Below are 57,671 nucleotides of genomic sequence, written 5' to 3'. Positions count from 1 at the left end.
TTTTACGCCAGCTGATCCGGCGTTTTGAACAAAGTGTGTTAAAACCGGCATTAATTGCCCGCACCGGTGGTGATATTTTTACTCTGGTTATCACCGATATACACAATGATACCCAGTTGCAGTTTACTATCCGGCATTTACAGCAGTTGGTAGAAAAAAGCTTTGTGCTCGATTGTGGTTCGCTGAAATTAAGCTGCAGCATTGGCTTGGCAAGGTTTCCTCAGCATGCCACCAACGCCGAGCAACTGGTACAAAAAGCCAATATCGCTTTTCATCAGGCCAAACGTATGCAAAGCCGCTGGCTGGAGTATCAGCCCGGTATGGAAGATGAAACCAGCCGCCTGATCAGCTGGGAAACAGAATTGCTGGCAGCGATGGAACATAACCAGTTTGTGTTTTACTTCCAGCCACAGTGCTGTGCACGGAGCAACAGAATAGAGGCCTTTGAAGTGCTGTTACGCTGGCAGCATCCACAAAAAGGCTTTTTGATGCCGGGGCAGTTTTTACCCTTTGTGGAGCAGTTGGGGCTAAACCGGCAACTGGATTTGTGGGTGCTGCGCAAGGCGGTGCTCACAATCAGCCAGTGGAAACAGCAGCACTTACATATTCCGTTGGCGGTAAATATGTCGCCGGTAAATTTTCAGCTTGACGGCCTGAAACGTGAAATCCAGCGGTTATTATTACAGTACAAAGTATCACCGGATCTGCTGGAGCTTGAGATCACCGAAAACACCGCCATGCATGATATGGAAAAAGGCTCAAATTACGTGATGGAACTGCAACAGTTAGGTATCCGCGTATCTATTGACGATTTTGGTACCGGTTATTCTTCACTGGCCTATTTACGGCGTATGCCAATAGACAAAATTAAGATAGACCGCAGTTTTGTGATGGATATGGCCGGTAACGATTCCGATATGATGATTGTTAAAACCATGATTAAGCTGGCACATGGTTTGGGCAAACGTATTCTGGCTGAAGGCGTTGAAACGGCCGTGCAATTGCAACTGCTGCAAAATATGTCTTGTGATGCGGTGCAGGGCTATTACCTGGCCAAACCGCTGACAGAAGCCGATGCCATCGCGTTTTATCGCAGTAAAATGTCATTATAACGTCATAAAAAGCCGTTAGGCTGCGTTTAGTCAGGATAAATGACAGGGCGCAGTTATGTTACTTAAACGTCTGGAGCAATGGGATCACCACTCATTTTGCAGCTTGTTCAGCCGAAGCTCGTCCCGGCAGGCATTTGTCGCCAGCTACTTTTTGTCTAAAACGGCCGACGGCCCGTTATACCTGCTGCTTTGCGGCATTTTATATCTGTTTAACCATACCGATGCTACAGAGTTAACTACGATACTGTTGCTGGCTTTTGCGCTGGAATTACCGTTGTATCTGGTGCTGAAAAATTGCATTAAACGGGCGCGGCCGGCAGATATCTTAACGGTGTTTGGTTATGCCCATATTACCCCTTCTGACCGCTTTAGCCTGCCGTCCGGCCACACGGCCGGTGCCTTTGTGGTCGCAACTACACTGGCCATTTATTTTCCGGCGCTGGCAGTTTTAGCACTGATCTGGGCCTGCAGTGTGGGCTTGTCACGCATTATGCTGGGCGTACATTTTCCGCTTGATGTTATCGCCGGTGCTACTCTTGGCACTTTATGCAGTTTAAGTGCCTATGTTATATACAACTAGTGTTTAGCCGAAAAATAGCCCGCACTTTTATCTGGCTGCGCTATGCTCAACTGAGTTGTTAATAACTCAGGCAGGCAGTATGAATCAGTTACGACAGTTATCGATAAAACAGCGGTTATTTATTAACGGCGGGGCCTTGGTAGTGGCAATGGCAGTAATGTTGCTGATCCTGTTTTATCAAAGTGCGCAGTTAACGTCTCTGGCCAGAACACAGCAATTGGTAGAACAAATAAGTACTGACGTACTGATGTTTCGCCGCCATGAAAAAGACTTTGCTATGCGCACCGATCTTAAGTATCAGCAGCGGCTGAATGATCACTACAGCCAGATGCAGCAACGCGCAACAGAGCTGCAGCAGTTGCTGGTGCAGCACAATATTGATGAAAAACCATTGCAGCAGTTTCTTGGTTTAACAGCACAGTACCAGCAGGCATTTAATCAGTTAGTGGCGCAGCAGCAGGTTGTTGGCCTCACCCCTGACACCGGTATGATGGGAGAGCTGCGCCAAGCGGGGCAGCAGCTTGAAAGCCGCTATGAACAACTGGGACGTGACAACCTCAGTATACTTTTGCTGCAATTACGCCGCGCCGAAAAAGATTTTCTGCTGCGCCGGGATTTAGCCTATCAGCAGCAGTTTAATCAGGTAGTGTTGCAGCTACAGCAATTAGTAGCCGATGACACAAGCAACAAGAGCTTGTTGGACAGTTATCAGCAAACCTTTACCGAGCTGGTCAGCTCAATTCAGCAAAGTGGCCTGGACGAAACTCAAGGGTTAACCGGACAAATGCGCAGCGCTATTCAAAATACTGAAGCCAGCCTTAGCGAGTTGTCTGCGCAAACCAGTGAAGCTATAGCCACTGCGGTTACCTCAGTGCAACGGTTGGCGGTAGGTATTTTTGTTTTGGTGCTGGCGGTAGTGTTGCTGCTGGTAGCGATGACCAGCCGCAGCATATTGCGCCCGGTGCTGGATGTATGTAAAACCATTGGCCTTATTCGCAGCAGTAACGATTTTCGTATGCGGGTTGATGTTGCCGGTAAAGATGAAATGAGCACCTTAGCCACAGACTTCAATGCCATGCTGGGTGATTTTCAGGATTTAATTAAAACGGTTAATCAGGCGCTGGAAATGCTCGATCAGGCCACCAATGAACTGGCGCAGTCTACCGCCGATACCAGTCGCGGCATGCAACAACAGCAAAGTGAAACCGACATGGTTGCCACGGCGGTAACGGAAATGGGCGCTACCATAAACGAAATCGCCAGTAATACGGAAAACACCGCCGCCAGGGCAGAAGCCACTAACCAGAATGCCCAGACCGGCAGAATGGAAGTGCAGCAAACCGTGCAACGTATTCAGCTGTTGTCTGACCGGCTGCAAAATGCCGCCGGGGTAGTATCAGAGCTTGAGCAGGACAGCAAAACCATAGGCTCAGTGCTGGACGTTATTCGCGGCATTGCCGAACAAACAAACTTACTGGCACTTAATGCTGCCATTGAGGCAGCCAGAGCAGGCGAACAGGGCCGTGGTTTTGCCGTAGTGGCAGACGAAGTACGTAACCTCGCTATGCGCACGCAGGAATCAACCCGGCAGATTGAAGCCATAGTAGGCGGCCTGCAGGGGCGTACTAATGAAATTGTCAAAGTAATGCTAAGTTGCCGCGAACAGGGCAGCGAAAGCGCCAGCCAGGCCAATGTGGCCATGCGTTTGCTGGGTGAAATCACTGCAGACGTTAGCAATATTATGGATATGACCACGCAAATAGCCGCAGCAATTGAGCAGCAAAGCCATGTGGCAGCAGAGGTAAATAAGAACGTGGTTAAAATTCGGGACCTTTCAGATGAAACCTACGCTCACGCCAGACAAAATGCGTCGATCAGCGAAGAAGTCGCCCAGCAGGCAGCACGGTTGCATCAAACGGTAGACCGGTTCCACGCCTGAGCCTGCAGCAATATAAACAATACGTAAACCCAAGCCCGTCTTATCAGACGGGTTTTTTATAATGTTAGTTGTAACAGCATGAATGCTGTTCTGCACCGGAAAACAATTCGCTGGCGGTTGCTATTTTCCGCTGAGAATTCGTAACCATCAGGAAATCTCCAGCGATTGGATCTTGTCGCCGTTAAGGACAAAGACATAGCTCAGCTGTATTGGGCTGCCAGGGAAATTGCCACTGACTTCTGCAACCACGATTTCTTGCTGTTCCTTCGATGTAACGCTGATGGGCTTGGCGCTGAACTGATACTTTTGCCGGGTTTGCTGCAGCCAGGAATCAATAGCCGCCTGGCCCTGATAAGTGCCACCTTCATCAAGTACAACGGCCTCGGGCGTGAAACAATCCTGTACCCGGACCGAGCCTGTGCCGTTGCCGATGGCAAAATAATTATTGATGGATTTAGCTACCTGAATATTCATTTAAATTTCTCCTGCTGCACTGTTGCTGAGCAGGAAGTTTCTGCTTAGGCTTACCAATAATCAAGAACGCACGAAAAAGTAAGTGACATACCTATGAGAAAGATTTATACGCCTGCTAGCGCTGCGGCTGAAACGCTTGAAGCAATTAAATTTCTGGAAGGGCGCTGGAAGCTGGTGATCCTGTTTCATTTGTTCGACGGAAAAGTGCAGCGTTATTCTGATTTTGAGAAACTTATTCCTGATATTTCGCAAAAGATGCTGGCTCAGCAGCTGAGAAAGCTTGAAGCCGATGGCATTGTGCAGCGCAAGGTATACCCGCAGGTGCCACCTAAGGTTGAGTACCGGTTGACTGCCTGGGGGCAGGCATTATGCCCTGCTTTGGACGCGCTGTTAAACTGGGCAGAGCAGAAAGAGAGCATTGAAGTATCAGCTTAACAGCTTGTAGGAGTATATAAGTAAACTTAGCTCTACTGGCCGTGTTCGCAGCCAACTTGCTGTTTAGCAGCCTTATGTCGCATTTGCTTTTGTTTCTGATAGCGGTAAGTGGGAATGCTAATCTGGCTAATAACGCACATTAACGGCAATTAAACCGTCGCGGTTGGCGTTGGCCTGATCCAGTTGTGCCAGATACTGTTGCCATAGCTCGGTTTGCTGCTCACCGAGCTGTTTAAGATATTGCCAGCTGTAGATGCCGCTGTCGTGGCCATCGTCAAACACCAGCTTTACCGCATAATGGCCAACCGGCTGCAGCTTGCTGATGTTAACCAATTTTTTATTACTTACCAGCTTGGGCTTGCCGTGGCCACGTACTTCAGCCGATGGCGAGAACACGCGCAAAAACTCTGCACTAAAACCCGCCACAGTGCTATCGCTGAACGTGATGTTCAGTGTCCGGCTTTGGCGGTGGTAGTGCAGGCGGCTAACCTGCAGCTGAGTAGTTTGTGCGCTGTGCTCTGTGTTGGCCATCGTTACAGAATAAACCGGCTTAAGTCGTCGTCTTTTACCAGGGCGCCCAGATGCTTTTCAACATAAGCGGCGTCAACCTCAATATGTTCACCGGCGTGGTCGGCAGCGTCATAGGAGATCTCTTCCAGCAGCCGCTCCATTACGGTGTACAGGCGGCGGGCACCGATGTTTTCAGTGGTTTCGTTTACCTGCCATGCCGCTGCAGCCAGGCTTTTAATACCTTCAGCATCAAAACTCAGCTTAACGCCTTCGGTGGCCAGCATCGCAATAGACTGCTCGGTCAGTGAGGCTTTAGGCTCTGTTAGTATGCGCTCAAAATCAGCAGCACTTAAGGCTTCCAGTTCTACCCGGATCGGCAGGCGGCCTTGTAATTCCGGCACTAAATCTGATGGTTTGCTCATCTGAAATGCGCCTGAGGCAATAAACAGAATATGGTCGGTTTTTACCATGCCGTGTTTGGTATTGACGGTACAGCCTTCAATAAGCGGCAGTAAATCGCGTTGTACGCCTTCGCGCGAAACGTCTGGCCCGCTGGTTTCACCGCGCTTACATATCTTGTCAATTTCATCAAGAAATACTATGCCGTTTTGCTCTACAGCTTCCAGCGCCTGTGCCTTTAGCTCTTCCGGGTTCACCAGTTTGGCGGCTTCTTCTTCGATCAGTTGTTTAAAAGCATCTTTGATTTTCAGTTTACGCTTTTTCTTTTTCTCACTGCCCAGGCTTTGAAACATGCTTTGCAGTTGCGAAGTCATTTCTTCCATACCTGGCGGTGCCATAATTTCAACACCGATAGGGCCTTGCGATAGTTCCAGTTCAATTTCTTTATCGTCTAACTGGCCTTCGCGCAGTTTTTTGCGAAATACCTGGCGGGTATTGCTGTCTGCTGCAGGTTTGTTATCGGCATCGCTCCAGCTGTCGCGGGCCGGTGGCAGCAGTACATCTAAAATACGCTCTTCAGCGGCTTCTTCAGCACGAAAGCGGTTTTTCTCAATCGCCTGCTCGCGGAACATTTTTACCGCACTGTCGGCCAGATCGCGGATAATGCTTTCTACCTCTTTGCCAACATAGCCTACTTCAGTAAATTTGGTGGCTTCTACTTTAATAAAGGGGGCATTGGCCAGTTTGGCCAGACGGCGGGCAATTTCAGTTTTACCTACACCAGTGGGGCCTATCATCAGAATGTTTTTCGGCGTAACTTCCTGGCGCAGTGCCGGTTCCAGCTGCATACGGCGCCAGCGGTTACGCAGGGCTATAGCTACTGCGCGTTTGGCTTTATTCTGGCCGATAATGTGGCGGTCCAGTTCGTGCACAATTTCTCTTGGGGTCATATCAGACATAAAATACCTGCTTATAATTCTTCAATGGTCTGGTGGTGATTGGTGTAAACACAGATATCACCGGCAATAGTCAGACTTTTCTCAACAATATCGCGCGCACTTAACTGGGTATTTTGTAGCAGCGCAGTAGCTGCCGCTTGCGCATACGGGCCGCCGCTGCCAATGGCGATAAGGTCATGCTCGGGCTGCACTACGTCACCGTTACCGGTAATAATCAGTGAGGTATTGGCATCGGCTACAGCAAGCAGTGCTTCAAGCTTGCGCAGCATGCGATCAGTGCGCCAGTCTTTGGCCAGTTCAACCGCGGCGCGCATTAAATGGCCCTGATGCACTTCAAGTTTGGCTTCAAAGCGTTCAAATAAGGTAAAGGCATCGGCTGTGCCGCCGGCAAAACCGGCAATAACTTTGTTGTTGTACAAACGGCGAACTTTGCGGGCGTTGCCCTTCATTACGGTGTTGCCAAGCGAAACCTGGCCGTCACCGCCGATGGCAACGTGGCCATCGCGGCGAACAGAAACAATAGTGGTCATGAATAAGCCCTGTGGCGTGATTAACTTAAGGCTTAAGTGTGGTTGCGCCGGGCGCTTTTCAAGTCCAGTTCCAGACGCGGCAGGTATTGATATTTTGCTGGCGCAAGCGGTTCATGTCTGAAGTGGCCTTGCGCTTAGATTCATAAGGGCCTAATACCACCCGAAACCAAACGCCATTAGTGCCTTCAGTTCGGCGCACGGTAGAGGCAAAACCAACAAAGGCGATCTGTGCTTTCATCGCTTCAGCCTGTTGCTCCTGGCGGAACGAGCCGCACTGCATCTGATAAGGGCCGTTAGATTTCTGCTGTACCGGCACCTCTACAATCACTTCTTTGTTTTCCAGTTCTTTAATGTACTGGTATGGCTCTTCAGTAGGTTTGGCCGGCAACTCATCTTTTTTTACAGCTTGCTGTTTTTTAGCCACCGGCGTTACCGGTGCAGCGGGTTGTTGATTTAAGTACCAGAGAAAATAAATAAAACCACTGACCAGTGTGAGGGTAACCAGAATTAACAACCAGGGTTTTTTTGGCGCGGCGGCTTTACTGTTAGCTCTGGCCGGACGGCGGCTGGCGGTTTTGGCTTTAGGCCGGCTGGCTTTGACGTAATCTTTTTGTGGCATAAGGTCAGGTAATTTGCTCAAACTTCGGGGGCTTGGCGCTATTCTACTAGGTTAAGCAGAAAAAGAAACAACAGTGCGGCTTCAGGTAAGATCGGTGGGGTCAACGTCCAGTTGCCATTTTACTTTGCGGCTTAATGGCCAGCTGTGCAGCTGTTGCAGCATATTATCCAGCGCACTGTGCAGCTGTGGCCTGCCTGTGCTGTACAACTGTAATTGCCAGCGGTATTTACCGGCCCGGCGCTCCAGCGGTGCTGGTATAGGCCCCAGTAGTTGTAAGCCGCTAAACTGACGGCTGTAGTCGGCCAGTTGCTGCAGCCACTGCTGGCAAAGATCAGACTGATGCGCCTCGGCACGAAACAGTGCCAGATGCTGAAAGGGCGGCAAACGGGTTTGCTCGCGCTCTTTCAGCGCACTGCGGGCAAAAGACGCATAACCGTTATTAATAATATCCTGCAGTAAAACATGTTCCGGGTAATGGGTTTGCAGCAGCACTTTACCGCCACTGCTGCCACGGCCTGCGCGGCCAGCTACTTGCGTAAGTAACTGCGCCAGTTGTTCGGGGGCACGAAAATCGCTGCTGTACAGCGCGCCGTCAACGTCAACAATCACCACCAGGCTGACGTTAGGAAAATGATGTCCCTTGGCCAGCATCTGGGTGCCGACAATCAGCCTGGCACCGCTTTGATGAATATCGTCCAGTGCCTGGTGCAGCGCGCCTTTGCGGCGTGTGCTGTCGCGGTCAAGCCGGGTAATGGCCACACCGGCAAACAGCTGCTGCAGGTTTTCTTCTAATTGTTCTGTGCCCTGGCCCAGCGGTTTTAGCTGGGTGCTGCCGCAACTGCCGCACTGGCGCGGCACAGCTTTGCTGGCGCCACAATGGTGGCACACTAGCTGGCGGCTTTGTTTATGGTAGGTAGTAAAAGCGCTGCAGCGATGGCACTCGGTTAGCCAGCCGCATTCCTGGCAGCTTAGTGCCGGGGCAAAGCCGCGCCGGTTTAAAAACAACATCACCTGCAGGCCTAAATCTAATTGTTTTTTTATCTGTGCCAGTGTTTGGCTGGCCAGGCCAAACTGCAATACCTGCTGTTTTAAATCGACCAGTTCAAACACCGGTAGGGCTTGGCCTGCTGCGCGGTCCGGCAGTGGTAAGTGAATAAAACGTTTATTCAGTGCGTTGTGCAGACTTTCCAGGCTGGGGGTAGCAGAGCCCAGCAGAATAGGGCAGTGCTGCAGCGCCGCGCGCTTAATGGCTAAATCGCGGGCGTGATAGCGAAAGCCGTCCTGCTGTTTTAATGATTGATCATGCTCTTCATCAATAATAATCAGCCCCAGGCGGAAAAAGGGTAAAAACAATGCTGAACGGGTGCCGATAATTATGGCCGCGGCGCCGGTGTTGGCCTGTAACCAGCAATGTAAGCGCTCGCTATCGCTAAGTGCAGAGTGCCAGCATAGCACCGGGACATCAAACCGCGCCTGAAACCGTGCCAGTGTCTGCGGCGTTAAGCCAATTTCCGGCACTATCACCAGCACCTGCTGTTGCTGATTAAGCAAACCGGCAATACTTTGCAGGTACACTTCAGTTTTCCCCGAGCCGGTAACACCTTCGAGCAATAAGCGTTCAAAGCGGCCGCAGGCCTGGTCAACTGCTGTAACCGCCAATGCCTGGGCGCTGGTAAGTTTAAGGCCTGTCGCGGGTTTTAGCGGTGCAGTAAAAGGCACCGGCGGCACTATAAGTTCCTCTGCCAGCTGTTTATCCTGTAACTGCTTTAAGGTGGCGCGGCTATGTTGCTGCAACAGCACTGACTCAGTTAATTGATGGCTTTGCAGCGCCTGCCACAGCGCACTTTGTTTGGCCGAGCGCTTTAATGCTGTACTACTTAGCTGCTGGCCTGCAGTGGTAAGGCGATAGGCTTTAGGTTGGTAGTCTGTTAAGTTACGGCCTTCGCGCAGCAAAGCGGGCAGGGCGCTGATTAACACTTCACCAAGCGGGTAATGGTAATATTCAGCCGCAAAGCTTAGCAACTGGCACAGTAACGGTGGCAGCACCGGCGTGGTGTCGAGCAGTTGCAGTACGGTTTTTAGTTTGCCAGCGTCAAAGCCATCGTCGGGTGCAAGTTGCCAGATAATGCCTACCAACTGGCGGTTTCCAAAAGGCACAAGTACACGACAGCCAATCTGACAGGGTTGATCAGAGGCAATAAGGTAGTCAAAGTGTTGTCTTAGCGGCACCGGCAGAGCCACGCGTACTACAGTCACAACAGGGTCCTGTTAAAAAGCAGCCTTCAAGTGTAAGGACAGCCCGGTTAAATGCCAAGTAAAACAAAATTTATTGCACCGGTGCATAAGCTGTTGCAACTTTTGTGGCTATCTATTAAGCTACGCGCCCTTAATTAACTGTAATTACGTATGGTGTCTGGCAACAAATTTGACCAGATAGCGATACGGCCTAACGAGGTAACCCATGAAGCCAGGTATTCACCCAGAATATAAAGAGATTACTGCAACTTGTACTTGCGGTAATGCATTCAAAACTAAATCAGCACTGTGCAAAGACATCCACCTGGACGTTTGCTCAGCTTGCCACCCGTTTTATACCGGTAAGCAAAAAGTGTTAGACGTAGGCGGCCGTGTAGATCGCTTCAAAAAACGTTTCTCTGTACTGGGCAACCGTTAATCGGTTCTGTTACAGCAAAACAGAAAAAAGCACCTGCGGGTGCTTTTTTTGTGCCTGCAATTTGTGTCAGATGAGGAATTTATATTCAATATTGCTAAAAGAAATGTCGTTTGGCTGTCGTAATTGTTATAACAACTACGGGGTGCGACTAAAGTGGTATAGCCAGAGAAACCATTTTGCGCTGGTACGATCAGACTGATTAGGGTTCTCTTACCGCTGGCAGCTCTTTAGAATAAGCCTCCCTCAGACGTAACTGTATAACAATAACTTTACGCTAAGCCCTACAACAAACGGCAGGATAAACAGATGTCAGATTTCAGAGAACAAGCACTGCGTTACCACGCAGAACCCAAACCCGGCAAAATCAGTATTGAGATCAGCAAACCGGCCGAAACCGTTACTGATCTGGCTCTGGCCTACAGCCCCGGTGTGGCTGAGCCGGTACGCGAAATAGCCGCTGATATCGACAATGTGTACAAGTACACCGCCAAAGGCAATTTGGTGGCTGTAATAACTAATGGCACGGCTATTTTAGGCCTGGGTAATTTAGGGCCTATGGCCTCGAAGCCGGTAATGGAAGGTAAGGCACTGCTGTTTAAGCGTTTTGCTAACCTTGATTCGATTGATATTGAAGTAACACACCGCACCACAGAAGAGTTTATTAATACCGTCGCCAATATTGCCGACACCTTTGGCGGCATAAACCTTGAGGATATCAAAGCGCCGGAGTGCTTTGAAATTGAAAAAGAGCTGATTAAACGCTGTAAAATTCCGGTATTTCATGACGATCAGCACGGTACTGCTATTGTGACAGCTGCTGGCATGTTAAACGCACTGGAAATTCAGGGTAAAGATATAAAAAACGCGATTATTGTCTGTATGGGCGCCGGCGCAGCAGCTATTGCCTGTATGGAACTGCTGATTAAATGCGGTGCACAGCGCGAACATATTTATATGCTGGATACTAAAGGTGTTATTCACACCCGCCGTGATGACCTAAACCAGTACAAGCTGCTGTTTGCCAACAATACTGATAAACGCACATTAGAAGATGCATTAAACGGTGCTGATGTATTTGTCGGGGTATCTGGCCCGGACGTATTGCCGCCAGAGGCGTTGAAGCTGATGGCCGACAAGCCTGTTATTTTTGCCTGCTCGAATCCGGATCCGGAAATTAAGCCTGAGCTGGCCCATGCGATGCGCGACGATATTATTATGGCTACCGGCCGTTCAGATTATCCGAACCAGGTAAATAACGTGCTGTGTTTTCCGTTTATTTTCCGTGGTGCTTTAGATGTACGCGCCAGTGTTATTAACGATGAAATGAAGCTGGCGGCGGTAAATGCGATTCGGGCTATTGCGAAAGAGGCTGTGCCGCCGGAAGTGTTAACTGCCGCTAAGGTTGACCAGCTTAGTTTTGGTAAAACCTATATTATTCCCAAACCTATGGATCCGCGCCTGTTGCCGCGTGTCGCTCTGGCGGTTGCGCAAGCTGCGGTTGCATCTGGGGTGGCAAGGTTACCGTTGCCGGATCACTACTATAGTTAATTGCTATCGTTAACTGCCATAGCTAACCAGCGCAGTTAACATGCTGCAGAAATAAAACACCCGCCAACTGGCGGGTGTTTTATTTGTTATTCTTCGTCGCTGTCAGCTTCAATAATAACCGGGATGGGTTTGCCCATGCTGGTTAAGATCTGCCGTACTTCTGTTGGGATCTGGTGCGGGTTGTCTTTACGTAAATCTTCATCGGCTGGCAGTGGCTGGCCGGTAAATGCATGCAGAAACGCTTCGCATAATAATTCACTGTTGGTTGCATGTCGCAGGTTGTTTACCTGGCGGCGGGTGCGCTCATCTGTCAGCACTTTTAATACGTTCAGCGGAATAGATACGGTGATTTTTTTTACGAGTTCTGATTTTTTACCGTGTTCCGCGTACGGGTGAATATATTCCCCATTCCACTTAGCCATATGGTTACCTTGTATTAGTCATTATGTTGTATTGCTTTACGCAAGTGGCGAAATTCTATCTTGTTATGCCGCGCAGTCAAATAGTGTACAACAAATAATGATTATAGACGGCTAAATGGTTTGACATCTTTATTTCTATCATTATACTTTTAGACGTCTAAACATCTAAATGAGGTTTCCCATGTCAAAGCGCCACGCCGCGACTATCGCTGCCCGGGCCGGTATCGCTCAGGACTCTGCTCATGCAGCGGTTACACCACCGCTGTATTTAACCTCAACTTATGAATTAAAAGCTTTTAAACAACCCGGCCCGTACGATTATTCACGCTCGAATAACCCGACGCGGGATTTACTGGCCGAAACGCTGGCTGAGCTCGAAGGTGGGGTAAAAGCCATAGTGACCAGCACCGGCATGTCTGCCTGCTTGCTGGCACTGCAACTGCTGACTCCGGATGATACGCTGGTGATCCCGCATGACTGCTACGGCGGTAGTTACCGGTTGTTTGTTAACCTGGCACAGCGTAAGCGGGCTTTTAACCTGCTGGTGGTAAATTTTCAACAAACTGGCTGGGCAGAGCAAATCCGGGCTGTTAAACCGAAAATGATCTGGCTGGAAACGCCGTCTAACCCGTTATTGCAAATTACTGATGTGCGCGCAGTATGTGATTTAGCCAAAGTATTACAAGCACTGGTGGTGGTGGATAACACCTTTTTATCGCCGGTATTGCAGCAACCTCTGGCGCTGGGTGCCGATATTGTAGTGCATTCCACCACCAAATATATTAACGGTCACAGCGACATTGTCGGTGGTGTATTGATTGCAAAATCGCAGCAACTGGGTGATGAATTAAAGTGGTGGGCCAACTGCCTGGGTATTACCGGCGCCCCCTTCGACAGCTATATGACGCTGCGCGGTCTGCGTACATTGGAACCACGGTTGCGTTTGCAGCAGGATAATACTGCACGGGTAGTCGATTTTCTGGCAAAGCAGCCACTGGTGGCTAAAGTGTATTACCCTGGGCTGCCGCAGCATCCGGGTCACGCTATTGCTAAAGCTCAGCAAAGCGGCTTTGGTGCGATGTGCAGTTTTGATTTGGCCGCTGACGAAGCCTTACTGCCGGTGTTTTTCTCTGCCCTGCGTTTATTTACCCTAGCCCAGTCATTGGGGGGTATTGAAAGTCTGGTGTGCCATCCGGGAACGATGACGCATGCATCAATGGATGCCGCCGCACAGAGAACTGCCGGTATCGGCGCAACGTTAATCCGTCTGTCGGTAGGTATTGAAAACGTTGATGATTTACTGGCCGATCTACAACAGGCCTTTAACGCTGTGGCGCAACATAATCAGCAGAACCATCAGCAACAACTTAACCAGCAGACTGACAGGTTAAAGCAACAGAATGAACAGCAACAGCAGCAGTTCCGGCTTAACCCGGCACTCAGCGCTTTTTGGTAAGACATGCTTTTGGTAATACATAATGCAAATTGAAGTGAAACAGCAATTTAGTCCGGCAGCTCAGGTACATAAATTTGGCGGTAGCAGCTTAGCCAGTGCGCAGCGTTTTAGTGCTGTCGCCGATATTCTGCAGCTGCAAAATCTGCATCTGGCACTTTGGGTAGTGGTGTCTGCACCCGGCGATACTACCGATGCTTTACTGCATATTATTGCGTGTGCTGATGACACCGCAGCCCGCGATCAGGCTCTGGCCAGCTTGCAGCAACAGCTAAACCAATTGGTGGCCGAAACACTAGCCGCAGAGGCGGCCACAGTAGTGCAGACCCAATTGCAACACTGGTTAGCTGATGTACCGCAGGCACTGGCGCAGCAACGGGTAAATGATGTGCTGGCAATTGGTGAGCGCTTATCGGCTTTATTATTAAGTGAACTACTAAAGCAGCGCGGGCTTAATGCTACTGCGTTAGATGCCCGTGATTTTCTGCGTTTAAAGCAACATCAGCCAGATTGGACAGCGTCAGCAGAATTACTGGCTGAATATACACAGCCAGACTGTATTCATATTGTTACCGGTTATATCGCCCGTGACGACAAAAGCCGCAGCATTACACTGGGCCGCAATGGCAGCGATTATTCTGCCACTTTGTTAGGTGCGCTGGTGCAGGCCGGTGAAGTAACGATCTGGACTGATGTTAAAGCTATTTATAGCGCCGATCCGCGCAAAGTTGCCAGTGCCATACCTTATAAACAGGTGAGCTGGCAGCAGGCATGCCAGTTGGCACAGCTGGGTAACCCGGTGTTACATGCCCGCACTTTAGCCCCATTAACCGGCACCGACACCGTATTGCAGGTACGCAGCAGCTATGAGCCTGCACAAGATGGCTGTTGCGTGGCGCAGCCAGGCAATACACAGCCTGGCGCTGCGCAGCAGGGTTTTATTACTGAACTGAATGACGTGACCTTATTAACACTGCATCAGGACACGGCCGTTACTGCAGATAGGCTGGCGTTAGAGCTGCAGCAGCCGGTAATTGCACTGCCACAACAAGGCGACAACCTGTGCTGGTTGTTACCTGCAGCCTGCGCAGAGCTGGCACTGGCCTGGCTGGCAGAATTAAACGTACATGCAGTATGGGATACACAGCAATACTACGCCGTGGCATGGCTAAAAGCCGATCAGGCAGAGCAGGCTACACCGGCTGACCAACTGCTGCAGCAACATGCAGTATCGCATCGCTATGAAAATGCCCAGCAACTAATTTGGTTGTTGGCTGAGCCCTTGTCGTCTGCGGTATTACAGCAGTTGCATCAACAGTTAATTTTGCAAAAGCCAGTGTTACAACTGGTGGTGGCCGGTACTGGCAATGTTGGTGCTGAGTTTCTCTCTATGCTGGCAATGCAACAGCAACGCTTTGCCGCTAGGCTTGAACTGAATTTGGCCGCTGTACTGAACTCTCGCCGTGCCGTGCTGGCTGACAAGATACCGCCGACGGACTGGCAAACGGCACTGGCGGCGGGTGACAGTTGGCATGCAGAGCAATTAACTGCTTATTTGCAGGCCTTGCCGGCGCCTAAAGTGCTGGTAGATATTACCCCCAGTGGTGACTTTGCCCGTTTATACCCTGGGTTTATTGCTGCAGGTTGCGATATTATCAGCGCCAATAAACAGGGCGTAACCTTGCCAGGTGTTGAGTATCAGCAAATTAAACAGGCACTGGCACAGCATCAGCGACAATGGCTGAGCAACACCACCTGCGGCGCCGGTATACCGGTGCAGCGTACCTTGCAGGAATTAATAAGTGCCGGCGATCAAATAGCGCAGGTCAGCGGTATTTTCTCCGGCACCCTGTCGTGGTTGTTGTGTCAGTATGATGGCAGCAAACCGTTTTCAGATTTTGTGCTCGAAGCGCAGCAAGCCGGGTTAACCGAGCCGGACCCGCGCGATGATTTATCCGGTAAAGATGTACAGCGCAAGTTACTGGTACTGGCACGCGAGCTGGGTGTAACACTGGAGCTGGACGACATTAAATTGCAGCCCTTATTACCTGAGGGGCTGCAGCACGGCAACTGGCAGGATTTCTGGGCGAAGCGTGGTGTCCTTGATACAGAGCTTTCAGCAGTGTTTGCTAAGGCACAAGCTCAGGGCGAGGTGTTGCGTTATGTGGCTGTTTTATCGTTGGAGCCTGGCAAAGTGAGCGCCAGTGTGTCATTGCAACAGGTTAGTCAGCAACATGCACTGGCAGCGATAGCACCTTGCGATAACGTCTTTGTTATCCGCTCTGGCTGGTACAATGCTAACCCGCTGGTATTAAAAGGCCCGGGTGCTGGCAGGGTAGTCACTGCCGGTGGTTTGCATGCCGATCTGGCCGTGCTGAGTAATCAACTTATTGGCAGGGCCACTGCGCCGGCCTTACTGACGTAACAGAAAGGGAATCGTTATGGCATTTGCAAATGCACAATATTTAGACGCAATTAACCGTAACTTGCAGGATGTGGAAGGCAAGGTTAACGTCAGTTTTGAGTTTTTCCCGCCGAAAACGCCACAAATGGAACAAACCCTGTGGCAGTCGATTGAACGGCTGGCGCCGCTGGCGCCGTCTTTTGTGTCGGTAACCTATGGCGCTAATTCTGGTGAGCGTGACCGTACCCACGATATTATTAAGTCGATTAAACAGCGCACCGGCTTAATTGCGGCACCGCATTTAACCTGTGTCGATGCTACTAAGGATGATTTAATTGCTATTGCCAAAGACTATTGGCAAAACGGTATTCGCCATATCGTAGCACTGCGCGGTGATTTACCGCCCGGCAGTATGTCAAAGCCAGATTTATATGCAGCAGATTTGGTAGAAATACTGCGCTCAGTGGCCGACTTTGATATCTCGGTAGCTGCATACCCTGAAGTGCACCCGGAAGCGCCTAATACGCAGTTTGACTTGCTGAATTTAAAGCGCAAAGTTGAAGCTGGTGCCTCGCGTGCTATTACACAGTTTTTCTTTGATAGTGAGAAATTTTTGCGTTATCGCGATCGCTGTGCGGCAATCGGCATTGATGTTGACATTGTGCCGGGTATTTTACCGGTAACTAATTTTCAGCAACTGAAAAAATTTGCTGCTCTGACTAACGTCGCGGTGCCGAATTGGATGCATAAAGCCTATGAGGGCCTGGAAAACGACGCCACCACCCGTAACTTGGTGGCGGCGAATATTGCCATGGAAATGGTGAAAGTGTTAAGCCGTGAAGGCGTGGATCACTTCCATTTTTATACGCTTAATCGCAGCGAACTGAGTTACGCTATTTGCCATCTACTGGGAGTAAGGCCACAAACGGCTGTTTAACCTGCTCTGACACACCTGTGCCCGTGATTAAGCGGGCTTTTTTCATTAACAAATGGACTGTTGCCGGGTTGGCGCCATCTGAAAATTGGGGTAACCTGAGCAGCATTATTGCTTTAGCAATTGCTTAATGAACAGGGATGAGTAGTAATGTCTGAAGTTCTCAGCTGGCGCTGTGTTGCCAGACACTCATTAATGCGCCATAGCTGGCTGGCACTGCTGATGTTGTTGTGCAGCTGCGCAAGCCTTTTTGCCAGTGCCAGCCCGGCCAAATTAAGCAATTATTTTCAGGAAAGCTGGACCACCAGCGACGGCCTGCCGCACAACACCATAAACAGTATCAGCCAAAGCGAAGACGGTTATCTTTGGATAGCCACCTGGGAAGGTATTGCCCGCTTTAATGGCAGGGAGTTTAGTATTTTAGGCCGTGGGCCGCTGACAGGCCTGCCTGATTCCGGTATCAGAGCGCTGCGTAAAGATAATGCGGGCAACCTGTTGGTAGTGGGGGCGCGCGGCGGTTTTACCCGGCGTGTGGATAACAGCTGGCAAAGCTGGCCAGCGTTTAATGTTTTACTAAATGCCGTAGTTGAAGACAAGCACGGCATGTTCTGGCTGGCCAGCGAGGGGGAAGGTTTGTTCCGCCAGGCACCGGATGGCAGCCGCAAGCAATATACCCAGGCTGATGGTTTACCCAGTAATGTTGTACACAGCTTAATGGTTGATAGTAATGGCCGGCTGTGGATGGGGTCCGGCCGTGGTCTGGCCTGGCTGGATACAACACAGCCAGAGCCGCAAATAGTGGTAGTAAAAGATCTGCCTGCCGTGCCGGTATTTGTGTTAGCTCAGTATAACGACAAAGTGTTGGCAGGAACCGAGCGTGGTTTATTCAGTTGGCAAAATGGTCAAAGTGCATTGCTCGATGATGCCTTAGCCGATTTACCGGTTTCATCATTGTTGTTAAGCAATGAACAAATCTGGATTGGCACTACCGACCGTGGTTTGCTGCGTTACAGTGAATTGGGGCTGGAGCAACTAACTATCGCCGGTGGCTTGCCAAATAACCGTATTTTATCGTTGTATCTGGATCGCGAGCAAAGCGTGTGGGTAGGCACTAACGGTGGTTTATTCCGTTTACGTGACGCACCTTTTATTACTTACACCGCCGAACTTGGGCTTGCCGGTGACTATGTGCGCAGTGTAATGGCGCACAGCGATGGCTCAGTTTGGATTGGCAGCAGCCAGGGCGTTAGCCGGTTGGCCGGGCGGCAGCTAAAAACACTCGATTTGTCTGCTGCCAGCCGCGGCCAGTCGGTATTAAGCCTGGCCGAGGCTACAGATGGCTCGGTGTGGATTGGTACCTACACCGACGGCGTGCTGCTGTGGCAGGACGGTAAAATTGTCCGGCGGCTGGATCGGCAAAGTGGTTTGTTGGCGAATGAAATCCGTGCGCTGTTAGCGGCAAAAGACGGCGGGCTCTGGGTAGGAACAGCGCAGGGGCTTAACTATGTCGGCACTGACGGCATCAAAAACTTTACCACCAAAGAGGGATTACCGGCACCGTTTATTATGGCGTTGTACCAGCACAGCGATGGCAGGTTGTTTATTGGTACCGGGGCTGGTGTGGCTATTATGCAGCCAGATGGCAGCATAATGCCGGTTGATTTCAGCAATCTGGACGGGGCGGAATACGCTTTTGGTTTTGCATTGGATACCGGTGCTGATGCTATTTGGATGACAACCGACCGCGGCCTGGTTCACTACTCATTGAGCAGCGGCGAGTTAAAAATGTTGGGCCGAAATGTCGGTTTGCCGTTTGATAAGTTATTTCAGGTGGTGATCGACAGACAACAGCACCTATGGATCAGCAGTAACAGGGGCATACTACGGCTGGAACGAGAGCATATTGCTGCAGTACTAAGTGGTGAGCGGCATCAACTTGACTATGAGTTATTTGGTGAAGGTGATGGCATGCAAAGTGCTCAGGCCAATGGAGGTTCTATGCCCGCCGCTACATTGGCACAGGATGGTGCTGTCTGGTTTGCTACCTCCAAAGGCGCCAGTATGGTGCAGCCTCAGGTGTTAAAACGCTTTGCGGCAAATATTCCGCCGATAGTGATCGAAAGCCTGAAAGTTAATGGCACTGAAAGGCAGTTAACCTCTTCAATTCAGTTAGCTGCGGGGGTTAACCGGCTGGAGTTTGCTTTTGCCGGTTTGGGTTTTGTTATGCCGCAGCGTATTCAATATCGTACCAGATTGCAGGGGTTTGATTCTGACTGGGTGGAGCGGGGTTCACAAAACATAGCTGAATACACCAATCTGCCACCAGGTGAATACCGCTTTTTAGTGAGTGCAGCTTATCCGCAAGGGGGATGGAGTGAACACGAAGCCAGCTTAAGTTTTACCATTTTCCCTTACATCTGGCAAAGGCCGGGTTTCTGGCTGGGGATTGCTGGTTTAGTAACGGTACTGGGCCTGGTAATGTTGCGCTTACGGCTGAATGTATTGCGCCGGCGTGAGGAATTATTACGTTGGCAGGTAGCGGAAAAAACCGTTGAATTACAGCAGCAGGCCGATCATTTAAAAGCGATAGATCAGGAGCGCTCTGCGCTGCTGGTACAATTAAAACGCCAGGCCGAAAAATTTGAACAGCAGGCTCGGCGTGATGCGTTAACGGGGCTGGCGAACCGGCGGGCGTTTGATGAAGCACTGGCGCGTGAGTGCGCGCGCTCACGGCGTAATAATTTGCCACTTTGCCTGGTACTGTTGGATATCGATCATTTTAAACAGGTAAACGACAGTTACAGCCACAGTATTGGCGATGAAATACTCAAGCTGGTGGCCGCTGAAATTAGCAGCCAATGCCGGGCTGACGATACCGTAGCGCGTTGGGGTGGGGAAGAGTTTGCCATATTGCTGCCTAATACCACAGTAAAGGTGGCGCAGGATATTTGCGAACGTATGCGCCAGGCGATTATGCAGATTGACTGTGCAGTTTTTGCAGCAAACCTGCGTATTACAGTGAGTATGGGCATTGCTGAGTTTGCCGGAGAAGCGCACTATGATAAGTTATTGTCACGTTCTGACAGTGCGTTGTACCGGGCAAAGCAAAATGGCCGTAACAGGGTAGATGTTGCTGTTTAGACATTATTACCATGAACTGTTTTGTATAAAAATTCACAAAAACAGAATAATAATTCTTGAAACTGCATGGCGACCGTTCTACACTAGCGGCTGTTTCGTGCTATACCTATACGTTATTTACTGTTCGAGAGCCGTATCCGATGTTATCAACTGACAAATCTTCTTCTTTAGTACGCAGCATTGTATTAGGTGCTGCCGGTTATAGCGGTGCTGAACTGGCAGTGATTTTAGCGCGCAATCCCTATTTTGAACTGTGTGGTGCCTATGCTTCTGCCGGGCGCAGTGCAGAGCCGTTTTCTTCTTTGTATCCGCGTTATAAACAGCAGTTGGATATTATGGTTCAACCATGGACGGATGAGCTGGCTACAGGCTTAAACGGTAAAATTGATGTGGCTTTTTTAGCTCTGCCGCATGAAGCCAGCGAAGCCGTAACGCCGCTATTGCTAGCGCAAGGTATCGATGTGGTGGATTTATCCGGTGCTTTCCGGTTAAAGCAGCCACAGCTGTATCCGCAGTATTATGGTTATGAGCATCAGCATCCTGAGCTGTTAGCGGAAGCGGTTTATTCCTTAATGGAATGGCAGAGCACGCCATTACCGCGGTTAATTTCTGTGCCTGGCTGTTATCCAACCGCCTGTACTTTAGCGCTGTTGCCGTTGATTAAAGCCGGTTTGGTGGCAGATAACTGTATTCCTGTAATCAACGCTACCAGCGGTGTTTCCGGTGCAGGCCGTAAGGCCGCGCTTAGCACCTCATTTTGTGAAGTCGGCTTAAATGCTTATGGCTTTTTTAAACACCGCCACCGGCCGGAAATAGAGCAAAACCTTGGCCGAAAAGTGGTATTTATACCACATTTAGGTAACTTTAAGCGCGGTATTCTGGCCACCAGCGTAGTAACGCTAAAAGCAGGCGTTACAGCTGAGCAGGTAAGTGCTGCCTTCACTAACGCCTATAGCGGTAAACCGTTAGCGCGGTTAGTTGCGCATTCGCCGAATGTGGCTGATGTCGCCGGTACGCCGTATTGCGACATTCACTGGCAGCAGGATGGTGAACAACTGGTAGTGGTGTCGGCGATTGATAATTTATTAAAAGGTGCGGCAGCGCAGGCGATGCAGGCGGCAAATGTGCGCTTTGGCAAGCCGGAAACCGCAGGACTATTTGCTGGAGTGAGCCATGAATAATACTCCTCTGGTACTGAAAATGGGTGGCCGGTTGCTGCAAGATGACAAAGCGCTGGATGCTTTACTGGCAGTTTGCGCCGAATTAAAGCAACAGTATCCGCTGGTGCTGGTACACGGCGGCGGCGACCAGGTTGATCAATGGCTGGCAAAGTTTGGTTTTCACACTGAAAAACTGGATGGCCAGCGTATATCACCGGCCGAACAAATGCCGGTGATCGCCGGTGCCTTAGCCGGCGCGGTCAATGCGCATATGGTGGCGCGTTCGGCACTGCAGGGCTTAAAACCGGTCGGTTTAACGCTGTCTGCCGGTAACAGCTGCCGCTTTGAATTAAATACTAAACTGGGTGCAGTTGGCTTGGCTAAACCGCAAGACGGCAGCTTATTACAAAATTTATTGTCTGCCGGCTTTACGCCGGTATTCAGCTCAATTGGCCACGGCGAGCAAGGGCAATTATTAAATGTTAATGCCGATTTAGCTGCTGCCGCTATTTGTCAGCTGGTACAGGGGCAACTGGTGTTGCTGACCGACGTACCGGGTATTTTAGATGGCGAAGGTAAGCTTATTAGTGAGCTTAACGGAGCTCAGGCGGCAGAATTAGTCACCCAGGGTATTATCAAAGGTGGCATGAAAGTAAAACTGGATGCCGCTTTAGACACCGCTCAGGCACTGCGACGAAGTATCACCGTCGCGGGCTGGCAACACCCGCAAGATCTGTTAAATCTGATGCGACAGCAAGCAGTAGGCACGCGCATCGTCTGTTAGTCCCTTAAACAAGGATGCCGCACCGGCGGCAGGTCAGCTGAAAATGAGTAAACTGAAACAACTATTGAGTCTGGCTGAATTAAGCCCGGCAACGCTTAACGATTTGCTGAATTTAGCGCTGAATGTAAAGCAGCAACCGGAAAAATACACTCAGGCGCTGGCGGGCAAAAGCATTGCGCTGATTTTTGAGAAGCCATCGCTGCGTACCCGCGTTAGTTTTGATGTGGGTATTTATAAGCTCGGTGGCCACAGTGTGTATCTGGATCAGCAAAACGGCGCTATGGGTAAACGCGAAACCGTCGCCGATTTTGGCCGTAATCTGGCCTGCTGGACCGACGCCATAGTGGCGCGGGTATTCTCGCAGCAAACGCTGGAGCAGCTGGCACAGGCCAGCCATAAACCGGTGATTAATGCGCTGAGCGATTTATATCACCCGTGCCAGGCACTGGCCGATTTACTGGCGTTAAAAGAGCGCTTTGGCGATCTGAGCAAAGTGCATCTGGCCTATGTTGGCGATGGCAACAATGTCTGTCATTCGCTAATGATTGGCGCCGCGCTTAGCGGTATGAAGATGACAGTGGTAACGCCACAGGGTTTTTCACCCGATGCACAGGTGCTGCTGAATGTGCAGAAAATTGCCGCCGACACCGGTGCTGTGCTGGAGCTGAGCCCGCATCTATCTGCCGCTGCCGGCGCCGATGCTATCTATACTGATACCTGGCTGTCGATGGGCGATAAAGCAGACCCTGAGCAGATTGAACGGGTATTTAAACCTTATCAAATCAACACCGCCGTAATGCAACGGCTGGCGGTGAAATATTTTATGCACTGTTTACCGGCGCATCGTGAGCACGAAGTTACCAGCGAGGTACTCGACAGCGAAGCGTCACTTGTATTACTGCAGGCGGAAAACCGCATGCATGCCCAGAATGCCGTATTAATCAGTTTATTTGCGTGAGGACACTATGAGTATCAAAAAAGTCGTTTTAGCCTATTCCGGCGGTCTGGACACTTCGGCTATCGTGCCTTGGTTAAAAGACAACTATAACTGTGAAGTTATCGCCTTTGTCGCCAACGTAGGTCAGGGCGATGAGGAACTGGCTGGTGTTGAGCAAAAAGCCATTAACTCCGGTGCCAGCAGTTGTCATATCGTTGATTTACGTGAAGAATTGGTAAAAGAAGTGATTTACCCGACACTGAAAACCGGCGCAGTATACGAAGGCCAGTATCTGCTGGGTACTTCTATGGCCCGGCCGGTAATTGCCCGTGCCCAGGTAAAACTGGCACTGGAACTGGGCGCCGATGCACTGTGTCATGGCTGTACCGGTAAAGGTAATGACCAGGTACGCTTTGAAGGCGCCTTTGCTGCGCTGGCACCGCAATTAACCGTTATCGCACCATGGCGCGAGTGGCAATTTAACTCCCGCCAGTCACTGCTGGATTACCTGGCTGAAAAGAAAGTGCCAACCACGGCCTCTGCTACCAAAATTTACAGCCGCGATGCTAACTTATGGCATATCTCGCATGAGGGCGGCGAGCTGGAAAACCCCTGGTGTGAGCCGTCAGACCAGGTGTGGATGTGGACCAAGTCACCGGAGCAGGCGCCGGATCATGCTGCTTATGTTGAGCTGAGCTTTGATAAAGGTGAGCTGAGCCAGATTAACGGCCATGCTGTCGCACCGGTTGCGGCAATCGAGTTACTAAACGAAATTGGCTCTGAGCACGGTATTGGCCGTATTGATATTGTCGAAAACCGTTTAGTGGGTATGAAGTCCCGCGGCTGTTATGAAACACCGGGCGGCACCATTTTAATGGCGGCGTTAAAGGGTCTGGAAGCGTTGGTGTATGACCGCACTTCACTGAAATACCGTGAAGAAGTCGGCCAGGAATTTGCTCAACTGGTATATGACGGTCGTTGGTTTACACCGTTAAAAGATGCACTGTTAGCGGCAGCAACTTCGCTGGCCGAACAGTTAACCGGCGATGTGGTAATCAAGCTGTACAAAGGTAATGTTACTGTGGCCAAACGCCGCTCGCCAAACTCGCTGTACTCTGAAGCTTTTGCCACCTTTGAGGGCGATGAAGTGTACAACCAGAAAGACGCTGCCGGCTTTATCCGTTTGTACAGCCTGGCCAGCCGTATCCGTGCGCTGCACCAGCAAGAAAAGGGTTAATTATTATGGCTATGTGGGGCGGACGATTTCAGGAAGCAACCCTGGCAGAGTTTCGCGATTTTAACGACTCGCTAAGCTTTGATTATTTGCTGGCGCAACAAGACATTCAGGCCTCGCGCGCCTGGGCGCAGCAACTGGCGCAGGCCGGTATTATCAGCAGCGATGAAGCGGCGCAGCTCGATGCCGGGCTGGCCGATTTAGCCGTGGCGATAGATGCCGACCCTAAGCTGCCGCTGCAAACCAGCGAAGAAGATATTCACAGCTGGGTAGAAGCGCAGCTAACCGCAAAGCTGGGGGCTGTGGCGAAAAAGCTGCACACCGGCCGCAGCCGCAATGATTTGGTAGCAACTGACTTGCGCTTGTGGAGCAAACTGAATGCACAAAGCGTGCGTCAGTCCTTGCTGGGTGCCATAGCGGCCTTGCTAACCTTTGCAGAGCGTGCCGGTACGGCGGTAATGCCCGGTTTTACCCACTTACAGCGGGCACAGCCGGTATTGGTGGCGCACTGGGCACTGGCTTATGTCGAGATGTTTAAACGCGATGTCAGCCGCTTAGACGATGCGCTCACGCGGATGGATGTGTGTCCGCTCGGTTGCGGTGCTTTAGCCGGCACCGGCGTTGCGGTCGACCGTGAGCAATTGGCGCAGCGTCTTGGTTTTAGCAGCGCTGCGCTGAATAGCCTGGATGCGGTATCAGACCGTGACTACGTAGTGGAGCTATCAGCCGCTGCCAGCATTTGTATGACGCATTTATCGCGTTTATCTGAAGACGTGATTTTCTTCTGCTCCGGCGAAGCCGGCTTTTTCAAACTCGGCGATGCGATAAGCTCCGGCTCATCGTTAATGCCGCAAAAGAAAAACCCCGATGTGTTTGAGTTGCTGCGCGGTAAAACCGGCCGGGTGCTGGGCCATTTAGTCGCTATTTTACATGTACTCAAAGGCTTGCCGCTGGCTTACAACAAAGATATGCAGGAAGACAAGCAGGGCTTTTTTGACTTGATGGCGACGTGGCAACAATCTTTGCTGGTACTGGCCACCGTATTGCCACACTTAAGTGTTAACGAAGCGCAGTGCCGTCAGGCGGCTGAGCTGGGCTACAGCAACGCGACTGACTTAGCCGATTACTTAGTTAGTAAAGGTATGCCGTTTCGTGATGCACACGAGGTCGTAGGCGAGCTGGTAGTGCATGCGGCTAAGCAGCAGCTGGCGCTGGAAGCTTTACCGCTAAATGAGCTGAAGCAGTTCAGTACATTGATAGGCGATGATGTTTATCCGGCGCTGCAACTGGAAGCCGGTTTGCAAAAACGCGCAGCCCTGGGCGGTACAGCACCGCAGCAAGTGTTGGCGGCGTTGGCACAGGCAAAGCAGTGGTTTGAATTAGCCTGATTCTTAGCATATTGATAAGTATTAAAAAGCCCGCGATGCGGGCTTTTTAATTATCTGCAAGCAATACAGAAAGTCAGAACAACTCAACTTCCTCTTCGTCCTGCTTTTTATCCTGTGCTTTATCAAAACTGATTTGCTGAATATTAGCCGTAGCATACTGCTTAGGCTCTGTACCGGGTTTAAAGTATTCAAAAGCACTGGTGTAGTCGGTACGGTTGGTCAGCAGGCCGGTTTGTAAGTCGATACGTACAGATGATAAACCGACAGGTGCGTTAGCTGGCTGCTCCGGATATTGCGGTAAAGCCGTTTCCATATAAGTAAGCCAGGCGGGTAGTGCAGTACGGGCGCCGGATTCAGTACCTGCGCTTTGCTGCTGGCCCATATTGGCATGCCATAAAGCACGGCCCAGGCTGCGGTTAGCGTCGTCAAAACCCACCCACACTGTTACAGCCAGATCCGGGGTAAAACCAGAGAACCAGGTATCTTTAGAGTCATTGGTAGTACCGGTTTTTGCCGAAATATCGCGTCTTTTCAGGCGCTGCACGCGCCAGGCCGTGCCATTCCAGCCTGTGCCATGTTGCCAGCTGCCACCACCCCAAACACTGCTTTTTAGCGCATCGGCAATAAGAAAGCTGTTTTGCTCAGAAATAACCTGCTCAGCCTGCTTTACCGATTGCTCTGCGATGTTTTGCTGGTCTAATGGCGTATCAAGTGACAACGTATTAAATAACTGATCCATCTGGGCTTCAGCATCACCAGCCTGTTCGGCTGTTTGCTGTTCTGCAGGCGTTGTGTCGCAGCCCTGGCAGGCGGTGACAGGGTTGTGCTGGTACAATAACTCACCTTCTTCACTGAGTATTTTCTCAATAACGTAAGGTGTTACCAAATAGCCGCCATTAGCAAATACTGCATAGCCTGTTACCAGTTCCAGCGGCGTTAAAGAGGCTGAACCTAATGAAAGGGTTTCATTGCGCGGTAAATCACTGGGCGTAAAACCAAAGCGTTGCATGTGGGTAATAATGTTATCTATACCCACGGCTCTGAGCAGACGAACTGACACGACGTTTTTTGATTTGGCCAGCGCTTCACGCACGCGGATTGGGCCGTCGTAAACTGCCGGAGAGTTTTTCGGCCGCCAGGCTATACCGGCATTGCTGTCCCACTGATGAATAGGAGCATCATTCATAATGGTTGCCAGCGTATGGCCGTGCTCCAGGGCGGCAGAATAGATAAAGGGTTTTATGTTTGAACCTACCTGCCGTTTTGCCTGAGTAACCCGATTAAACTGGCTTTGGCTAAAGCTGTAGCCACCAACAAGCGAGCGGATAGCACCATTATGCGGATCAATTGCTACTATGGCACTACTGGCCTGAGGTACCTGGCTGAGGCGCCATTGGCCGCTCTGTTGGCGCAGCAAAACATGCTGTCCGGGCTTAACAATAGCAAAAGCCGTTTTTGGTGCGACGCCCTGACGTTCATCAGTCTGAAAAGTACGAGCCCACTTCAGGCCGTCCCATTGCAATGTGACTTCCTGACCACCGGCAATAATCGCATCGGCACTTTGTTCATGTACTGCTGTAATAATGGCTGAACGTAAGTCTTCAATACTGCTTTGTTTATCAAGGTAGGCAAGAATTTCTTCTGCGCTTAGCGGATCTTCCTGTTCAAACTTATGCTCTGTGTTTTCTGCTTCAACCAGAGTCGACTGCCATAACTCTGCTACTGGCCCTCTGTAGCCATGGCGTTCGTCGTAGTCATACAGGTTTTGCTGCAATGCGTTTTTTGCTTCTGCCTGCTGCTTGCTTTGAATAGTGGTAAACACTTGTAAGCCTGCAGAATAGGCCGTCTCTTCACCAAAGCGATTGACCATGTCCTGACGCACCATTTCAGCGATATAAGGTGCAGAGGCGGTAATTTGGGCACCGTGCAAGCGGCTGGTAACCGGTGCAGCAATGGCCAGGTCGTAAGCGGCTTTGTCGATTACGCGTGTTTCCAGCATACGGCCAAGCACAACATTACGGCGTGCTCTGGCATTAGATGCCGAGCGCACAGGGTTGAGCGCAGAGGGGGCTTTAGGTAAACCGGCAATAATAGCAATTTCATCGACAGTTAATTCGTGCACCGTTTTACCAAAATACACCTGGGCCGCAGCACCTACACCGAAAGACCGCTGGCCCAGCTCTATCTTATTTAGATAAAGCTCGAGGATCTGATCTTTTGTTAGTAGCTGCTCTATATGAATAGCTAGAAAAATTTCTTTGACTTTACGAACTATTTTCTTTTCGCGGCTTAAAAAGAAGTTCCGCGCCAGCTGTTGGGTAATAGTGCTGGCACCCTGGCTGAAATCGCCAGATGAGGCCACTACCGTAACAGCACGGAAAATACCGATGATATCTATACCGGGGTGTTCATAAAACCTTGTATCCTCAACAGCTAAGAATGCCTCTATTAACAAAGGCGGCATTTCTTCCAATTTAAGTGGAATACGGCGTTTTTCACCAAATTGCGAAATTAGTTCTCCGTCTGCAGTAAATACCTGCATCGGCGTTTGTAGTCTTACATCCTGCAAGGTTGTGACGTCTGGAAGATCATCTTTAAGATAAAAGTAGATCCCCGCGATCGAAATGATGCCAAAGACGATCATTAGCAGGCTAAGAATTAAAAGCTTTTTAACCCAAGACACTGAATAGCCCCAATTTTTACTCCCAATTCTTTTACAACGCTGCTAGTATATATTTATTAGCATTAGATTAAACGCTTTTTCTTGCCAAAAATTAGCGACTAAGCTATCAATTGAGACAATTATAATCATAACTATAAATTGGTCGCAGGGTGCTATGATAAATCGCCTGTTTAGTAAACAAACGCCCATGATGGTTGGGATTGACGTTGGTGCACACTCCGTCAAAGCGGTGTTACTTAGCCAGCATAATGGTGTTTACAAAGTGGAAGCCGTTGCAGTTGAGCCAATGGCGAAAGGTGCTATGTCTGATCGTGAGATACAGGACATAGAGGCCGTAGGCAATGTGCTTAGCAAGATCCGCAAAAAGATCCCCCGTTCAGTTAAGTTTGCTGCTGCCGCCGTTTCCGGATCTACCGTGATCAGCAAGGTCATTTTCATGGATGTGTCCTTAACGGATGCTGAACTGGAAAGCCAGATTGAAGTAGAAGCAGATACTTTAATTCCTTACCCATTAAATGAAGTCAGCCTGGACTTTGAAAAGCTGGATGTGAACGAAGCTGATCCTTCCAAAGTTAATGTGCTGTTAAGTGCTGCTCGCACAGAAAGCATTGAGGCGCGTGTTGCTGCATTGGACAATAGCGGATTCACGGCAAAGGTGGTGGATATTGAAAGCTATGCTTTAAGCCGCGCTGCACAACTATGTTTGAAACAATTACCAGATGATGCGCATAAAAAAGTGGTTGCTATGGTGGACATAGGCGCCACCATGACCTTACTTAGCATTATGGAGAATGGCAAAACTCTGTATACCCGCGATCAGGTATTTGGTGGCGATCAATACACCCGAAGTATTTTATCTTATTACAATAAAAGCTACGACGAAGCAGAACAAGCCAAAGTAAACAGCGATTTGCCACCAAATTACACTTTTGAAGTTTTGGCGCCATTTCAGACTATGCTGCTACAACAGGTACGCCGCGGTATTCAGATGTACCTTACCAGCAGTGGTAGAGACACTGTGGATTACCTGGTGTTGTCTGGAGGCACTGCGCTTATAGAAGGTATTGATAAGCTGTTGATTGATGAGTTGGGCATTCATACCGTGGTGGCGAATCCTTTTAAAGCCATGGAAGTAGCCACGTCTGTTGACCGTGATCATCTTAACCGTCATTCATCGCAGTTAATGGTTGCCAGCGGTCTGGCGTTAAGGAGCTTTTCATCATGGCATATATAAACCTGTTGCCGTGGCGGGAAGCGGCGCGTAAAGAACACCAGAAACAATACCTTACAGTGCTTACGGCAACAGCGGTAATGAGTTTTTTACTTATATTTCTGGTAAACATAACCTATAACGCCCGTATTGACGGGCAAACTCAGCGCAACCGCTATCTGGAAAATGAAATTAAGGTGCTGGATCAACGCATAGCGGAGATCCGTACGCTAAATGACACGAAGAAAAATTTACAACAGCGTATGTCACTGATCGAGCAGCTGCAAGGCAGCCGTAATCTGGGGACGCAAATTATGGACGCTATCGCCCAGTCAGTGCCTGCCGGGGTTTACCTAACTCAGCTGGATAAAAAAGGTACGGCTTTGCTATTAATTGGTAAAAGCGAATCTAACAACCGTTTATCTAATTTATTACGCGAAGCAGAAGAGTCAGAATTGCTCTCCAGCCCATTGTTGGAATTTATTGAGGCTGGTAAAGATAATACCAGCTTATTAAGTAATTTTAAGATGCACCTCAAAGTTGAAGGTTACGAAGCGGTGCAGGGCTCTGACGCCCCTGCAACTCCGGTAAAAGGTGGTGCTAAATGAATCTGAATCTATCTGAGATTGATATCAATGATCTGGATTTTCAGAACATGGGTTCCTGGCCTGTTGCCGCAAAGATCATCTTTGCTGTAATACTTGCACTTTTAGTATCGGTATTAAGTTATTTCCTGCTGGTTGACAGCAAGATTGATGAGTTGGCTTTTGCACAAAAAAAGGAAGTTGAGTTACGCCAGCTTTACCGCAGCAAATATGCATCTGCAGTAAATCTGGATTTATATAAGCAGCAAATGGTTGAAATGGAACAAACGTTTTCGTTTTTGCTAAAACAGTTGCCAACAACGCATGAAACACCAGGCCTGCTGGATGACATTACCTATGTTGGAACCACCAGCGGGTTAACTTTTATTCGCATTAACTGGGAACCGGAAATAGAAAAAGAATTTTATACTGAGTTGCCGATAAAAATAGAAGTAGTAGGTGACTACCACCAGTTTGGTAATTTCGTCAGTGAAGTCGCTAAACTGCCGCGTATCGTGAGTTTGCATGACTTTTCTATTCAAACCGAACCCAACGAAAGGCTGCGTTTTAATGTAGTGGCAAAAACCTACCGTTATAAGGAGGTTCAGCCATGATAAAACCAATGTCGGTTGTTGGGTTGAGCTTACTACTGAGCGGTTGTTTTAATGATTTGAGCGGTGTGCAGCAGTACATTGCCGAGGTAAAAGCCAACACCAAAGCCCGTGTAGAACCGTTGCCAGAAGTTAAGGAGTTTGTTCATATTCCTTATCGCTCTCAGGACGTACGTAGCCCTTTTGCCGCACCAAGGCCAGAGGCTGTGCAGGATAAGTTTCTTCAGGTGCAAGACTGTTTGCATCCAGACCCGAGGCGCAGGAAAGAACCATTAGAAAAATACGCGCTGGACAACTTAAAGATGCGTGGCACCTTGGGCGATACAGGTAATATCTGGGCGCTGATTGAGGCCTCTGACAAAACATTGCACCGGGTAACCCTGAGCAACCACGTGGGATTGTTTCATGGCCGGGTGATTAATGTAGAGCCTACTCACATAGAGTTGCTGGAATTGATCCCCGATGGCGCGGGCTGCTGGAAAGAACGGACGACCATGTTACAGATGACGGATTTGTCATCTGCGGCGAGTAATTGACAGGTATGCGAGTAAATCATGGATAAAATAATCAAAACAATGTCTGGCAGACTCCAGTGCACAGCTATGTGCTTTGCAGCCTTAATATTACTGTCGTTGCCCGCTGCAGCTGTGCCCCTGTTATATGATGTCAGATACAACCCGTTGCTGACAGGTGAAACAGAAATTGAGTTTATTTTTGATGAAGAGTTGTACGCAGATCCGAGTATTCAGGTGTTCAATGAACCTGCTCGTATTGAATTGTTTTTTGATAACTCAGATTACGAAGAAAAATTAAACGAAGTACTAATTGATAAAGCCGGGGTAAAACGTGTTACGTCTGAATTTGTCGGTGAAGGGGTTAAAACTGTTATATATCTGGATTATCTAAAGATTTATCGTACCCGGGTCAGAGGTAATGTTTTTCATATTCATATTTCTGACAACCCTACTTCAGATAATGTTGGTTCAGTGGCCGATGTTACCCCCACTTATATTAACCGGGTCAATGCAATTGATTTTCGCCGCGGTGATAAAGGCGAAGGCCGCGTATTGGTGTTTTTACGCGATAATACCGCCGCTGTTGATGTAGCTGAGCGTTTAGGGAAACTGGAAGTTGAGTTTCATAACACCGATATTCTCGACGAGTTGTTATATCAGTTGGATGTAGTTGATTTTGGTACTATTGTAAAAGGTATAGAAACTTTTAAAGAAGGTAGCTCTACGCGTCTGGTGGTAGATACTACTGCAGAGTTTACCTTCACCTATCAGCAAATAGATAACATTTTCACGCTGAATGTGGAAAGCGATACCACCAACCGCAGCATTCTTGGTGGCGGAAAAGAGTATAAAGGCCGGGCAATTTCATTGAATTTTCAGGATATCCCGGTGCGTACCGTATTACAGATTATTGCTGATTATAACGGCTTTAATCTGGTAACCAGTGACTCTGTAACTGGCAATATTACGTTGCGTTTAGACGGTACGCCCTGGGATCAGGCTCTGGATATTGTGCTTAGGGTTAAAGGCTTGGATAAGCGGATGGAAGGCAATATCCTGATGGTAGCGCCTACCGATGAGTTAGCAGCGCGTGAGGCCAGAGAACTTGAAGCCAGACAAACAGTGGCTGATCTGGAGCCTTTGTACTCCGATTTCCTGTCAATTAATTACGCCAAAGCAGCTGATTTAGCCGGGTTATTATCAAACAAAGATGCAACCATGCTGTCATCCCGCGGTTCTGTTAATGTGGATGAGCGTACCAATACCATCTTAATTAAAGATACCGCCCGTAATATTGAAAGCGTACGTAAGTTAATAGAGCGGCTGGATATTCCGGTACGGCAGGTACTGATTGAATCGCGCATGGTAACCGTGCGTGACAGTGTTACTGATGAGTTGGGTATTCGCTGGGGCTTTAGCGACCAGCAAAGCAGCGGCAGCTCTAATCAGGGTACATCAGGCTCTGCAGGTGGTGCCAACAGTATTGCTAATGGTGTGATCCCTTCACTTGATAATCGCTGGAATGTGAACTTACCGGCCAGCAACCCGGCAGGTAGTATTGCTTTTCATATCGCTCGCCTGGCAGATGGCACCTTACTGGATCTTGAACTTTCAGCTCTTGAGCAGGAAAACAAAGGTGAAATTATCGCCAGCCCACGTATTACTACGGCAAACCAGAAAGAAGCCAGAATAGAGCAGGGTGTTGAAATCCCCTATGTACAGGCTGCATCCAGCGGTGCTACCACCGTGGAATTTAAGAAAGCGGTATTAAGTTTAACCGTAACGCCCCAGATCACCCCGGACAATAAAATCATCCTGGATCTGATTATTACCCAGAATACCCGTGGTGAAACGGTGCAAACCCCAACCGGGCCAGCAACAGCCATTGATACACAACAAATACAAACCCAGGTCTTGGTTGATAATGGTGAAACCATCGTTCTAGGTGGTATTTACCAGCAGCAAATTCTATCGACAGTAAATAAGGTACCGTTATTCGGAGATATTCCTTATGTCGGTGTTTTGTTCAGATCAACCCGTGAAGTTAATGAAAAGAATGAGTTACTAATTTTCGTAACACCGAAAATTATTACTGACGGCCTGTGAGCTGACAATACAAGCAATGCTTTAGCTGCGCTGGCAGCGGTGCTGGAGGTTTGAGAATTAGCTTGCCAACAAAAGGCTATTCCTGACATAATTCAGCGCTTCAAATTTTCGTGGGAGCCTTTTGGTCCTTGAATTCAACTTTTCACTGAGTTAGCTGATTAGTAATACTACCTATGGCAGAAAAACGTAATATCTTCCTTGTTGGCCCAATGGGTGCAGGCAAAAGCACAATTGGACGTCACTTAGCAGACATGCTTCATCTTGAGTTCTACGATTCGGATCAGGAAATCGAGCGCCGCACCGGTGCAGATATTGCCTGGGTATTTGATCTGGAAGGTGAAGAAGGTTTCCGCGTACGTGAAGAAACTGTCATTCAGGATCTGACCGAACTACAGGGCATTGTGCTGGCTACAGGCGGTGGCTCCGTACTGAGTAAAGAGACCCGTAACCGCTTGTCTGCGCGCGGTATTGTAGTGTATCTTGAGACACCAATTGAAAAGCAGGTTGCCCGCACTCAGCGTGATAAACGCAGGCCGTTGCTGCAAACTGAAGAGGCACCCAAAGAGGTTCTGGAGCGTTTGGCGGCTGAACGTAACCCGCTTTATGCAGAAATTGCTGACTTTACAGTGCGCACGGATGAGCAAAGCGCTCGTGCTGTAGCCAGTCAGATTATAGAACAACTGGGTTTCTAGCCAACATCTACCGGGGAGCTGCTGATGCAGAAAGTTGAAGTCCAACTTGGCGAACGCAGCTACACCATCTCTATCGCGGATAATTTTCAAGGGCTAGAACCTACGCTGGCGAACTGCCGTCAGGTTGTTATTATCTCTAACCCCACCGTGGCGCCACTTTATCTGCAGTCTGTGCAGCAATTGTTTACCGGCTGCACAACGCTACATTTTTTACTGCCTGATGGTGAAGCCTATAAAACCTTAAATTCGTTTGAACAGGTTATGGGCTTTTTGCTGGAACAGCGTATGTCACGGGACGTACTGTTAGTTGCACTGGGTGGTGGAGTAATTGGCGATCTTACCGGTTTTGTTGCTGCCTGCTATCAGCGCGGAGTGCCCTTTTTACAAATTCCTACTACGTTATTATCTCAGGTTGATTCTTCTGTAGGGGGTAAAACAGCAGTAAACCATCCGCTTGGCAAGAATATGATCGGCGCTTTTAAACAACCTGCTCAGGTTCTGATTAATACTGCAGTGTTATCAACGTTGCCAGCGCGGGAGTTTGCCGCCGGTATGGCAGAAGTGATTAAGTATGCCCTGATAGCTGACGCTGAGTTTTTCAGCTGGCTGGAACAGAAACAACAACTTATTCAACAACAGCATGCTGCTACACTGGCAGAGATGATTCGCTACTGTTGTCAGATGAAAGCAGATATTGTCAGCCGCGATGAAACAGAGCAAGGCGAAAGAGCACTGCTTAATTTAGGCCATACTTTTGGCCACGCAATAGAGGCTTATCTGGGTTATGGCGAATGGCTGCATGGTGAAGCCGTTGCTGTCGGTATGGTGATGGCTGCCGAACTGGCTTTAAGCCGGGGCGATTTGCAAGCAGCAGACTTAACACGTATTAACGCATTGCTGCTGGCATTTTCATTGCCGGTTAAACCTCCGGAAGGTATGCATATTCACGATTTTATGCCTTACATGAAAACGGATAAAAAAGTTAAAAACGGCAGTATGCGTTTTGTGTTACCAACCGCGTTTGGCGCCACAGCTGTGGTAGATAACGTAACCGAAACGGAACTTTTCAGGGTATTTGCTGATGGAAACAACTGAACTGCAGGCAAAGTTAGCATCGTTTGACCACTTGCTGCCGTCGCAGCGGGAATGGGCAGAACGGTTGCTGTTCCAACTGGCGTTTAATGATGTTGATCATATTGAGGCTGTTGGTGCAGCTGGCAGCGGTAAGTCAACACTGGCATTGACATTGGCTGAGCTGTTTTCCGAGCAATATAACGTTGCCTTGCTCAATACAGCAGCAGGTGATGACCAGGTTGCAGGCCAGTTAATGCAGCAATGGTTTGGTTTGCCAGCCCAGGCTGGTGTCGCGTTGTCGGAACAAATAGCGGCTCAGGCCGGCACAATGCCGTTGCTGCTTATCATTGATAATACCGAGCAATTTAGCGCTGTGTTGCCACAGTTACAGAATTTACCCTGTTTGCTGTTCAGCTTTTCCGGCAAACCACTATTGGACGACGGCTTAACGCTTACCATCAATCGGCCTACATCCGCCGATGCAGAATCCTTGCTGCTAGCAGAACAACTTAATCCACTGGAAATAACCACCCGTCTGGCTGATGCCAATGGCAACCTGCACCTGTTATTGCGTCCCGCGGCGCAAGCCAGGTCTGCTGCAATAATACCAGAATACACTAAGCCTACTATGCCGCCGTTTAAAGCGGTATATATTGTGATAGCGGCAGTTTTGGTGGCCATGTTGCTTTATTTTTTCTGGCCTGAAAGCGAAACACCTGATACGCCAGTGCGTATACCGGTGCCGATACCAGCAGTTACGTCAGAGCCAGAAGACGTTATCGCAGAACAAGACACCGCTGTTGTGGAGCCTGTTTCTGAGCCAGAATTGATCCCGACAATCCCACCTGCCGCGCCAGAGCAGATCGTTACAGATGAGAGTGCGATTGAAGCTGAAAATGCAACCGTGCCGGCAGACCAAGCCGTACCAGAACCTGCTGCAGCAGATGTTGAGGAACCGCTTATAGTAGAATCGTTTAAGTATGATGAAACCGAACTGCTCGGCATGGACAAACAACAGGTAGCACTGCAGCTTGCCGTATTGTCCAGTGATGCGTCCTTACAGCGCTTTAATAAGACTTATCCACAGCTGGGCAGCCTGGTTTATCAGCGTAACTGGCAGGGTAAAACACAACGGGTAATATTATTGGCACCGTTTAGCAATGCCGCTGCTGCTAATCAACAACTGGCACAGTTGCCTGAGGCGCTGCGGACTGGCGGGCCTTTTGTTAAAAGATTACAGGCCGTACAGACAGAGATTAACGCCTTGCGCCGCAACCAACAAAGCGTGCCGGAATAACAACCTATGGTTAAAAGCAGGCAAAAAAGCCGGGCATTTCTTAAGTGGGCGGGCGGGAAATACAACCTGGTAGATGCAATACAACAGCATCTGCCAGACAGTGATACTCTGATAGAACCTTTCGTTGGCGCCGGCTCAGTATTCCTTAATACTGATTATCCAAGCTATAAACTGAACGATATCAACGCAGATCTAATTAACTTGTATCAACTGGTAAAAACTCAGCCCGAGCGCTTTATAGCTGATGCAAAAACCTTGTTTACGCAGCTCACTAACCAGCGTGAGGTTTATCTGCGGTTACGCCAGCAATTTAACCTCAGTGACGATGCCTATGAGCGGGCGCAGTTATTTCTGTATCTGAACCGGCATGGCTACAATGGCCTGTGCCGTTACAATCTTTCAGGTAAGTTTAATGTGCCTTTTGGCAGTTATAAAAAGCCGTACTTTCCTGAGGCTGAGTTGTATTTTTTCGCAGAGAAAGCGCAACGTGCTGAATTTAGCTGTGCCAGTTACCAGCAACTCATGCTGCAAGCGCCTGTTGGGGCGGTGGTTTATTGTGATCCGCCTTATGTGCCGTTGAGCAAAACGGCCAGTTTCACCAGCTATGCTACGCAAGGCTTTGATTTAAATGATCAGGCTGAGCTGGCTAATTTAGCCGAGCAAGCACAACAGCGTGGCATTACAGTGGTGATCAGTAACCATGATACGACGTGGACACGAAAAATTTATCAGCAGGCACAATTGCATAGCTTGCAGGTAGCGCGTTCGATTAGCCAAAATGGGGCAACGCGCGGTAAGGTAGCTGAGCTATTTGCGGTGTATCAACCTAAGCGAGCACCCAGGACACTACAAGTAGCAGTGTTACCACAAAAAGCAGGGTAACAATAATACCTACAATAATATAAGGTAGTGGGCTACTTGCGCTGAAATCTTGTTGGCGTTGCTGCTCTGACTGAACGCCGACCAAAGCACCTAACACAGCTTTAATGACTTGCAATAGAGAGGGCTTTTGGTTTATCAAGACTTTTGTACCGGAGCAAACCGGCTTAGCAGTTCAAGTAAATCAACAAAGTGAAACTGAGTCGAGCGGCTTTTACCGGTAAACCAGCTTAGCCAGTTTTGTTGATCAACTTCAGTACAGGGCATAGCTGACTGAATCAGTGGCTGGCAGTGCTGATTGGCAACCCAATCAGGTAAGGCAAGGCTCAGAGCTCCGGCAATAATGCCAGCTGAAATTACAGCCGCTTTTAACGGGGTGGTGAATTTCATGTTAATTCCATTTGCTCTTGTAAACAGTTCAGATAATAAAGCATCTGGCTTTTTGATTCAAGCTGATTATTTCTTCACCATTTTATCGGCCGAACAATATGATTTAAATGGGGGGGAGCTACCGGTACAACTACACCGGCAGCTTAACAGTAGTATTAAAAGCTTTTTGAAATAGAAAATATCACCCGGCTATCTGCCAGATATGAGCCGTCAACATCAGTGTCAACATACGCCAGGCTTAGCCCCGCACCCATAACTTCAGTGCTGACACCCACGCTCCAGTCAAGATAGCTGGCACTGCTATCATCATATTCGTTCTGGCCGACATGTAAGTCTAAACTGAAATTTTCAGTTAAGGCATAACTGTAATTAGCATACACATAATAGAAGTTACCACTGTTCATATAGTAATCATCACTGTATGCCAGGCCAAAGGTTAAATCTTTGTATGATAAGGAGCCATAAATCTCCCAGAAATTTGAACCATCAATTGCGGTATTCGGATAACCGTAGCGCATAATACCAACGTCGGTTGACCAGTCATCATTGATGGCACCACTCCAACCCAACATCACATCCAGTTCTAAGGTACCTTCGGTCAGAAAATCAACGTTTGAACCCCAAACTGAAACATAAAAGCCGGACTCGTCAGTGAGTGATAGCCCACCTTGCAAGGCTGGTGCTTCTTCCGTTTGTGAAATACCACGAAAGGCATAGTCTGACGCGAAAGTAATATCTCCGCTCAGTTCTACCGCGCTGGCACAAAAACTGCTGGCCGATAATCCCAGTAAAATCATGCTAGTTGCTAACGTCGTCATTTTTGTTGCTGTTTTCATTTTATTCGCCCTTTTCTCTGTTCCCTCGATTTGGGGTTCCAAGATATATGCCATGTAGTTTTATTGTTTTAATTCATGTGGATAAGTTAGTCTGGTTTTAACTTATGTAACAGCTTGTGCTAAATTGGTGCGCTGTTGCTCGTTTTTTGGGCGCTAACGCACTTCGGCATAACCGTGCATTTTTATGCCAAATTCAGTAAAGTTCGCACACTGTGTTTAAACGGAAACCTGCTATGCAACCTTATTTGATTGCGCCTTCTATTTTATCTGCTGATTTTGCCCGCCTCGGAGATGATGTGGCGGCGGTATTAAAGGCTGGTGCCGATGTGGTGCACTTTGATGTGATGGACAATCATTATGTGCCAAACCTGACCATGGGGCCTATGGTGTGCCAGGCGCTGAGAAATTACGGCATTACTGCACCGATAGATGTGCATTTAATGGTAGAGCCGGTTGATGCGCTGGTGCCGCAATTTGCCGAGGCGGGTGCCAGCATTATTACTTTTCATCCTGAGGCATCGCGGCATATCGACCGTACCTTACAGCTAATTAAAAGCCACGGTTGTCAGGCTGGTTTGGTATTTAATCCGGCTACGCCACTGAGTTATCTCGACTATGTGTTAGACAAAGTCGACGTTATTTTGTTGATGTCGGTTAACCCGGGCTTTGGCGGGCAAAAGTTTATTCCGGCCACGCTGGAGAAACTGGCGGCAGCCCGCAATATTATCGATGCCAGCGGCTTGCCCATCCGGTTGGAAATTGATGGTGGTGTAAACCTGGATAACATTGCTAATATCGCTGCAGCCGGCGCTGATATGTTTGTTGCCGGTTCGGCCATTTTTAATGCCGCGGATTATGCCGACGTGATTACTAAGATGCGCCAGCAACTGGCAAAAGTACTGCGTTAAGCGGCTTTTTTACTGTTGCAATGCGCTGATATGGTTATAATGCTGCTCTTCAAACCGGTCTGCACCGGCCTATCAATAACAATACAGCCTTTAAAGTGGATACAACTATGAGCAATAAGCCAATTGTGCTAAGTGGTGCACAGCCATCCGGACAACTTACCATCGGTAATTATCTCGGGGCGCTGCGCCAATGGGACAAAATGCAGGATGACTATGATTGCTTGTATTGTATCGTTGATTTGCATGCTATTACTGTAAGGCAAGAGCCGGCAGCATTACGCAATGCCTCGCTCGACAGCCTGGCGTTGTATCTGGCCTGTGGTATCGATCCAAAGCGCTCTGCCGTGTTTCTGCAGTCGCACGTGCCGGAGCACAGCCAACTGGCCTGGGTGCTGAACTGCTACACCCAGTTTGGTGAGCTTAGCCGGATGACGCAGTTTAAAGATAAATCTGAGCGCCATACGCACAACGTTAATGCCGGTTTATTTACTTACCCGGTATTGATGGCAGCCGACATTTTATTGTATCAGGCGAATCAAATTCCGGTAGGGCATGATCAAAAGCAGCATTTAGAATTAGCCCGTGATATAGCAACACGCTTTAACGCGGTGCACGGCGACATTTTTACTGTACCACAGCCTTTTATCCCGCCGGTGGCAGCGCGGGTAATGAGTTTGCAAGACCCCACGAAGAAGATGTCTAAATCGGATGAAAATCCGTGGAATTTCGTCGGTTTGCTTGAGGATCCGAAAATGATCAGCAAAAAATTTAAAAAGGCGATGACGGATTCAGAAGATCCGCCACGGGTACGTTTTGATCTGGACGCCAAACCGGGTGTAGCCAACTTGCTAAGCATTCTAAGCGGTGTTACCGGCAAAACCATCGCCGCGCTGGAAGCCGAATACGAAGGAAAAATGTACGGCCATTTAAAAGGCGATGTTGCTGATGCAGTCATTGCTTTGCTGGAGCCGGTACAAAAAACCTTTACCGAGCTGCGTGCTGATCAAACTACCTTAACCGCAGTAATGCGCGCCGGAGCAGAGAAAGCCCGTTCGCGCGCCGCAGCGACACTGGCAAAAGTGAATGATGCTGTGGGTTTTGTGCTGCCATAATGTTGCTAAGTTGGCTTAGATTATGGGTTTTTCTGCATTAATACGATAGGATATATATTATTGTAGTAGTATTGGCACAGTTAAGCGGTTACGGTTGATAGTACAGGTGTGAGCAAGGGGAAACTGAATGGCTGCAGGCAGAAATCGTCCGCAAAGTATCCATGGTTGGGTGGCCGAAGAGCTGGGAACCCGCATTGTTAGTGGGGTTTATACGCCGGGTGAGTATATTCCGAACGAAGCTGCCATTGGTGCAGAACTGGATGTATCGCGTACCGCGCTGCGTGAAGCCTTTAAAATTCTCACTGCCAAAGGCTTAATTGAGGCGCGTCCCAAGCTGGGCACCCGCGTGCGGCCGCGGCAGTATTGGAATATGTTCGATACCGAAATACTCAGTTGGTGTTTTGAGTCTAAGCCTACGCCAAAGTTTTTTGTTTCGTTGTTTGAAGTACGGGAAATTTTTGAACCGGCCTCTGCAGAGCTGGCTGCGAAAAACAGCACTGCTGAGCAGATAAAATTGCTGGCTAAAGCTTATAAAGATATGGAAAAAGCTAAGCTGGGCACTGATGAAGTATTCTCCAGCGATCTGAATTTCCACCTCTGTGTGCTGAATTCCACTAACAATGAATTTATGATTTCGCTGGGCATGACCATTCAAACGGCGTTGATGGGGTTATTCCGTCTGAGCAGTTCAATTGGTGATGAATATACCGAAGCCCTGCCGGCGCACAAAGCGGTGTATGAGGCGATAGCCGTAGGCGATGCGCAAGGCGCCAAACAAGCCATGTCGCGTTTACTCAGCCGGTCAAAAGAAAACCTCGATTACGCCCTGACCAATTTTACCGGCAGCGGCGCATAAAACACTAAGCGGTGCGCTAAAAATAAGCAGTAAACCAATAGTTGTTAACTACACTTTTGGCTTACTGCCTTGCTATCTCTGCGCTAAAGTTACAGCGCTTTAACCTGCATACTGACATCATTATTGACAGCCAGCATATTTTGCAGTGGCTGGCCAAATGGCGCTGCGCCAATTTCAAACACATCACCTGCCTGCGTTTCAAAGCCATCGCCAAAGCTTAAAGTTGCGGTGCCAAAGAAATGCACATGGGCATCGCCCGGGCGGCAGAACTGGCGGTATTTAAAATGGTGCGCCTCAAGGTTGGCAATGCTGTGCGACATATTCTGCTCGCCACTGACAAAAGGTTTTTGCCACACAGTTTCGCCGTTACGGATAATCCGCGAGTGGCCGCGAATATCAGCCGGTAACTCGCCTACCAGCAGCTCAGGGCCGAACGAGCATGGCCGTAGTTTGGAATGCGCCAGATACAGGTAGTTCTGCCGCTCGGTTTTATGATCAGAGAACTCATTACCAATAGCAAAGCCAAGCCGGTAAGGTTGTCCTTGCGGGCCAATCAGGTACAAACCGGCAATTTCCGGCTCTTCGCCGCCATCTAACGCAAATGCAGGGGAGGTTAACGCTGCCCCTGGTGCGACGACAATGCTGCCATCGCCTTTGTAAAACCATTCCGGCTGCACGCCTTGCTGGCCAGCTGCAGGCTTGCCGCCTTCGACTCCCAGCTTAAACATTTTCATGGTATCGGTCAGCTCAGAGTCGGCTTTGCCGGATGTCTGCGCATGCATAGTGGCGCGGGTGTCGGCGCTGCCTAAGTGGGTCAGGCCGGTGCCCGTTACCAGCATATGGGCGGCATCGTCCGGGTGGTCATAGGGCGGCAGCAAGCGTTGTTGCTGAATAATGTCGGCATAGCTTAACGTGGTGTCGCTTTTCAGGGCCAGACTTTGCTGTTGCAATGACAGTTGGTTGCTTAGCGCCAGTTGTGCCAACTGATAAACCGAACTGATGCTATGCAGCACTGTAACGCTGTCGGTTGAATTAACAATAGCTACAGCGCGCTGTTTGTCTGATGTATAAAACTGAATAAGACGCATGGTGTTCCTCTTATTACAAAAAATAGTGCAAAAGAACCGGCCGCGGCATATTAGCTTGCAGCCGGCAAATAAGTTATTTCACCGCTTCGGTGATACCTTCAGATGTCATAATGATGCGTTTAATGCTGCCATCTTCGTTGTAGTACAGTGGATCTATTGCCACCGCACGGCGGAATTCACCGCCGTCAGGTTGTGATGCACCGGTGTGGTAGATAAAGAACCATTTATCTTTAAACTCGATAATCGACTGATGGTTAGTCGGCGAGTTGCCGGCTACTTCGTTTAGAATTCCGCGATACTGCCAGGGGCCATGAATACTTTTGCTGGTGGCATAGGCAATTTTCTCCGGGAAGCCGGATGCATAGGACAGATAGTAAATGTCGCCACGTTTATGCACCCACAAGGCTTCAGTAAAATCAGGTATATCAATAGTCTTAATAGGGCCATCAAGCTCAATCATATTGTCTTTCAGTTTGGCGTAGCGTGCTTTGGTATTACCCCAGAACAGATAAGACTGGCCATCATCGTCGGTAAACACGGCCGGGTCTATGTCGTCCCAGTCAATCTCGGTGTCGGTGGTCATATCATTGGTAATAAGTGCCTTGCCTAGCGCATCTTTAAACGGCCCCAATGGGTTGTCGGCTACCGCAACGCCAATAGCAAAGCCATTAATAGTGGCGTGGCGCACGGTAACAAACCAATAAAATTTGCCATTTTTTTCAATCACATGTGAAGCCCAGGCATCGCCTTTGGCCCATTTAAAGTCTTTGGTGCTGAGTTTAGGACCATGGCGCTGCCAGTTCAGCATATCGGTCGACGAAAACACCAGCCAGTTATGCATGACGAAAAAGCCTTTGTTGTCTGGCGCTTCATCATGGCCGGTGTACAGGTATACGGTGTCGTTGTGCACTATCGCAGCTGGATCAGCAGTGCGTATGTCCTTAAAAATCGGGTTAGCGCTGGCAGCCAGTGCCCAGCTTAAGCCCAGTAGCAGTAGTAGTGTTTTCATAAGTCCCCTGTCGATATTTGTAATTGCCATATTTGAATTATAGTATTACTAATTAGCTGCTTTGACAGCTGTTTTACCCCATTGGCACGCTGCCGATTTTGCTGCCGGAGAAAAAAAATCACTTGTAACCTTTCCAAGGTTTTAGTATTAGTAATACAATAATATTAAATTAAGCTATTGCGAGATGCAACCATGGCAGATAACGACGACAAAAAGAGTGGCAACAAGACAGTATTGCGCTCAGCAAGCTGGTTCGGCACTAATGACAAAAACGGTTTTATGTACCGTAGTTGGATGAAAAATCAGGGTATTCCGGATCACCACTTTCAGGGCAGGCCGGTTATCGGTGTGTGCAATACCTGGTCAGAGTTAACGCCGTGCAATGCTCATTTTCGGGAAATTGCCGAGCGGGTAAAAAATGGTATTCGTGAAGCCGGTGGTATTCCGGTTGAGTTTCCGGTGTTCTCTAATGGCGAATCGAATTTACGCCCTACTGCAATGTTAACCCGCAACCTGGCTGCGATGGATACTGAAGAGTCTATCCGCGGTAATCCGATAGACGGCGTAGTGCTGCTGGTGGGCTGTGATAAGACCACACCTGCATTACTAATGGGGGCAGCCAGCTGCGATTTGCCTACCATAGTTGTGACCGGTGGCCCGATGTTAAATGGTAAACATAAAGGCCAGGATGTTGGCTCCGGTACTTTGGTGTGGCGGATGCACGAAGATTTAAAAGCCGGCAATATTGATATGAACGAATTTCTAAGCGCCGAAGCCGGTATGTCACGCTCGGCAGGTACCTGTAATACCATGGGCACCGCCTCTACTATGGCCTGTATGGCGGAATCGCTCGGTACCAGTTTGCCACATAATGCGGCTATTCCGGCGGTGGATTCCCGCCGTTACGTGCTGGCACATTTGTCCGGGATGCGCATTGTTGAGATGGTGCATGAGGATTTGCGCCTGTCGAAAATTCTGACCAAAGATGCGTTTTTAAATGCTATCCGCACCAATGCTGCCATTGGTGGCTCGACTAACGCCGTGATCCACTTAAAAGCTATCGCCGGACGCATCGGCGTGGATTTAAGCCTGGACGACTGGGAACACGGCCGCGGTGTGCCCACCATTGTGAATTTACAGCCATCCGGTAAATATCTGATGGAAGAGTTTTATTATGCCGGTGGCTTACCGGCCGTGCATCGCCGGCTGGGTGAGCTGGGTGTGCTGACAAAAGACGCGCTGACGGTAAACGGCAAAACTATCTGGGACAACGTTAAAGACGCGCAGTGTCATAACGATGATGTCATTCGCCCGCTGGATAACCCGCTGGTGGCTAACGGCGGCATCTGTATCTTACGCGGTAATCTGGCACCGCGCGGCGCGGTATTAAAGCCCTCTGCCGCCAGCCCGCACCTGATGAAACATCGTGGTAAAGCGGTAGTATTTGAAAACTTTGACCAATACAAAGCGCGAATTAACGATCCTGAGCTGGATATCGACGAAAACAGCGTAATGGTATTGAAAAACTGTGGCCCCAAAGGCTACCCCGGCATGGCCGAAGTTGGCAATATGGGCCTGCCACCTAAGGTGCTGAAAAAAGGCATTAAAGATATGGTGCGTATATCTGATGCGCGGATGAGTGGTACTGCCTTTGGCACAGTAGTACTGCATGTCACCCCCGAAGCGATGGAACTGGGCCCGCTGGCCGCCGTGCAGGAAGGCGATTACATTCAGCTGGATGCCGAAAATGGCCTGTTGCAACTGGAAGTGTCGGATGCTGAACTGGCGGCACGGCTGGAAAAACTAAAATCTACCCAGGTCATTCTGCGTACCGGTGGTTATATGGAAATGTATCGCGAACGGGTATTGCAGGCCGATGAAGGCTGCGACTTTGATTTTCTGGTGGGCTGTCGCGGTGCAGCGGTGCCGGCACATTCGCATTAAACATAATAAAAATGGCGCCTGCTACAGCAGGCGGTTAAACAGGGTTAGCTATGAAGTTAAGTAACAATTATCCCAGCTTGCGGGATAAAACCGTATTTATCTCCGGTGGCGGTTCCGGCATTGGTGCTTGCCTGGTTGAAGCCTTTTATCGCCAGGGCGCCAAAGTGGCGTTTGTTGATATCCTTGAAGCAGAATCCCAGGCGTTGGTTAGTCGGTTACAGGTGTTAGCGGATGACAACCGGCAACATGGTGCAGTGCGCTTTTACAGTTGCGATCTGACTAATATCGAGCGCTTAAAGCAGGTTATCGGCCAGACTGAGCAGGATTTAGGTGCCATTGCGGTGCTTATTAATAACGCGGCCAGTGACACCCGGCATCACTTTTTGGATGTAACAGAGGAGTACTGGGATCAGCGCATGCAAATTAACCTGCGCCATCAGTTTTTTGCTATTCAGGCAGTGTATCCGCAGATGAAACACCTCGGTGGTGGCTCAGTGATTAACCTTGGCTCGATGAGCTGGTATGAAAGCCAGGGCGGCATGCCGGGCTATACCAGTGCCAAAGCTGCCGTATTGGGTTTAACCCGGGGTTTAGCTCGGGATCTAGGTCCGGATAAAATCCGCGTTAATACGTTAACACCAGGCTGGGTAATGACCGAGCGCCAGTTAACCCACTGGGTGACACCGGAAACTGCCCTGGATATAGAGAAAAACCAGTGCCTTAAAGACAGCGTGATGCCGGAAGATGTCGCAGCTATGGCGCTGTTTCTCGCCTCTGATGACAGCAGGCTTTGTACAGCACAGAACTTTATTGTAGACGGCGGCTGGATTTAACCAGCTGCGCTAACTTAACAGGACCAAGATTATGCGTATTACCGGCAAACAACTGATTAACGGCCAATGGCTGGCAGGTGAAGCAGGGCAATATCAGGCCGTTAACCCGGCAACCGGCCAGAAAATAGCCCCAGCATTAAGCTATGCCAGCAAGGCCCAGGTTGCCTCAGCTGTAGCGGCAGCAGAAGCTGCAGCGCCCTTGTATGCAAACACCAGTGCGGCACAGCGGGCTGAGTTTTTACAGCGCTGCGCCGAAGAAGTAATGGCGTTGGGGGACGAGCTAATTGAACGGGTAATGCAGGAGACCGGCTATCCGCGCGGCCGGGTTGAAGGTGAGCGTGGTCGTATTTGTCATCAGCTGCGCTTATTTGCCAGCTCCATTCGCACGGGTGATTATCTCAATATCCGTATTGATAAGGCGTTACCAGAGCGCCAGCCACTGCCAAGGCCGGATATACGTTTTATGAACCAGCCGCTGGGGCCGGTTGTGGTATTTGGTGCCAGCAATTTTCCACTGGCGTTTTCTGTCGCCGGTGGCGATACGGCAGCGGCGCTGGCAGCAGGCTGCCCGGTGCTGGTAAAAGGCCATAACTCGCACCCCGGCAGCTGTGAGTTGGTAGCGCAGGCGCTGGATAACGCCGTTAAAGCCTGTGGTTTACCCGCTGGTGTGTTCTCTTTATTAATGGGTTCTGGCCGGGAAATTGGCTCTGAGCTGGTAGTAGCACCAGCCGTAAAAGCAGTCGGTTTTACCGGCTCACTGGCCGGTGGTATGGCGCTGTTCAAACTGGCCAATAACCGGCCGGAGCCGATACCGGTATTTGCCGAAATGGGCAGTGTTAACCCCGTGGTATTTCTGCCACAGGCGCTACAGCAGTCTGGCGCAGCACTGGCTCAGGGCTATGTGGCCTCGTTAACCCTGGGCTGTGGTCAGTTTTGTGTTAACCCGGGCGTGGCCATAGCTATAGCCGGGCCAGAGCTGGACAGCTTTATGCAAAGCGCTGCTGAGGCGCTGGCGAAAACACCGGCCGGCGTGATGCTGAACGACAATATTGCCGATGCCTACAATAAAGGTGTGGCTGAGCTGGCAGCACAGCCAGGCGTGAGTATCGCTGGCAGCGGCGCAGCCGTTACTGCAGAGCAGGGCTTTTATACTCAGGCGCAGTTATTTAAAGTGGCTGCGGCTACCTTTTTGGCGAACCCGCATTTACAGGAAGAAGTGTTTGGCCACACCTCGGTGGTTGTGGTCTGTGACGATAACAATCAGTTACTCCAGGTAGTGAGCAGCCTTAAAGGCCAGCTAACCGGCACTATACACTGCACAGAGCCGGAACTGGCCGGACAAAGTAAACTGGTGCAGTTGCTGCGCAGCAAAGTGGGCCGGTTGGTGATTAATAACTTCCCGACTGGTGTGGAAGTGTGCGATGCGATGATGCATGGCGGGCCTTTCCCAGCAGCAACCGATGCTCGTTTCACTTCGGTAGGTACCGCCTCAATTGCCCGTTTTATCCGGCCAATATGTTTCCAGAACTACCCACAGGCACTGTTGCCGCAAGAGCTGCAAGATAGCAATCCGTTGCAGATCTCGCGGTTGGTAAATGGTGTGCGCACCACGGCTGCGGTAGACGCCGCGGTTGCGAGCGCCAGCTAATGGCAGCGGCAATGTCAGTTAGCCGCCGTGAGCTGGCGCATCCTGCGCTGGCGCAAACAGTGCAGCTAATCACGCTGGATAATGGCAATGGCTTAACAGCTACGCTGTCGACGCTGGGGGCCGGCATCTGGTCGGTTACCCAGCTTGATGAAAGCGGTACAGCGGCCGAACTGGTGCTGAACTATCAGGACCCTGCGCAGTGGGCCACTAACCGGTATTATTTTGGCGTCACCATTGGCCGGGTGGCCAACCGCATTGCTGCTGCGACGTTTGAGCTTGATGGCAAGCAGGTCAAACTTGCCGCCAACGAGGGCGCCAACCAGTTGCATGGCGGGCCAGAAGGGCTTGGCAGTCGTTTTTGGCAATACCGTACAGAGCAACAGGCCGACAGCGTAGCGGTGATCTTCAGCTGCCAAAGTGCCGATGGCGATCAGGGCTACCCCGGTAATGTGGCGGTTGAAGTTTGCTACCGTCTTAACCGGAATAATGAGCTTAGCATCGACTATTACGCCATTACCGATAAGCTTACGCCGTTATCGTTAACTAACCATTGTTACTGGAATCTGGCCGCTAAACCCGGTGCTGATGTGCTGGGGCATACATTATGGCTTAACGCCGGCTATACCTTAGAGGTGAATGAGCAACTGGTGCCTAACGGTAACTTGCTGGCGGTTGCCGGTACGGCCTTTGATTTTCAGCAGGCCAAAACTATCGGCCGTGATATACAGCAGTTGCCTAACGGTTACGATCACTTTTTTGTGCTGAACGATTTTGCGCAAAACCATATTGTGCAAAACCATATTGTGCAGAGCGATGCCAATACACCGCAACCGCAACTGGCGGCGGTGCTGTCTGATCCGGGCTCAGGCCGGGTGATGGACATTCTGACCACTGAGGCCGGTATGCAGTTTTACAGTGGCAATTTTCTCGATGGCAGCCTGAACGGCGCCGATGGGTTGCCGCTTAGCAAATTTGCCGGGCTTTGCCTGGAAACCCATGCTTACCCGAATGCAGTTAATCTGCCGCAGTTTCCATCGATTTTAATTACACCGGCGCAGCCCTACCGGCAGCGCACTATTCATCGTTTTTATACACAGAGGATAAGCTAAACCGCCAAGCGCGATAGCAACGGGGCACAGACCCCGCATCGCATAACTTATAAAACTGCCGGGGTAACCCGGTCAACGGGGACAAGGTATGAAAATTAAACGTCTGTTAGGCGCCACAGCTGTGCTGGTGCTGTCTTCTTCGCTGGCACTATCTTCTTTGGCGAGGGCCACTACCATTGGCTTTTCGCAGGTGGGTTCAGAAAGCGGCTGGCGCAGCAGTTTCAGTGAGTCGGTTAAGCAAGAGGCGGCTGCGCGTAAAATCGACTTAAAATTTGCTGATGCGCAGCAAAAACAGGAAAACCAGATCCGTGCCGTACGTGGCTTTATTGCCCAGCGCGTGGATGCCATTATTATTGCGCCTGTGGTTGAAACCGGCTGGGCGCCGGTGCTGCGTGAGGCCAAACGGGCGCGTATTCCGGTGGTGATTGTCGATCGTAATGTGCAGCTAAATGACGACTCATTATTTTTAACCCGTATTGCCTCAGACTTTACCGAGGAAGGCCGCAAAGTTGCCCGCTGGCTGATGCAAAAAACCGACGGTAACTGCGCCATAGTTGAACTACAGGGCACCGTGGGGGCCACGGCTGCCATTGACCGCGCCAAAGGCTTTAACGAAGTATTGGCAGAGTATCCCGCTGCAAAAATTATCCGCAGCCAGACCGCTGAATTTACCCGCAGTAAAGGTAAAGAAGTGATGGAAAGCTTCCTTAAGGCTGAGCAGGGCGGCCGCAATATCTGTGCTTTGTGGGCGCATAACGATGAAATGGCACTGGGAGCGATTCAGGCCATTAAAGAAGCAGGCTTAAAACCGGGCCAGGATATTTTGGTAGTGGCGGTAGACGGCGTACCGGACTACTTCAAAGCCATGGCCGACGGTGAAGCCAATGCCACCGTTGAGCTTGATCCGCACCTGGGCGGCCCGGCCTTTGATGTGATAGCGGCTTACCTTAATGGCGATAAAGATATTGCCAAATATATCAATAACACCGGGGAGCTATTCAGCCAGGATACGGCAGCAGCTGAATACCAGAAGCGTACCAATAAATAACTGACTGGCAGTGCAGGTTTGGCCTTCGCTGCCGCAAAGTACAGGAGCCATTTATGACTACGCCATCTCTGGTATTAGAGCTGAAACAGGTCTGTAAACATTTTCCCGGCGTTAAGGCGCTGCAAGATGTCGATTTACGTTTATTTGCCGGTGAAGTGCATGCTTTGCTGGGCGAAAACGGTGCCGGTAAGTCTACCCTGGTTAAGGTAATGACCGGCGCGTTGGCCAAAAGCAGCGGTGAAATTTACTTTAACAGCCAAAACTGCAGCTTTGCCAGCCCGGCTGCAGCACAACAAGCCGGTATTAGTACCGTGTATCAGGAGGTGAATTTACTGCCTAACCTGAGCGTGGCACAAAACCTGTTTCTGGGTCATGAACCGCGCCGCTTCGGCTTAATTCAGCACCAAAAAATGCAGCAGCAGGCGCAGCAGTTATTGCTGCGTTTTAAGCTTAATATCGACGTTAGCGCCCCGTTAGCGCAATATTCTGTCGCCGTACAGCAGCTGATTGCCATTGCCCGCGGCGTAGCAATGTCGGCTAAAGTGCTGGTGCTGGACGAACCGACTGCCAGCCTCGATAGCAGTGAAGTGCAGATGTTGTTTGACGTAATGCGCCAGCTGCGTGATCAGGGTGTGGCGATAGTGTTTATTACCCACTTTCTTGATCAGGTGTATCAGATAAGTGACCGCATTACCGTGCTGCGTAACGGCAGCAAAGTAGGCGAATACCTGGCGGCTGATTTACCGCGCGCCCGGCTGATTGAAGCCATGCTCGGCAAAGAGTTGCAGCAGCTGACACATCAGGCTGCTACCACCACGCCAGCCGCAGCTGAGCTGCTGTTAGTACTGAATAATATTGCAGTAAAGGGCTCAATTAGTGGTATTTCGCTAACGGTAGCACAAGGCCAGGCTGTCGGATTGGCCGGGTTGCTTGGCTCTGGCCGTACCGAAGTGTGTCGTGCTGTGTATGGTGTTGATGCTTTAAGCCAGGGCGAGATTCAGTTTGGCGGCAGAACTTTGCGGTTGCAGCAGCCTGCTGATGCGATAAAAGCCGGTATTGCGCTGTGTCCGGAAGAGCGCAAAACAGAGGGCATTATCGGCCCTTTATCCATTCGCGAAAACATTATGCTGGCATTACAGGCACGCCGCGGCTGGTGGCGCTATTTGCCGGTTAAACAACAGCAGCAATTGGCGGCGTTTTATATCGACAAATTGCACATTGCCACGCCGGATGCCGAAAAACCTATCGAGCAACTAAGCGGTGGCAATCAGCAAAAGGTGATCCTGGCGCGCTGGCTGGCCATTAATCCGCAGTTACTGATCCTCGATGAACCTACCCGCGGCATTGATATTGGCGCCCACGCCGAAATTTTATTACTGATTAAAAGCCTGTGTCAGCAAGGTATGTCGCTACTGGTCACCTCGTCTGAGCTGGAGGAGCTGGTCGCTTTTGCCGGTAAAGTGGTGGTGCTGCGCGACCGGCAAAAAGTGACTGAGCTAAGCGGCGACACTATGACTGCCCCGCACATTATGCAGGCTATTGCAGAGGGATAAATGAAACAGACTCAATCTTGCACCGACAGCTTACAGCAGGCGCGGCTGGCACGTTACAGCCCCGGCAGTATTAAAGCGTCGGCGCGTTATTTATGGCCACTGGCAGCGCTAATGTTGCTGCTGGCGGTAAACCTGGTGTTGGATGCCAGCTTTTTTCAGCTCAGTTTTCAGGATGGCCGTTTGTATGGCTCGTTAATTGATATTTTAAACCGTAGTGCGCCGGTAGCACTGCTGGCAATAGGTATGAGCCTGGTGATTGCTACCGGCGGTATTGATTTATCAGTCGGGGCCGTGATGGCCATTGCCGGTGCAGTATGCGCCAATTTATTATTGCAGACAGCGTTGCCGTTGGCACTGGTGATTGCAGCCGGGCTGGCGACAGGTATTGCTGCCGGCCTGATTAATGGCACTCTGGTCAGTTATCTGAAAATTCAGCCGATTGTGGCTACCTTATTGCTGATGGTGGCCGGACGCGGTGTCGCCCAGCTGATTAACCAGGGCCAGATTGTGACATTTCAGCGGCCCGATTTTGCCTGGCTTGGTACTGGCAGTTGGCTAGGGCTGCCGCTGCCAATCTGGCTGGTTATCGGCATGTTTGCTTTAAGCCAGCTACTGCTGCGGCGCACCGCGCTGGGCCTGTTTATTGAGGCGGTAGGCTGCAATGCTACCGCCAGCCGTTATTTAGGTATTAACGATAAAGCGATAAAGCTGTTTGTCTATGCCTTTGCCGGCTTTTGCGCCGCGTTGGCCGGTATGATTAGCGCCGCCGATATTCAGGGCTCGGATGCCAATAACGCCGGTTTATGGCTGGAACTGGATGCCATTCTGGCGGTGGTGATTGGTGGTGCGGCACTGAGCGGTGGGCGTTTTTCACTGTTATTGTCGGTTATCGGCGTGCTGATTATTCAAAGTTTAAGCACCACTATTATTGTCAGCGGTTTACCGGCCAAATTTAACTTATTGATTAAAGCCCTGGTGGTGCTGCTGGTGCTGTTGCTGCAGTCAGATAAGTTTCGCCGCCAGCTAAGCAGCTGGTTACCCAAGTTGCGAAAGTGGCGTAAAGGAGGCCAGATATGATGTCGGTGCGCTATTTACCCTTGTGGATCACGGCGGCGTTGCTGTGCCTGATGTTTGGCATTGGTGGCTGGCAGTTTGATGGCTTTGCCTCACTGATTGTGGTGAGCAATTTGTTTAGTGATAACGCTTTTTTGCTGATTGTTGCCCTGGGCATGACGCTGGTGATTATCTCCGGTGGTATTGATTTGTCGGTCGGTGCGGTGATTGCTCTTAGTGGCGTGGCCGCCAGTTTATTGATAAGCCAGTACCAGTGGCACCCGCTGCTGGCTTTTGCGCTGATCCTGCCGGTGGCAGCATTATTTGGCGCGCTGATGGGCGTGCTGATCCACGTTTATAAACTACAGCCGTTTATTGTTACGCTGGCAGGAATGTTTCTGGCGCGCGGCCTGGCGACCACATTAAGTGAAGAATCGGTAGCCATCGACCACAGCTTTTACGATGCCATAGCTGAATTTGGCTTTGTGCTGCCCGGCGGCGGCTGGGTAGGTGCTTCAACCATGATCTTTATCGTGTTGTTGTTGCTGGTTATTGTGCTGATGCACTACAGCCGCTTTGGTACTTATGTTTATGCGCTGGGCGGTAATAGTCAGTCAGCCGAATTGATGGGCGTGCCGGTAGCGCGTACCACTATCGCCATCTACGTACTAAGTAGTGTGTTGGCGGCGCTGGCGGGCATAGTGTTTACCTTTTATACCTTCTCCGGCTATGCGCTGGCTGGCGTAGGCATGGAGCTGGATGCGATTGCTGCCGTAGTTATTGGCGGTACTTTGCTAACCGGCGGTAGTGGTTTTGTTATCGGTACAGTGTTGGGGGTGCTGCTGATGGGCGTGATCCAGACCTATATTATTTTTGATGGCAGTTTAAGCAGCTGGTGGACCAAAATTGTTATCGGCTTGCTGTTGTTCGGTTTTATTTTGCTGCAAAAATTACTCAGCCGGCGCACTGCATTAACGACAGCGGCACGGAGTACTGCTCATGGCTAACAGCGAAAACCTGCAACTATTAGCCAGTATCAACGTAAAAAACCGCCTGGGTGAAGGTGTTTTCTGGCACGCGGCCAGCAACAGTGTGTGGTGGACAGATATTCACGGCAAAGCCTTGTTTCAGCTGCGCTGGCCAGAGCAAACGCTACGGCAGTGGCCATTGCCCGAGCGCATCAGCTGTTTTACCTTGTTAAATGCTACCGATCCGATGGCAACCCGCTACCCCTTGCTGGTGGCCTTTGCCAGCGGGTTTGCACTGTATAACCCCGATAGCGGCGCTATCTTGTGGCTGGCAAAACCCCAGCAGCAATTAAGCGGCAACCGCTTTAACGATGGCCGCGTCGACCGGCAGGGCCGGTTCTGGGCCGGTACTATGGTAGAGCAGCCAACTGCAGATACTGCTGCCAGCGGCAGCTTGTACCGGCTGGATCAAAACGGTTGTCAGCAAATGCTGAGCGGCCTGCGTATTCCTAATGCGCTGTGCTGGAACCACGATAGCAACCTGATGTACCACGCCGATTCACCATTGCAGCAAATCAACCGGTACCGTTTTAACCCGATAACCGGTGAGCTTGGCGCTGCCGAAAGCTTTGCCACAACGCCGGTTGGTGCTGAACCTGATGGCGCCATTATTGATGCCGATGATCACCTGCTTTGCGCGTTGTGGGGCGGCAGTGCGCTGGCCCGCTATGCAGCCGATGGCAGCCTGGCGGCGCTTTACCCACTGCCGGTAACACAACCCACCTGTGTTGCGCTCGGTGGCGACAAGCTGGATATTCTGTTTGTTACCACCGCAACCGAGGGCTTAAGTGCTGAGCAGCTTGGCCAGCAACCACAAGCGGGCAATTTATTGGTTTATCAGTACCCGCACCAGGGCCTAACCGAGCCACAACTGGCGGTAATACCGTGGCAGCAACTGGCACAGCGCTATCACGGAGGTGCTAAATGAAGCTTTTACCATTATTCGCCGTATTAGCCAGCTTGGCAGGGCTAAGCGGCTGCCAGAGCGAAAAAACGGCGCCTGGCAACTTAACTACGGCGCAGCAACTGGCAGTAAATAACGCGGTTTCTGCGGCTTTTATTCCGCGCCGGGCCGATCCCTGGGTGTATAAAGCCGACAATGGCTATTACTTTACCGCCTCGGTGCCGGAGTTTGACCGGATAGAGTTGCGTTTTAGCCCCGACATCGCCAGCCTGGCCAGCGCGCAGGCGAAAACCGTTTGGCGCAAAAAAGCCAGCGGGCCGATGAGCGCCAATATCTGGGCGCCAGAGCTGCATCGGATAGACGGCGTCTGGTATTTATATGTCGCTGCCGGCGAGGCTGAGCGGCCGTTTCAAATAAGAATGTATGTGCTGGCCAATAGCGCCGCCGATCCTATGCAGGGCCAATGGCAGGAGCTGGGCCAGATGCAAAGCGCGTTGGACAGTTTTTCACTGGACGCCACCGTATTCAGCCACCGCGGTCAGCATTATATGGTATGGGCGCAGCAGGATGCCGCGCGCAGCTATAACAGTGCTTTAGTGCTGGCAAAAATGGCCACGCCAACCCGGCTGGAGGCGCCGGAAGTGATTATCAGCCAACCGGAATTCAGCTGGGAGCAGCAGGGTTATAAAGTCAATGAAGGCGCCGCAGTATTGTTCCGCCATGGCAAAATCTTTATCGCGTATTCAGCCAGTGCGACTGATCACCGCTATGCCATGGGGTTACTGTGGGCCGATGAAAATGCCGATTTGCTTGACCCGCAAAGCTGGCATAAAGCGCCTGAGCCGGTATTTCAGACCCGGCCGGAATTTAACCGCTATGGCCCAGGGCATAACAGCTTTGTGGTTGGTGATAACGGTGAAGATCTGATGTTTTACCACGCCCGCGACACTCAGCAACTGCAAGGCTCGCCGTTAACCGACGGCAACCGCCATACCCGCTGGCGGCAAATACACTGGTCGGCTAACGGCTTACCGTTATTTAACGATCATCTACCGGATTAATTCGCTGCCAGTAGTAAGACAATAGCCGCGCTGTAATCGCGGTTTAAGCGGGATTTTTCGCTTAAATTTAAAAAGTAATACAATAATATTAGTGAGAAAGAGGGTGATTCTGTCACTAACCGATGCAGCAAAATAAGGTTGTTTTTAGCCGCATAGTTGTTTGTGCCATTTAACGGCAGCAGAACTTACCCGCAATAACAACAAACGACAGGGGTATAAGATGCAAAAACGTAACAGCGGTATTTTTTCCTTCAGCATTTTAGCTACGGCACTGCTGCTCAGTGCCTGTAACGACGGCAATAACTCACCACCGGCGGCGGTGGCCTACCCACCGGTATCGGCAGCTCCGCCAATACCACCACCGTCACAGCAGGGCGGCCCAACGTTTACTAATGTTGGCGTGCACGATCCGTCAGTAATTAAAGTGGCCGACACCTATTATGTGTTTGGCTCGCATCTGGCGGCGGCAAAATCGACCGATCTGATGCACTGGCAACAAGTCGCCGATGGCGTAAACAGCAATAACCCACTATTTGACGATGTGCTGATTGAGCTACAGGAAACCTTTGCCTGGGCGCAAACCGATACGTTATGGGCTACCGATGTGATTCAACTGGCTGATGGCAAATTTTATATGTATTACAACGCCTGCAAGGGCGACTCGCCCCGTTCGGCGCTGGGTGTTGCGGTGGCCGGTAATATAGAGGGGCCTTATGTTAATAAGCAGATTTTGCTTAAATCCGGCATGTGGGACGAAATTAGTGAAGACGGCACGATTTATAACGCGCAAATTCATCCAAATGTAGTTGACCCCCAAGCTTTTTTTGATAAAAACGGCAAGTTATGGCTGGTGTATGGCTCTTATTCCGGCGGCCTGTTTATGCTGGAAATGGATCCCGCGACCGGCTTAACGCTGCCAGGGCAGGGTTATGGTAAGCACCTGATGGGCGGCAACCACAGCCGGATTGAAGGCGCTTATGTGCTGTACAGCCCTGACAGTGATTACTACTACCTGTTCAGCTCGTTTGGCGGCCTGGATGCCAACGGCGCCTACAATATGCGGGTGGCTCGTGCCAGTGCGCCGGATGGCCCTTATCTGGATGCGCTGGGTAACGATATGGCGGCGGTAAAGTCAGATCCGGCGCTGCCGCTGTTTGATGATGCTTCTATCGCGCCTTTTGGCCAGAAAATTATGGGTAACCATTTGTTTGTTCGCAGTAGTGACGAGCCAGGCACGGGGACGGGTAGCGGCTATGTATCGCCGGGGCATAATTCAGCCTATTTTGACGCGGCTACAGGCCAGTACTTTTTGCTGTTTCATACCCGATTTCCGGGGCTGGGCGAGCAGCATCAGCTGAGGATGCACCAGTTTTTTATTAATAAAGACGGCTGGCCGGTGGTGGCGCCGCATCGCTATGCACCGCTGAGTACGGCGCCCACCGAGCTAAGCGCAACTATTGGCGAAGATGAAGTCGCTGGCCAGTATAAGTTTATTAATCACGGTAAAGATATCTCGGCCAGTATTAAAAACTCGCAGCTGATCACCTTAGCTGCTGATGGCACTGTTAGCAGCGGTGCAGGCGATATCAGTGGTAGCTGGCATTTTGGCACTGAGCAGCAGATCACGCTGAACCTCGGTGATACTGGCCTGTACGAAGGTGTATTATCACGCCAGTGGCATGAAACCCCGGCACAGTTTGTCGTGACCTTTAGCGCTCAGTCGGCACAGGGTGTTTCGGTATGGGGCAGCAAACTGCCGTAGTAAGCAAAAGCCAGTCCGGCAACCGGACTGGCTTTTTCAGCTGAGTAATATTAGGGCGTGTTGACGTTTGTTGATTGTTTTTGCAGCTGGGTGGCTGGTATTTATACAAGGCAGAGCTTGTGATGTGTAGTTATTCTACATGAACAAGCGATAACGCCGTAGAAATTGTCATTTAAAAATAAAGATTCACCATAAAAACACCTGCATAACGCATAATTATGAAACAGTGTGACATTGTGAAA

At 50.0% G+C, this 57,671-nt stretch carries 51 protein-coding genes (1 of these 51 running past the window's edge); 38 read left to right on the top strand and 13 right to left on the bottom strand.

The window, feature by feature from the left end; genetic code table 11:
- The 3 genes from MJX74_RS17415 to MJX74_RS17405 all read left to right on the top strand — a co-directional run.
- On the top strand, positions 1-1,112 hold the 3' portion of the coding sequence (locus MJX74_RS17415) for a putative bifunctional diguanylate cyclase/phosphodiesterase (protein ID WP_240224297.1). Its footprint begins 898 nt before the window's first position; 1,112 of the gene's 2,010 nt are visible here — the last part of the coding sequence; the start codon falls outside the window, past its left edge; its stop codon occupies positions 1,110-1,112.
- A gap of 55 nt (positions 1,113-1,167) precedes the next feature.
- On the top strand, positions 1,168-1,692 hold the full coding sequence (locus MJX74_RS17410; RefSeq protein ID WP_240224296.1) for a phosphatase PAP2 family protein: 525 nt from the start codon (positions 1,168-1,170) through the stop codon (positions 1,690-1,692).
- A gap of 79 nt (positions 1,693-1,771) precedes the next feature.
- Positions 1,772-3,631 (top strand): methyl-accepting chemotaxis protein, encoded by a 1,860-nt coding sequence (locus MJX74_RS17405; protein ID WP_240224295.1) that lies wholly within the window; start codon positions 1,772-1,774, stop codon positions 3,629-3,631.
- A 147-nt stretch (positions 3,632-3,778) separates the two neighbouring features.
- Here the strand turns inward: MJX74_RS17405 and MJX74_RS17400 are convergent, their stop codons facing one another.
- The gene (locus MJX74_RS17400; protein WP_240224294.1) at positions 3,779-4,105 is read right to left on the bottom strand and encodes a nuclear transport factor 2-like protein; all 327 of its coding nucleotides are present in this window, start codon (positions 4,103-4,105) and stop codon (positions 3,779-3,781) included.
- A gap of 93 nt (positions 4,106-4,198) precedes the next feature.
- Between MJX74_RS17400 and MJX74_RS17395 the strand changes: the two genes are divergently transcribed.
- On the top strand, positions 4,199-4,540 hold the full coding sequence (locus tag MJX74_RS17395) for a winged helix-turn-helix transcriptional regulator (protein WP_240224293.1): 342 nt from the start codon (positions 4,199-4,201) through the stop codon (positions 4,538-4,540).
- Between the two features lie 126 nt (positions 4,541-4,666).
- On the opposite strand, the gene MJX74_RS17390 is transcribed toward MJX74_RS17395, so the two are convergent.
- Genes MJX74_RS17390 through priA form a run of 5 tightly spaced genes read right to left on the bottom strand, consistent with a single transcriptional unit; the run spans position 4,667 to position 9,813 of the window.
- Positions 4,667-5,071 (bottom strand): gamma-butyrobetaine hydroxylase family protein, encoded by a 405-nt coding sequence (locus MJX74_RS17390; RefSeq protein WP_240224292.1) that lies wholly within the window; start codon positions 5,069-5,071, stop codon positions 4,667-4,669.
- A gap of 2 nt (positions 5,072-5,073) precedes the next feature.
- The gene (gene hslU, locus MJX74_RS17385; RefSeq protein WP_240224291.1) at positions 5,074-6,408 is read right to left on the bottom strand and encodes an HslU--HslV peptidase ATPase subunit; all 1,335 of its coding nucleotides are present in this window, start codon (positions 6,406-6,408) and stop codon (positions 5,074-5,076) included.
- Positions 6,409-6,419: 11 nt separating this feature from the next.
- Positions 6,420-6,938 (bottom strand): ATP-dependent protease subunit HslV, encoded by a 519-nt coding sequence (gene hslV / locus MJX74_RS17380; protein WP_068232917.1) that lies wholly within the window; start codon positions 6,936-6,938, stop codon positions 6,420-6,422.
- A gap of 58 nt (positions 6,939-6,996) precedes the next feature.
- On the bottom strand, positions 6,997-7,578 hold the full coding sequence (locus MJX74_RS17375) for an SPOR domain-containing protein (RefSeq protein WP_240224290.1): 582 nt from the start codon (positions 7,576-7,578) through the stop codon (positions 6,997-6,999).
- A gap of 60 nt (positions 7,579-7,638) precedes the next feature.
- Positions 7,639-9,813, bottom strand: a complete 2,175-nt coding sequence (priA, locus tag MJX74_RS17370) for a primosomal protein N' (RefSeq protein WP_240224289.1) — start codon at positions 9,811-9,813, stop codon at positions 7,639-7,641.
- 205 nt (positions 9,814-10,018) lie between these two features.
- On the opposite strand from priA, the gene rpmE reads away from it, so the two are divergent.
- Both rpmE and MJX74_RS17360 read left to right on the top strand, forming a co-directional pair.
- The gene (gene rpmE / locus MJX74_RS17365) at positions 10,019-10,231 is read left to right on the top strand and encodes a 50S ribosomal protein L31 (protein WP_027670299.1); all 213 of its coding nucleotides are present in this window, start codon (positions 10,019-10,021) and stop codon (positions 10,229-10,231) included.
- A 306-nt stretch (positions 10,232-10,537) separates the two neighbouring features.
- Positions 10,538-11,779 carry a malic enzyme-like NAD(P)-binding protein gene (locus MJX74_RS17360; RefSeq protein WP_240224288.1) on the top strand — a complete coding sequence of 414 codons (1,242 nt, stop codon included), beginning with the start codon at positions 10,538-10,540 and terminating at the stop codon, positions 11,777-11,779.
- Between the two features lie 86 nt (positions 11,780-11,865).
- Here the strand turns inward: MJX74_RS17360 and metJ are convergent, their stop codons facing one another.
- A complete protein-coding gene (gene metJ, locus MJX74_RS17355) occupies positions 11,866-12,201 on the bottom strand; it encodes a met regulon transcriptional regulator MetJ (protein WP_027670223.1) in 336 nt (111 codons plus the stop codon).
- Between the two features lie 181 nt (positions 12,202-12,382).
- Between metJ and metB the strand changes: the two genes are divergently transcribed.
- From metB to argH, 9 genes are all read left to right on the top strand, one after another.
- On the top strand, positions 12,383-13,657 hold the full coding sequence (gene metB, locus MJX74_RS17350) for a cystathionine gamma-synthase (RefSeq protein ID WP_240224287.1): 1,275 nt from the start codon (positions 12,383-12,385) through the stop codon (positions 13,655-13,657).
- Positions 13,658-13,679: 22 nt separating this feature from the next.
- Complete coding sequence (gene metL / locus MJX74_RS17345; protein WP_240224286.1) at positions 13,680-16,079, top strand: bifunctional aspartate kinase/homoserine dehydrogenase II; 2,400 nt, start codon at positions 13,680-13,682, stop codon at positions 16,077-16,079.
- 16 nt (positions 16,080-16,095) lie between these two features.
- Entirely contained in the window at positions 16,096-16,995 is a 900-nt protein-coding gene (gene metF / locus MJX74_RS17340; RefSeq protein WP_240224285.1) for a methylenetetrahydrofolate reductase, read from the top strand.
- A gap of 147 nt (positions 16,996-17,142) precedes the next feature.
- Positions 17,143-20,133: a diguanylate cyclase gene (locus MJX74_RS17335; protein ID WP_240224284.1), complete on the top strand. Its 2,991-nt coding sequence runs from the start codon at positions 17,143-17,145 to the stop codon at positions 20,131-20,133.
- 140 nt (positions 20,134-20,273) lie between these two features.
- Positions 20,274-21,314 (top strand): N-acetyl-gamma-glutamyl-phosphate reductase, encoded by a 1,041-nt coding sequence (gene argC, locus MJX74_RS17330; RefSeq protein WP_240224283.1) that lies wholly within the window; start codon positions 20,274-20,276, stop codon positions 21,312-21,314.
- Positions 21,307-22,077, top strand: coding sequence for an acetylglutamate kinase (argB, locus tag MJX74_RS17325; protein ID WP_240224282.1), 771 nt, complete (start codon positions 21,307-21,309; stop codon positions 22,075-22,077). The genes argC and argB overlap by 8 nt, the downstream gene beginning before the upstream one ends.
- 43 nt (positions 22,078-22,120) lie before the next feature.
- A complete protein-coding gene (locus MJX74_RS17320) occupies positions 22,121-23,035 on the top strand; it encodes an ornithine carbamoyltransferase (RefSeq protein WP_240224281.1) in 915 nt (304 codons plus the stop codon).
- A 7-nt stretch (positions 23,036-23,042) separates the two neighbouring features.
- A complete protein-coding gene (locus MJX74_RS17315) occupies positions 23,043-24,251 on the top strand; it encodes an argininosuccinate synthase (RefSeq protein WP_240224280.1) in 1,209 nt (402 codons plus the stop codon).
- 5 nt (positions 24,252-24,256) lie between these two features.
- A complete protein-coding gene (gene argH / locus MJX74_RS17310) occupies positions 24,257-25,636 on the top strand; it encodes an argininosuccinate lyase (protein WP_240224279.1) in 1,380 nt (459 codons plus the stop codon).
- Positions 25,637-25,709: 73 nt separating this feature from the next.
- On the opposite strand, the gene MJX74_RS17305 is transcribed toward argH, so the two are convergent.
- Positions 25,710-28,319, bottom strand: a complete 2,610-nt coding sequence (locus tag MJX74_RS17305; RefSeq protein ID WP_240224278.1) for a penicillin-binding protein 1A — start codon at positions 28,317-28,319, stop codon at positions 25,710-25,712.
- 154 nt (positions 28,320-28,473) lie between these two features.
- On the opposite strand from MJX74_RS17305, the gene MJX74_RS17300 reads away from it, so the two are divergent.
- The 9 genes from MJX74_RS17300 (at position 28,474) to MJX74_RS17260 (ending at position 37,290) form a co-directional block, all read left to right on the top strand.
- Positions 28,474-29,553: a pilus assembly protein PilM gene (locus MJX74_RS17300; RefSeq protein WP_240224277.1), complete on the top strand. Its 1,080-nt coding sequence runs from the start codon at positions 28,474-28,476 to the stop codon at positions 29,551-29,553.
- Entirely contained in the window at positions 29,541-30,137 is a 597-nt protein-coding gene (locus MJX74_RS17295) for a PilN domain-containing protein (protein WP_240224276.1), read from the top strand. Before MJX74_RS17300 ends, MJX74_RS17295 begins: the two co-directional genes overlap by 13 nt.
- Positions 30,134-30,727, top strand: coding sequence for a type IV pilus inner membrane component PilO (locus MJX74_RS17290; RefSeq protein WP_240224275.1), 594 nt, complete (start codon positions 30,134-30,136; stop codon positions 30,725-30,727). The genes MJX74_RS17295 and MJX74_RS17290 overlap by 4 nt, the downstream gene beginning before the upstream one ends.
- Positions 30,724-31,260, top strand: a complete 537-nt coding sequence (locus tag MJX74_RS17285; RefSeq protein WP_240224274.1) for a pilus assembly protein PilP — start codon at positions 30,724-30,726, stop codon at positions 31,258-31,260. Before MJX74_RS17290 ends, MJX74_RS17285 begins: the two co-directional genes overlap by 4 nt.
- A 111-nt stretch (positions 31,261-31,371) precedes the next feature.
- A complete protein-coding gene (locus tag MJX74_RS17280; RefSeq protein WP_240224273.1) occupies positions 31,372-33,345 on the top strand; it encodes a type IV pilus secretin PilQ in 1,974 nt (657 codons plus the stop codon).
- Between the two features lie 173 nt (positions 33,346-33,518).
- On the top strand, positions 33,519-34,037 hold the full coding sequence (aroK, locus tag MJX74_RS17275) for a shikimate kinase AroK (RefSeq protein WP_068232868.1): 519 nt from the start codon (positions 33,519-33,521) through the stop codon (positions 34,035-34,037).
- Between the two features lie 24 nt (positions 34,038-34,061).
- Positions 34,062-35,132 carry a 3-dehydroquinate synthase gene (gene aroB, locus MJX74_RS17270; protein ID WP_240224272.1) on the top strand — a complete coding sequence of 357 codons (1,071 nt, stop codon included), beginning with the start codon at positions 34,062-34,064 and terminating at the stop codon, positions 35,130-35,132.
- Positions 35,119-36,408: an SPOR domain-containing protein gene (locus MJX74_RS17265; protein WP_240224271.1), complete on the top strand. Its 1,290-nt coding sequence runs from the start codon at positions 35,119-35,121 to the stop codon at positions 36,406-36,408. The genes aroB and MJX74_RS17265 overlap by 14 nt, the downstream gene beginning before the upstream one ends.
- Positions 36,409-36,414: 6 nt before the next feature.
- Positions 36,415-37,290, top strand: coding sequence for a Dam family site-specific DNA-(adenine-N6)-methyltransferase (locus tag MJX74_RS17260; protein ID WP_240224270.1), 876 nt, complete (start codon positions 36,415-36,417; stop codon positions 37,288-37,290).
- On the opposite strand, the gene MJX74_RS21980 is transcribed toward MJX74_RS17260, so the two are convergent.
- The 3 genes from MJX74_RS21980 to MJX74_RS17250 form a co-directional block, all read right to left on the bottom strand.
- Positions 37,235-37,387: a DUF2970 domain-containing protein gene (locus tag MJX74_RS21980; RefSeq protein ID WP_420851424.1), complete on the bottom strand. Its 153-nt coding sequence runs from the start codon at positions 37,385-37,387 to the stop codon at positions 37,235-37,237. The genes MJX74_RS17260 and MJX74_RS21980 overlap by 56 nt on opposite strands.
- Positions 37,388-37,425: 38 nt before the next feature.
- Positions 37,426-37,677, bottom strand: coding sequence for a hypothetical protein (locus tag MJX74_RS17255; RefSeq protein WP_240224269.1), 252 nt, complete (start codon positions 37,675-37,677; stop codon positions 37,426-37,428).
- 155 nt (positions 37,678-37,832) lie between these two features.
- Positions 37,833-38,513 (bottom strand): TorF family putative porin, encoded by a 681-nt coding sequence (locus MJX74_RS17250; RefSeq protein ID WP_240224268.1) that lies wholly within the window; start codon positions 38,511-38,513, stop codon positions 37,833-37,835.
- Between the two features lie 233 nt (positions 38,514-38,746).
- Here MJX74_RS17250 and rpe point away from each other — a divergent pair, with 233 nt between their 5' ends.
- The 3 genes from rpe (at position 38,747) to MJX74_RS17235 (ending at position 41,389) form a co-directional block, all read left to right on the top strand.
- The gene (rpe, locus tag MJX74_RS17245) at positions 38,747-39,421 is read left to right on the top strand and encodes a ribulose-phosphate 3-epimerase (protein WP_240224267.1); all 675 of its coding nucleotides are present in this window, start codon (positions 38,747-38,749) and stop codon (positions 39,419-39,421) included.
- A gap of 107 nt (positions 39,422-39,528) precedes the next feature.
- Positions 39,529-40,533 (top strand): tryptophan--tRNA ligase, encoded by a 1,005-nt coding sequence (trpS, locus tag MJX74_RS17240; protein ID WP_240224266.1) that lies wholly within the window; start codon positions 39,529-39,531, stop codon positions 40,531-40,533.
- A 127-nt stretch (positions 40,534-40,660) separates the two neighbouring features.
- Positions 40,661-41,389 (top strand): FadR/GntR family transcriptional regulator, encoded by a 729-nt coding sequence (locus MJX74_RS17235; protein WP_240224265.1) that lies wholly within the window; start codon positions 40,661-40,663, stop codon positions 41,387-41,389.
- Between the two features lie 89 nt (positions 41,390-41,478).
- Here the strand turns inward: MJX74_RS17235 and araD1 are convergent, their stop codons facing one another.
- Both araD1 and MJX74_RS17225 read right to left on the bottom strand, forming a co-directional pair.
- Entirely contained in the window at positions 41,479-42,477 is a 999-nt protein-coding gene (gene araD1 / locus MJX74_RS17230; protein WP_275692837.1) for an AraD1 family protein, read from the bottom strand.
- A 73-nt stretch (positions 42,478-42,550) separates the two neighbouring features.
- Positions 42,551-43,486: a glycoside hydrolase family 43 protein gene (locus tag MJX74_RS17225; protein ID WP_240224264.1), complete on the bottom strand. Its 936-nt coding sequence runs from the start codon at positions 43,484-43,486 to the stop codon at positions 42,551-42,553.
- Between the two features lie 192 nt (positions 43,487-43,678).
- On the opposite strand from MJX74_RS17225, the gene MJX74_RS17220 reads away from it, so the two are divergent.
- The 11 genes from MJX74_RS17220 to MJX74_RS17170 all read left to right on the top strand — a co-directional run bounded on the left by MJX74_RS17220 (position 43,679) and on the right by MJX74_RS17170 (position 57,429).
- The gene (locus tag MJX74_RS17220) at positions 43,679-45,430 is read left to right on the top strand and encodes an IlvD/Edd family dehydratase (RefSeq protein WP_240224263.1); all 1,752 of its coding nucleotides are present in this window, start codon (positions 43,679-43,681) and stop codon (positions 45,428-45,430) included.
- A gap of 50 nt (positions 45,431-45,480) precedes the next feature.
- Positions 45,481-46,263: an SDR family NAD(P)-dependent oxidoreductase gene (locus MJX74_RS17215; protein ID WP_240224262.1), complete on the top strand. Its 783-nt coding sequence runs from the start codon at positions 45,481-45,483 to the stop codon at positions 46,261-46,263.
- 31 nt (positions 46,264-46,294) lie between these two features.
- Entirely contained in the window at positions 46,295-47,911 is a 1,617-nt protein-coding gene (locus MJX74_RS17210; protein ID WP_240224261.1) for an aldehyde dehydrogenase (NADP(+)), read from the top strand.
- 11 nt (positions 47,912-47,922) lie between these two features.
- Positions 47,923-49,020, top strand: coding sequence for an aldose epimerase family protein (locus tag MJX74_RS17205; protein ID WP_240224260.1), 1,098 nt, complete (start codon positions 47,923-47,925; stop codon positions 49,018-49,020).
- Between the two features lie 88 nt (positions 49,021-49,108).
- Positions 49,109-50,068 (top strand): ABC transporter substrate-binding protein, encoded by a 960-nt coding sequence (locus tag MJX74_RS17200; RefSeq protein ID WP_240224259.1) that lies wholly within the window; start codon positions 49,109-49,111, stop codon positions 50,066-50,068.
- Between the two features lie 53 nt (positions 50,069-50,121).
- The gene (locus MJX74_RS17195) at positions 50,122-51,621 is read left to right on the top strand and encodes a sugar ABC transporter ATP-binding protein (RefSeq protein ID WP_240224258.1); all 1,500 of its coding nucleotides are present in this window, start codon (positions 50,122-50,124) and stop codon (positions 51,619-51,621) included.
- Positions 51,622-52,698 carry an ABC transporter permease gene (locus MJX74_RS17190; RefSeq protein WP_240224257.1) on the top strand — a complete coding sequence of 359 codons (1,077 nt, stop codon included), beginning with the start codon at positions 51,622-51,624 and terminating at the stop codon, positions 52,696-52,698. It abuts the gene before it with no gap.
- Complete coding sequence (yjfF, locus tag MJX74_RS17185; protein ID WP_240224256.1) at positions 52,695-53,681, top strand: galactofuranose ABC transporter, permease protein YjfF; 987 nt, start codon at positions 52,695-52,697, stop codon at positions 53,679-53,681. The genes MJX74_RS17190 and yjfF overlap by 4 nt, the downstream gene beginning before the upstream one ends.
- A complete protein-coding gene (locus tag MJX74_RS17180) occupies positions 53,674-54,630 on the top strand; it encodes an SMP-30/gluconolactonase/LRE family protein (protein WP_240224255.1) in 957 nt (318 codons plus the stop codon). The genes yjfF and MJX74_RS17180 overlap by 8 nt, the downstream gene beginning before the upstream one ends.
- Entirely contained in the window at positions 54,627-55,667 is a 1,041-nt protein-coding gene (locus MJX74_RS17175) for a glycoside hydrolase family 43 protein (RefSeq protein WP_240224254.1), read from the top strand. The genes MJX74_RS17180 and MJX74_RS17175 overlap by 4 nt, the downstream gene beginning before the upstream one ends.
- 220 nt (positions 55,668-55,887) lie before the next feature.
- Entirely contained in the window at positions 55,888-57,429 is a 1,542-nt protein-coding gene (locus tag MJX74_RS17170) for a glycoside hydrolase family 43 protein (RefSeq protein ID WP_275692836.1), read from the top strand.
- The last annotated feature ends 242 nt before the right edge of the window (positions 57,430-57,671 follow it).

It is taken from the genome of Rheinheimera hassiensis (assembly GCF_022436675.1).
Classification (GTDB): Bacteria; Pseudomonadota; Gammaproteobacteria; order Enterobacterales; family Alteromonadaceae; genus Alishewanella; species Alishewanella hassiensis.
The sequence above is the reverse complement of the archived record's forward strand: the minus strand, read 5'-3'. Positions and strand labels throughout refer to the sequence as shown.

Excerpts from the sequence above, each read along its gene's own strand:
- MJX74_RS17410 (WP_240224296.1), top strand. The coding sequence starts at position 1,168 with ATGTTACTTAAACGTCTGGAGCAATGGGATCACCACTCATTTTGCAGC.
- MJX74_RS17405 (WP_240224295.1), top strand. The coding sequence starts at position 1,772 with ATGAATCAGTTACGACAGTTATCGATAAAACAGCGGTTATTTATTAAC.
- MJX74_RS17400 (WP_240224294.1), bottom strand. The coding sequence starts at position 4,105 with ATGAATATTCAGGTAGCTAAATCCATCAATAATTATTTTGCCATCGGC.
- MJX74_RS17395 (WP_240224293.1), top strand. The coding sequence starts at position 4,199 with ATGAGAAAGATTTATACGCCTGCTAGCGCTGCGGCTGAAACGCTTGAA.
- MJX74_RS17390 (WP_240224292.1), bottom strand. The coding sequence starts at position 5,071 with ATGGCCAACACAGAGCACAGCGCACAAACTACTCAGCTGCAGGTTAGC.
- hslU (WP_240224291.1), bottom strand. The coding sequence starts at position 6,408 with ATGTCTGATATGACCCCAAGAGAAATTGTGCACGAACTGGACCGCCAC.
- hslV (WP_068232917.1), bottom strand. The coding sequence starts at position 6,938 with ATGACCACTATTGTTTCTGTTCGCCGCGATGGCCACGTTGCCATCGGC.
- rpmE (WP_027670299.1), top strand. The coding sequence starts at position 10,019 with ATGAAGCCAGGTATTCACCCAGAATATAAAGAGATTACTGCAACTTGT.
- MJX74_RS17360 (WP_240224288.1), top strand. The coding sequence starts at position 10,538 with ATGTCAGATTTCAGAGAACAAGCACTGCGTTACCACGCAGAACCCAAA.
- metJ (WP_027670223.1), bottom strand. The coding sequence starts at position 12,201 with ATGGCTAAGTGGAATGGGGAATATATTCACCCGTACGCGGAACACGGT.
- metB (WP_240224287.1), top strand. The coding sequence starts at position 12,383 with ATGTCAAAGCGCCACGCCGCGACTATCGCTGCCCGGGCCGGTATCGCT.
- metL (WP_240224286.1), top strand. The coding sequence starts at position 13,680 with ATGCAAATTGAAGTGAAACAGCAATTTAGTCCGGCAGCTCAGGTACAT.
- metF (WP_240224285.1), top strand. The coding sequence starts at position 16,096 with ATGGCATTTGCAAATGCACAATATTTAGACGCAATTAACCGTAACTTG.
- MJX74_RS17335 (WP_240224284.1), top strand. The coding sequence starts at position 17,143 with ATGTCTGAAGTTCTCAGCTGGCGCTGTGTTGCCAGACACTCATTAATG.
- argC (WP_240224283.1), top strand. The coding sequence starts at position 20,274 with ATGTTATCAACTGACAAATCTTCTTCTTTAGTACGCAGCATTGTATTA.
- argB (WP_240224282.1), top strand. The coding sequence starts at position 21,307 with ATGAATAATACTCCTCTGGTACTGAAAATGGGTGGCCGGTTGCTGCAA.
- MJX74_RS17320 (WP_240224281.1), top strand. The coding sequence starts at position 22,121 with ATGAGTAAACTGAAACAACTATTGAGTCTGGCTGAATTAAGCCCGGCA.
- MJX74_RS17315 (WP_240224280.1), top strand. The coding sequence starts at position 23,043 with ATGAGTATCAAAAAAGTCGTTTTAGCCTATTCCGGCGGTCTGGACACT.
- argH (WP_240224279.1), top strand. The coding sequence starts at position 24,257 with ATGGCTATGTGGGGCGGACGATTTCAGGAAGCAACCCTGGCAGAGTTT.
- MJX74_RS17300 (WP_240224277.1), top strand. The coding sequence starts at position 28,474 with ATGATAAATCGCCTGTTTAGTAAACAAACGCCCATGATGGTTGGGATT.
- MJX74_RS17295 (WP_240224276.1), top strand. The coding sequence starts at position 29,541 with ATGGCATATATAAACCTGTTGCCGTGGCGGGAAGCGGCGCGTAAAGAA.
- MJX74_RS17290 (WP_240224275.1), top strand. The coding sequence starts at position 30,134 with ATGAATCTGAATCTATCTGAGATTGATATCAATGATCTGGATTTTCAG.
- MJX74_RS17285 (WP_240224274.1), top strand. The coding sequence starts at position 30,724 with ATGATAAAACCAATGTCGGTTGTTGGGTTGAGCTTACTACTGAGCGGT.
- aroK (WP_068232868.1), top strand. The coding sequence starts at position 33,519 with ATGGCAGAAAAACGTAATATCTTCCTTGTTGGCCCAATGGGTGCAGGC.
- aroB (WP_240224272.1), top strand. The coding sequence starts at position 34,062 with ATGCAGAAAGTTGAAGTCCAACTTGGCGAACGCAGCTACACCATCTCT.
- MJX74_RS17265 (WP_240224271.1), top strand. The coding sequence starts at position 35,119 with ATGGAAACAACTGAACTGCAGGCAAAGTTAGCATCGTTTGACCACTTG.
- MJX74_RS17260 (WP_240224270.1), top strand. The coding sequence starts at position 36,415 with ATGGTTAAAAGCAGGCAAAAAAGCCGGGCATTTCTTAAGTGGGCGGGC.
- MJX74_RS17255 (WP_240224269.1), bottom strand. The coding sequence starts at position 37,677 with ATGAAATTCACCACCCCGTTAAAAGCGGCTGTAATTTCAGCTGGCATT.
- MJX74_RS17250 (WP_240224268.1), bottom strand. The coding sequence starts at position 38,513 with ATGAAAACAGCAACAAAAATGACGACGTTAGCAACTAGCATGATTTTA.
- rpe (WP_240224267.1), top strand. The coding sequence starts at position 38,747 with ATGCAACCTTATTTGATTGCGCCTTCTATTTTATCTGCTGATTTTGCC.
- trpS (WP_240224266.1), top strand. The coding sequence starts at position 39,529 with ATGAGCAATAAGCCAATTGTGCTAAGTGGTGCACAGCCATCCGGACAA.
- MJX74_RS17235 (WP_240224265.1), top strand. The coding sequence starts at position 40,661 with ATGGCTGCAGGCAGAAATCGTCCGCAAAGTATCCATGGTTGGGTGGCC.
- araD1 (WP_275692837.1), bottom strand. The coding sequence starts at position 42,477 with ATGCGTCTTATTCAGTTTTATACATCAGACAAACAGCGCGCTGTAGCT.
- MJX74_RS17225 (WP_240224264.1), bottom strand. The coding sequence starts at position 43,486 with ATGAAAACACTACTACTGCTACTGGGCTTAAGCTGGGCACTGGCTGCC.
- MJX74_RS17220 (WP_240224263.1), top strand. The coding sequence starts at position 43,679 with ATGGCAGATAACGACGACAAAAAGAGTGGCAACAAGACAGTATTGCGC.
- MJX74_RS17215 (WP_240224262.1), top strand. The coding sequence starts at position 45,481 with ATGAAGTTAAGTAACAATTATCCCAGCTTGCGGGATAAAACCGTATTT.
- MJX74_RS17210 (WP_240224261.1), top strand. The coding sequence starts at position 46,295 with ATGCGTATTACCGGCAAACAACTGATTAACGGCCAATGGCTGGCAGGT.
- MJX74_RS17205 (WP_240224260.1), top strand. The coding sequence starts at position 47,923 with ATGTCAGTTAGCCGCCGTGAGCTGGCGCATCCTGCGCTGGCGCAAACA.
- MJX74_RS17200 (WP_240224259.1), top strand. The coding sequence starts at position 49,109 with ATGAAAATTAAACGTCTGTTAGGCGCCACAGCTGTGCTGGTGCTGTCT.
- MJX74_RS17195 (WP_240224258.1), top strand. The coding sequence starts at position 50,122 with ATGACTACGCCATCTCTGGTATTAGAGCTGAAACAGGTCTGTAAACAT.
- MJX74_RS17190 (WP_240224257.1), top strand. The coding sequence starts at position 51,622 with ATGAAACAGACTCAATCTTGCACCGACAGCTTACAGCAGGCGCGGCTG.
- yjfF (WP_240224256.1), top strand. The coding sequence starts at position 52,695 with ATGATGTCGGTGCGCTATTTACCCTTGTGGATCACGGCGGCGTTGCTG.
- MJX74_RS17180 (WP_240224255.1), top strand. The coding sequence starts at position 53,674 with ATGGCTAACAGCGAAAACCTGCAACTATTAGCCAGTATCAACGTAAAA.
- MJX74_RS17175 (WP_240224254.1), top strand. The coding sequence starts at position 54,627 with ATGAAGCTTTTACCATTATTCGCCGTATTAGCCAGCTTGGCAGGGCTA.
- MJX74_RS17170 (WP_275692836.1), top strand. The coding sequence starts at position 55,888 with ATGCAAAAACGTAACAGCGGTATTTTTTCCTTCAGCATTTTAGCTACG.